51 protein-coding genes and 1 pseudogene (2 of these 52 cut by a window edge) are annotated in these 57671 nt (G+C 69.6%); 19 read left to right on the top strand and 33 right to left on the bottom strand.

Features of this window, described 5'->3' with window-relative positions; all coding sequences use genetic code 11:
* Both ABZT93_RS23705 and ABZT93_RS23700 read right to left on the bottom strand, forming a co-directional pair.
* A protein-coding gene (locus ABZT93_RS23705) for an NAD(P)/FAD-dependent oxidoreductase (RefSeq protein ID WP_356107663.1) crosses the window boundary here: on the bottom strand, positions 1–466 show its beginning. 1133 nt of this gene lie to the left of the window's left edge; the window shows 466 of its 1599 coding nt (coding positions 1–466); the start codon lies at positions 464–466; its stop codon lies beyond the left edge, outside the window.
* A gap of 20 nt (positions 467–486) precedes the next feature.
* Positions 487–1266: a GNAT family N-acetyltransferase gene (locus ABZT93_RS23700; RefSeq protein WP_356107659.1), complete on the bottom strand. Its 780-nt coding sequence runs from the start codon at positions 1264–1266 to the stop codon at positions 487–489.
* A gap of 753 nt (positions 1267–2019) precedes the next feature.
* Here ABZT93_RS23700 and ABZT93_RS23695 point away from each other — a divergent pair.
* The gene (locus ABZT93_RS23695) at positions 2020–2583 is read left to right on the top strand and encodes a nitroreductase (protein ID WP_356107804.1); all 564 of its coding nucleotides are present in this window, start codon (positions 2020–2022) and stop codon (positions 2581–2583) included.
* Between the two features lie 60 nt (positions 2584–2643).
* The gene (locus ABZT93_RS23690; RefSeq protein WP_356107656.1) at positions 2644–3945 is read left to right on the top strand and encodes a cation:proton antiporter; all 1302 of its coding nucleotides are present in this window, start codon (positions 2644–2646) and stop codon (positions 3943–3945) included.
* A gap of 20 nt (positions 3946–3965) precedes the next feature.
* Here ABZT93_RS23690 and ABZT93_RS23685 read toward each other — a convergent pair whose 3' ends face one another.
* Positions 3966–4883: a DMT family transporter gene (locus tag ABZT93_RS23685; protein ID WP_356107653.1), complete on the bottom strand. Its 918-nt coding sequence runs from the start codon at positions 4881–4883 to the stop codon at positions 3966–3968.
* Positions 4884–5257: 374 nt separating this feature from the next.
* On the opposite strand from ABZT93_RS23685, the gene ABZT93_RS23680 reads away from it, so the two are divergent.
* The 3 genes from ABZT93_RS23680 (at position 5258) to ABZT93_RS23670 (ending at position 7883) form a co-directional block, all read left to right on the top strand.
* Positions 5258–5932, top strand: a complete 675-nt coding sequence (locus tag ABZT93_RS23680; RefSeq protein WP_356107651.1) for a class II glutamine amidotransferase — start codon at positions 5258–5260, stop codon at positions 5930–5932.
* A 68-nt stretch (positions 5933–6000) separates the two neighbouring features.
* Entirely contained in the window at positions 6001–6783 is a 783-nt protein-coding gene (locus tag ABZT93_RS23675; protein WP_356107647.1) for a hypothetical protein, read from the top strand.
* 143 nt (positions 6784–6926) lie between these two features.
* Positions 6927–7883 (top strand): LysR family transcriptional regulator, encoded by a 957-nt coding sequence (locus ABZT93_RS23670; RefSeq protein WP_356107644.1) that lies wholly within the window; start codon positions 6927–6929, stop codon positions 7881–7883.
* Between the two features lie 3 nt (positions 7884–7886).
* Here ABZT93_RS23670 and ABZT93_RS23665 read toward each other — a convergent pair whose 3' ends face one another.
* The 18 genes from ABZT93_RS23665 to ABZT93_RS23580 form a co-directional block, all read right to left on the bottom strand.
* Positions 7887–9413 carry a peptide ligase PGM1-related protein gene (locus ABZT93_RS23665; RefSeq protein WP_356107642.1) on the bottom strand — a complete coding sequence of 509 codons (1527 nt, stop codon included), beginning with the start codon at positions 9411–9413 and terminating at the stop codon, positions 7887–7889.
* 153 nt (positions 9414–9566) lie between these two features.
* Positions 9567–10838, bottom strand: coding sequence for an MFS transporter (locus ABZT93_RS23660; protein WP_356107639.1), 1272 nt, complete (start codon positions 10836–10838; stop codon positions 9567–9569).
* Positions 10835–12067 carry an ATP-grasp domain-containing protein gene (locus tag ABZT93_RS23655; RefSeq protein ID WP_356107637.1) on the bottom strand — a complete coding sequence of 411 codons (1233 nt, stop codon included), beginning with the start codon at positions 12065–12067 and terminating at the stop codon, positions 10835–10837. The genes ABZT93_RS23660 and ABZT93_RS23655 overlap by 4 nt, the downstream gene beginning before the upstream one ends.
* A gap of 148 nt (positions 12068–12215) precedes the next feature.
* Positions 12216–13466, bottom strand: coding sequence for an MFS transporter (locus tag ABZT93_RS23650; RefSeq protein ID WP_356107633.1), 1251 nt, complete (start codon positions 13464–13466; stop codon positions 12216–12218).
* Complete coding sequence (locus tag ABZT93_RS23645) at positions 13463–14911, bottom strand: amino acid adenylation domain-containing protein (RefSeq protein WP_356107630.1); 1449 nt, start codon at positions 14909–14911, stop codon at positions 13463–13465. Before ABZT93_RS23645 ends, ABZT93_RS23650 begins: the two co-directional genes overlap by 4 nt.
* Positions 14908–15144 carry a phosphopantetheine-binding protein gene (locus tag ABZT93_RS23640; protein ID WP_356107627.1) on the bottom strand — a complete coding sequence of 79 codons (237 nt, stop codon included), beginning with the start codon at positions 15142–15144 and terminating at the stop codon, positions 14908–14910. The genes ABZT93_RS23645 and ABZT93_RS23640 overlap by 4 nt, the downstream gene beginning before the upstream one ends.
* Positions 15141–16484, bottom strand: a complete 1344-nt coding sequence (locus ABZT93_RS23635; RefSeq protein WP_356107624.1) for a hypothetical protein — start codon at positions 16482–16484, stop codon at positions 15141–15143. Before ABZT93_RS23635 ends, ABZT93_RS23640 begins: the two co-directional genes overlap by 4 nt.
* A complete protein-coding gene (locus tag ABZT93_RS23630; RefSeq protein ID WP_356107621.1) occupies positions 16471–17526 on the bottom strand; it encodes a hypothetical protein in 1056 nt (351 codons plus the stop codon). Before ABZT93_RS23630 ends, ABZT93_RS23635 begins: the two co-directional genes overlap by 14 nt.
* Positions 17523–18341 (bottom strand): hypothetical protein, encoded by an 819-nt coding sequence (locus ABZT93_RS23625; RefSeq protein WP_356107619.1) that lies wholly within the window; start codon positions 18339–18341, stop codon positions 17523–17525. The genes ABZT93_RS23630 and ABZT93_RS23625 overlap by 4 nt, the downstream gene beginning before the upstream one ends.
* Positions 18341–19477: an alpha/beta fold hydrolase gene (locus ABZT93_RS23620; protein WP_356107616.1), complete on the bottom strand. Its 1137-nt coding sequence runs from the start codon at positions 19475–19477 to the stop codon at positions 18341–18343. Before ABZT93_RS23620 ends, ABZT93_RS23625 begins: the two co-directional genes overlap by 1 nt.
* Positions 19478–19488: 11 nt before the next feature.
* Positions 19489–20820 carry a hypothetical protein gene (locus ABZT93_RS23615; protein ID WP_356107613.1) on the bottom strand — a complete coding sequence of 444 codons (1332 nt, stop codon included), beginning with the start codon at positions 20818–20820 and terminating at the stop codon, positions 19489–19491.
* Entirely contained in the window at positions 20817–22649 is a 1833-nt protein-coding gene (locus tag ABZT93_RS23610) for a carbamoyltransferase C-terminal domain-containing protein (RefSeq protein WP_356107609.1), read from the bottom strand. The genes ABZT93_RS23615 and ABZT93_RS23610 overlap by 4 nt, the downstream gene beginning before the upstream one ends.
* Before the next feature lie 13 nt (positions 22650–22662).
* On the bottom strand, positions 22663–23982 hold the full coding sequence (locus tag ABZT93_RS23605; RefSeq protein WP_356107606.1) for a chorismate-binding protein: 1320 nt from the start codon (positions 23980–23982) through the stop codon (positions 22663–22665).
* Between the two features lie 8 nt (positions 23983–23990).
* Positions 23991–25442, bottom strand: coding sequence for a coproporphyrinogen-III oxidase family protein (locus tag ABZT93_RS23600; protein ID WP_356107604.1), 1452 nt, complete (start codon positions 25440–25442; stop codon positions 23991–23993).
* Positions 25443–25505: 63 nt separating this feature from the next.
* Positions 25506–26108 (bottom strand): gamma-glutamyl-gamma-aminobutyrate hydrolase family protein, encoded by a 603-nt coding sequence (locus tag ABZT93_RS23595; protein ID WP_356107601.1) that lies wholly within the window; start codon positions 26106–26108, stop codon positions 25506–25508.
* 20 nt (positions 26109–26128) lie between these two features.
* Positions 26129–27265 carry a hypothetical protein gene (locus tag ABZT93_RS23590; RefSeq protein ID WP_356107598.1) on the bottom strand — a complete coding sequence of 379 codons (1137 nt, stop codon included), beginning with the start codon at positions 27263–27265 and terminating at the stop codon, positions 26129–26131.
* Entirely contained in the window at positions 27262–28770 is a 1509-nt protein-coding gene (locus ABZT93_RS23585; RefSeq protein WP_356107595.1) for a coproporphyrinogen-III oxidase family protein, read from the bottom strand. The genes ABZT93_RS23590 and ABZT93_RS23585 overlap by 4 nt, the downstream gene beginning before the upstream one ends.
* Positions 28771–29035: 265 nt before the next feature.
* Complete coding sequence (locus ABZT93_RS23580) at positions 29036–30832, bottom strand: chorismate-binding protein (protein WP_356107592.1); 1797 nt, start codon at positions 30830–30832, stop codon at positions 29036–29038.
* 226 nt (positions 30833–31058) lie between these two features.
* On the opposite strand from ABZT93_RS23580, the gene ABZT93_RS23575 reads away from it, so the two are divergent.
* From ABZT93_RS23575 to ABZT93_RS23565, 3 genes are all read left to right on the top strand, one after another.
* Complete coding sequence (locus ABZT93_RS23575; RefSeq protein ID WP_356107589.1) at positions 31059–31556, top strand: YbaK/EbsC family protein; 498 nt, start codon at positions 31059–31061, stop codon at positions 31554–31556.
* Positions 31557–31891: 335 nt separating this feature from the next.
* Entirely contained in the window at positions 31892–32152 is a 261-nt protein-coding gene (locus ABZT93_RS23570; RefSeq protein WP_356107586.1) for an RHS repeat domain-containing protein, read from the top strand.
* Positions 32153–32200: 48 nt separating this feature from the next.
* Positions 32201–32722, top strand: a complete 522-nt coding sequence (locus ABZT93_RS23565) for an SMI1/KNR4 family protein (protein WP_356107582.1) — start codon at positions 32201–32203, stop codon at positions 32720–32722.
* Positions 32723–33747: 1025 nt separating this feature from the next.
* On the opposite strand, the gene ABZT93_RS23560 is transcribed toward ABZT93_RS23565, so the two are convergent.
* Positions 33748–34920: a magnesium and cobalt transport protein CorA gene (locus ABZT93_RS23560; protein WP_356107580.1), complete on the bottom strand. Its 1173-nt coding sequence runs from the start codon at positions 34918–34920 to the stop codon at positions 33748–33750.
* 30 nt (positions 34921–34950) lie between these two features.
* Between ABZT93_RS23560 and ABZT93_RS23555 the strand changes: the two are divergent.
* Positions 34951–36060, top strand: a pseudogene (locus ABZT93_RS23555) (winged helix DNA-binding domain-containing protein); the annotation flags it as partial.
* Here the strand turns inward: ABZT93_RS23555 and ABZT93_RS23550 are convergent.
* From ABZT93_RS23550 to ABZT93_RS23535, 4 genes are all read right to left on the bottom strand, one after another.
* On the bottom strand, positions 35982–36653 hold the full coding sequence (locus ABZT93_RS23550; protein WP_356107801.1) for a LysE family translocator: 672 nt from the start codon (positions 36651–36653) through the stop codon (positions 35982–35984). The pseudogene ABZT93_RS23555 and the gene ABZT93_RS23550 overlap by 79 nt on opposite strands.
* Before the next feature lie 115 nt (positions 36654–36768).
* A complete protein-coding gene (locus tag ABZT93_RS23545; RefSeq protein WP_356107577.1) occupies positions 36769–37560 on the bottom strand; it encodes a serine protease in 792 nt (263 codons plus the stop codon).
* A 213-nt stretch (positions 37561–37773) separates the two neighbouring features.
* Positions 37774–40590, bottom strand: coding sequence for an AAA family ATPase (locus ABZT93_RS23540; RefSeq protein ID WP_356107574.1), 2817 nt, complete (start codon positions 40588–40590; stop codon positions 37774–37776).
* 162 nt (positions 40591–40752) lie between these two features.
* On the bottom strand, positions 40753–41595 hold the full coding sequence (locus tag ABZT93_RS23535; RefSeq protein WP_356107571.1) for a helix-turn-helix transcriptional regulator: 843 nt from the start codon (positions 41593–41595) through the stop codon (positions 40753–40755).
* Between the two features lie 116 nt (positions 41596–41711).
* On the opposite strand from ABZT93_RS23535, the gene ABZT93_RS23530 reads away from it, so the two are divergent.
* Together ABZT93_RS23530 and ABZT93_RS23525 are read left to right on the top strand one after the other, a co-directional pair.
* Complete coding sequence (locus tag ABZT93_RS23530; RefSeq protein ID WP_356107568.1) at positions 41712–43379, top strand: AMP-binding protein; 1668 nt, start codon at positions 41712–41714, stop codon at positions 43377–43379.
* 17 nt (positions 43380–43396) lie between these two features.
* Positions 43397–44983, top strand: a complete 1587-nt coding sequence (locus tag ABZT93_RS23525; RefSeq protein ID WP_356107798.1) for an AMP-binding protein — start codon at positions 43397–43399, stop codon at positions 44981–44983.
* A 92-nt stretch (positions 44984–45075) separates the two neighbouring features.
* Here the strand turns inward: ABZT93_RS23525 and ABZT93_RS23520 are convergent, their stop codons facing one another.
* The gene (locus ABZT93_RS23520; protein ID WP_356107565.1) at positions 45076–45756 is read right to left on the bottom strand and encodes a hypothetical protein; all 681 of its coding nucleotides are present in this window, start codon (positions 45754–45756) and stop codon (positions 45076–45078) included.
* A gap of 165 nt (positions 45757–45921) precedes the next feature.
* Here ABZT93_RS23520 and gcl point away from each other — a divergent pair, with 165 nt between their 5' ends.
* On the top strand, positions 45922–47706 hold the full coding sequence (gene gcl, locus ABZT93_RS23515) for a glyoxylate carboligase (RefSeq protein WP_356107563.1): 1785 nt from the start codon (positions 45922–45924) through the stop codon (positions 47704–47706).
* A 245-nt stretch (positions 47707–47951) separates the two neighbouring features.
* Here gcl and ABZT93_RS23510 read toward each other — a convergent pair whose 3' ends face one another.
* The 3 genes from ABZT93_RS23510 to ABZT93_RS23500 form a co-directional block, all read right to left on the bottom strand.
* Positions 47952–48191, bottom strand: coding sequence for a hypothetical protein (locus ABZT93_RS23510; RefSeq protein ID WP_356107561.1), 240 nt, complete (start codon positions 48189–48191; stop codon positions 47952–47954).
* 370 nt (positions 48192–48561) lie between these two features.
* The gene (locus ABZT93_RS23505; RefSeq protein ID WP_356107558.1) at positions 48562–49452 is read right to left on the bottom strand and encodes a 2-hydroxy-3-oxopropionate reductase; all 891 of its coding nucleotides are present in this window, start codon (positions 49450–49452) and stop codon (positions 48562–48564) included.
* 36 nt (positions 49453–49488) lie between these two features.
* Positions 49489–50310 carry a TIM barrel protein gene (locus ABZT93_RS23500; RefSeq protein WP_356107556.1) on the bottom strand — a complete coding sequence of 274 codons (822 nt, stop codon included), beginning with the start codon at positions 50308–50310 and terminating at the stop codon, positions 49489–49491.
* A 141-nt stretch (positions 50311–50451) separates the two neighbouring features.
* On the opposite strand from ABZT93_RS23500, the gene ABZT93_RS23495 reads away from it, so the two are divergent.
* The 7 genes from ABZT93_RS23495 (at position 50452) to ABZT93_RS23465 (ending at position 56014) form a co-directional block, all read left to right on the top strand.
* Positions 50452–50703, top strand: coding sequence for a hypothetical protein (locus tag ABZT93_RS23495; protein WP_356107553.1), 252 nt, complete (start codon positions 50452–50454; stop codon positions 50701–50703).
* A gap of 47 nt (positions 50704–50750) precedes the next feature.
* Positions 50751–51059, top strand: coding sequence for a helix-turn-helix domain-containing protein (locus ABZT93_RS23490; RefSeq protein WP_355746704.1), 309 nt, complete (start codon positions 50751–50753; stop codon positions 51057–51059).
* Positions 51060–51142: 83 nt separating this feature from the next.
* On the top strand, positions 51143–51652 hold the full coding sequence (gene uraD / locus ABZT93_RS23485; protein ID WP_356107550.1) for a 2-oxo-4-hydroxy-4-carboxy-5-ureidoimidazoline decarboxylase: 510 nt from the start codon (positions 51143–51145) through the stop codon (positions 51650–51652).
* A 5-nt stretch (positions 51653–51657) separates the two neighbouring features.
* Positions 51658–52047 carry a hydroxyisourate hydrolase gene (gene uraH, locus ABZT93_RS23480; protein ID WP_356107547.1) on the top strand — a complete coding sequence of 130 codons (390 nt, stop codon included), beginning with the start codon at positions 51658–51660 and terminating at the stop codon, positions 52045–52047.
* A 4-nt stretch (positions 52048–52051) separates the two neighbouring features.
* Positions 52052–52945: a factor-independent urate hydroxylase gene (gene pucL / locus ABZT93_RS23475; RefSeq protein ID WP_356107544.1), complete on the top strand. Its 894-nt coding sequence runs from the start codon at positions 52052–52054 to the stop codon at positions 52943–52945.
* A gap of 116 nt (positions 52946–53061) precedes the next feature.
* The gene (locus ABZT93_RS23470; RefSeq protein WP_356107541.1) at positions 53062–54441 is read left to right on the top strand and encodes an 8-oxoguanine deaminase; all 1380 of its coding nucleotides are present in this window, start codon (positions 53062–53064) and stop codon (positions 54439–54441) included.
* Between the two features lie 208 nt (positions 54442–54649).
* Positions 54650–56014, top strand: coding sequence for a nucleobase:cation symporter-2 family protein (locus ABZT93_RS23465; RefSeq protein WP_356107538.1), 1365 nt, complete (start codon positions 54650–54652; stop codon positions 56012–56014).
* Here ABZT93_RS23465 and ABZT93_RS23460 read toward each other — a convergent pair.
* From ABZT93_RS23460 to ABZT93_RS23450, 3 genes are all read right to left on the bottom strand, one after another.
* Complete coding sequence (locus ABZT93_RS23460; RefSeq protein ID WP_356107535.1) at positions 55999–56808, bottom strand: chitosanase; 810 nt, start codon at positions 56806–56808, stop codon at positions 55999–56001. The two genes, ABZT93_RS23465 and ABZT93_RS23460, sit on opposite strands and share 16 nt — an antisense overlap.
* Before the next feature lie 270 nt (positions 56809–57078).
* Entirely contained in the window at positions 57079–57495 is a 417-nt protein-coding gene (locus tag ABZT93_RS23455; RefSeq protein ID WP_356107532.1) for an acyl-CoA thioesterase, read from the bottom strand.
* A gap of 55 nt (positions 57496–57550) precedes the next feature.
* A protein-coding gene (locus tag ABZT93_RS23450; RefSeq protein WP_356107529.1) for a hypothetical protein crosses the window boundary here: on the bottom strand, positions 57551–57671 show its 3' portion. It continues 503 nt past the right edge of the window; only the last 121 of its 624 coding nucleotides appear in the window; its start codon lies off the right edge, out of view; its stop codon occupies positions 57551–57553.

Here is a 57671-nt window from a genome sequence, read left to right as displayed (position 1 = left end):
CGGGGTTGCCGGCGGCGTCCGTGTAGTCGACCTGTACGGTGCCGTCGTCGCCGATCGTGAAGTCCGTGACGCGGTGCTCCTCACGGGCGTCGACGCCGTGCTCGCGGGCGTTCTCCAGCAGCATCTGGTCGAAGGGGCCCCGTTCGACCTGGTAGCCGTAGTCGTACGGCATGGCCAGCGCGTCCTTGAAGTACACCGTCCAGGGCTCGCGCCGTTCTCCCCAGACCCACTCGACGCCGTACTTCTTGATGAACCCGGAATCCTCCAGCTTCTCCAGGACACCGATCTTCTTGAGCAGGTCGGCGGTGCCCGAAAGCAGTGATTCGCCGATGTGATAGCGCGGGAACTTCGCCGACTCGAACAGAATGACGCGCTTTCCGTACTGGGCCAGCAGGGTGCTCGTCATGGAGCCCCCAGGCCCTCCGCCGATGACTACGACGTCGTACTCGGATGCGGAGTCCGTCATTTTTCTCCCGTCCCGGTGCTTCAGTTGTATACGTCGACCGTGCTGTCGTACTCCATGAGGTAGCGGTAGAACGAGGAACTGGTTCTGAACGGCCGAGAGAAAAGCTCGGCAACACGCAGGAGCAGAGCGATGCTCCGTCCGGAACCTTCGAGTTCCGTGTCGACGAACTCCTTTCCGGTTTCCTCGAAGCCGAGCGCGACCAGCGGGTCGATGGGCGTTGTCGCGGTCTCGGTGAAGAGGTCGGCCACGATGTGCGTGGCATTGTGGACGACGCACCAGTGAATACAGCCCTTCACCAGAGCGGCGAGCAACCCGTACGGCATCAGGTCGTACCGCCGGTTGCGGTACTCGGGGAGGATCATCAGCCGCTGGCACTCGATGAGCCGCCGGCCGGGGCCGCGCAGATCGTCGATGGAGACGAACTGCTCGATGGGCAGTCCGTCGGTTCCGTCCTCCACCAGTCGCATCGTGCCGACCACCGCGCCCTCGGCACGGACGAGCAGGTACGTGGACTGTGCGTCGTAGCGATCCTTGTGCCGCGGACCGTCCGCCGGGGGCAGCCAACCGCACTCCTTCCCGTACACCGCCTCCCACAACGCGTCCACGGCTTCGAAATCCGCTTCGGTCGAGGCGATGTGCAGGAAGAAGGGCTGATCGGCGTCCTTGGGCTCCTCTCGGAATTCCCAGCCTGCGAGACGCTTTCCTGCGGTTTTCCCGGGCGTCGGCCGATCGCCGGAAATGATCAGATCCTGGGATTCAGACCCACTCTTCATAGGCACCACACTTATGTCGTCCGACATTGCGAAAGCAGCCTCAGCGTGTAGCGGGCAAGCCGAATGCCCACGCTTGAAGAATTCGATGAGGCTGACGTACTCGTGCGATGTGCGGGATAACGAGCTCAGCGCAGAAGGCAAGCGAACAGATGGCGCTTGCGGCGTTTTGAAGCTAGTGGCACGGCTCGACGCAGAGCAATAAGGCCTTCCAGGGGCTGCGCCAAGATCCGGCCGCCCTCGGACGGCGATCCGGCGTCACAACTCACTACACACGCCCCACTGGTTGCCTTCCTGGCTGCTCGGACGCTCTGCGTGATCGTTCCGCACATTGGCCAGTTATTGAACCTCGAACATTTTGATGGGGCGTCAGGTTGTGAATGGCCTGTGTGATGACTCGGGGGGCGTTCCCTTGATGTGATGCGGCTTTCGGCCGGCCACTTTCGAGTCAGTGGCGAACGGCGAGCACGACAGTTCATCAGGGGCTGACTGTGGGCCGTGACGGCGGGATCCGGCCAACAGTGCGCCGAGCCATTGGCGGCTTATCGCAATTCTGCAATTCTCGACCCTCGGGTCCACCGTCGATGCCCTCTCGGCGCCTATTTGGTTCGCGCGCTCCACGGGCTCAGGTCGACCCTCCGTTTGCCGTGACGCGGATACTGCAGCGCCCCCGACGACGTGGGCATCTTCCGCTGAACACACCTGTTCGCGGCTTTGATCCTCTTGCTCGTGCCCTCCCCGTCGTTGCCCTGGACGTTGACAACGGAGCGTGTCGTGGACGTGATGACAGCCATCCTCACCCGCCGCAGTGAACACTTCCTCGCCGATCCGGCCCCGTCGGACGAAGAGCTCACCTACCTTCTGCGCGGTGCGGCGACCGCTCCGGACCACGGAACGCTCAGGCCGTGGCGGTGGATACTGCTGCGTGGCGAGGACCGCGTCGTGCTCGGGGGCTGCCTGGCGGACGAGCATCCGGGGCCGGCCTCGGACCGGATGGCGGCCCACATGCTGAGTGCGCCGCTCCTCGCTGTTCTCGTCTTCGCGCCGCAGCCGAACGGCAAGGTGCCGAAATGGGAGCAGCTCGCCGCCACCAGCTCCATGACGCACTCGCTCATGCTCCTGCTGCACGCGCGGGGCTACGGAAGCATCTGGCGTACCGGGCTCCTCGCCGAAAGCGCGGCAGCCCGTTCCCTCCTGCGGATCGACCCGGCGGAACGGCTTCTCGGCGGCCTCTGGATAGGTACACCGGATCCGGCCGGCAAGCGCCCCCGGCGGCCGCTGGAAGACGTGGCCCATCGGATATCGGTGTTCAGGGCGAGGGAGCAGACCTCTGCGGGACACGTGTAACGCGCCGCACACCCAGCCGAGTCGGCCGTGGGCGCCAAGGGCCGGGAAGCAGAGGAACGCATGACAGAACTCCAAGCGGCGATCCTCCTCGCCGATCTCGCGTTGATCCTCGTGGTGGCCCGGTTGGCCGGCCGACTGGCCCGCGCCCTGGGACAACCACCCGTCCTGGGGGAGATCGTCGGGGGAATCCTGGCCGGTCCCACTCTCGGCAACGGCGCCGTGGCCGAGACACTGTTCCCGTCCGATGTCCGCCCCTATCTGGGCGCCCTCGCGAACATCGGGCTCGTGCTGTTCATGTTCATCGTGGGTCTGGAGTTCGACTTCTCCCGGCTGCGCGGAAGCGGGCGGGCCGTCGGTGTCACCGCGCTGAGCGCCACCGTGGTGCCGTTCGGACTCGGCTGCCTCCTCGCCCTCCACCTCGCCGACGCCCATCAGGCGACGAGCCGTCTGAGCTTCGTCCTGTTCCTCGGCGTGGCCGTGTCGGTGACCGCGTTCCCCGTGCTCGCACGCATCCTGGACGACCGCGGTATGACCCGGACCAGACTCGGAGCGCTTGCACTGTCCGCGGCAGCGGTGTGCGACCTGGCTGTCTGGACCATGCTCTCCTTCGTCCAGGCGCTCGTCGACAAGGACGGCCTGGATCACTGGCGGGTGATCCTGGTCATCCCGTTCGCACTGTTCCTGTACGTCGGTATCAGGCCGCTGCTCAGGAGAATCCTGGTCCGGAAGGGGGGCGGCCACTCCCTGACCGGAAACAGCCGAGTGGTGCTGATCAGCGGTCTGCTCGCGTCATCGGCACTGACCCAGTGGCTGGGGCTGCACTTCGTGTTCGGCGCGTTCCTCTTCGGGCTCGTCGTACCGCGTGTCGAGAACAGCGGCTACCGGCAGGAGGTGATGCAGGACACCAAGTTCGCCACCAACCTGCTGCTCCCGGTCTACTTCATCGTCGCGGGGCTCAATGTGGACCTGTCCGAGGTGGGGCTCCAGGGACTGGGCGAGCTGGGCCTGATCATGCTGGTCGCCGTCACCGGAAAGTTCGGGGGCGCCTGGCTCGCGGCCAGATCCCAGAGAATGCCTCCACGCGACTCCGCGGTTCTCGCCACTTTGATGAACACCCGCGGCCTCACCGAACTCGTCGCCCTGAGCGTCGGATTGCAGGCCGGCATTCTCGACCACCGCCTCTACTCGCTGATGACCGTCATGGCAGTGGTCACCACCGCTGCCACGGGTCCCCTCCTGGCGTGGCTGGCTCCCCGGCGTGAAAGCGCGACGACGTTCGGGACACCGGACGGCCTGAGCCAGGGAGTTCCCTCCCGTTCCCCGGCGGTGCCGGTGCCCGGCGACGACAGGTCCCCGCCGTAGGCCGGGAGTCCGAACGACGGTCACTGGCGCGGGGTCGGCTCCGGCTCGGGGCTGGCCGGCACGGGCTTGTGCTGTGTCCGCCCACCAGGGGCACGGGTGAGGACCACGCCGGCGACCACCAGGCAGGCGCCGACCGCCGTGTTCCAGGAGAGGGGTTCGGACAGCAGCAGCGTCCCGAACAAGGTCGACCAGATGGGAATCACGTAGGTGACGGTGGAGGCGATGGTCGGCCCCGCGACCCGGATGACCCTGAGATTGAGGATGTACGCGATGCCGGTGCCGAATGCCCCCAGCACGGCCAGGGCACCGAGGGCCTTCGGGCCCACAACCTCCGGAGCACCGTTGAGAAGGGGGGCGAGCAGCGCGAGTTCGGCCGTGGCACAGATGAGTTGCACCGTCGACAGCGCCACGGCGGAGCCTTCACGGTCGGAGAAGAACCGGCGCGTGTACGCGAAGCCGGCGCCCAGACAGACGGTCGAGGCGATACAGGCCAGGCTGCCCACGAGGGATGCGCCGCCGAGTCCCTGCCACACCCCGAGCACGACCAGCACTCCGCAGAAGCCGACCGACAGTCCGGACAGCCGCCGGGCCGTCAGCTGCTCCTGCGGGACGAGCGGCAGCACGAACAGCAACGTGGAGAGAGGGGTGACCGCGTTGAAGACGCCGGCCAGCACGGAACTGACATGGGTCTCCCCGAAGGCGAGGAAGGAGAAGGGCAGGGCGTTGAGCAGTGTGGCCACCACCAGGGCATGGCCCCAGGTCGAGCGGGAGCCCGGAAGCCCGTCCCGTCGGACCAGACAGATCGCGCCCAGCGCGAGAACGCCGAAAAAACAGCGGCCGAAGGCGACCCACACCGGAGCCAGTCCTGCGTCCAGCGTGACCTTGATCAAGGCGAAACTGGAACCCCAGACGACCGACAGGGCCAGAAAGCTTGGCATCCACCGGGCAGCCCCCCCGTGTAGCGACTGACCGACTGTTCCCGTTCTCACAACATCCCGTCCTCAAGTCGTCATGAATCGCATTGCCGCCTTCGCCGCCAGATTCTGCAAGAACAGGACGCGTGCGTCCAACAAGTAATCAAAAACCCGCCATGAACATCACTCATGACCATAATGAGATCTCGTCAACTCCGCACCTGATCGACGTTGTCCGTCGATCAGTCAAATGCTAATGTTGCCGACGCCAATCGAATTCGCGAGACAGGGATATCAGCCGGGTTCGCCGGTGCGAGCACGGCCGTAAAACATGGGGGATAGTAAGCGCGATGTGTCGAATAATTCTCGCTCGGGGTGTCTTCGACTCCGACGCGGTGGTGAACGCCGCCCTGGCCATGAGTACCGGGCGCACCGCCGCCCATGAGAAGCCGGAGCAGACCCACGGTCACGGGTGGGGTGCGGTCTGGCTGGATCCGGAGGCCGAGGCGGGGCTGAGGGTCCACCGTGACGTGCGACCCATGGCCGAGAGCGTCGAGGAGTCGCCGCTGCGGTCGGTACACAGCGACTTCCTGGCCATTCACGTGCGTCACTCGACTCTGGAGCACCACCGGGGCCCGGACTTCACCCACCCGCTGGAGCGCATGGATTCCGATCCGGCCTGGTACTTCATGCACAACGGGTATCTGCCCACGGTCCATCGCCGGCTCGGACTGCCCGCTGCGACGTTCGACACGGCCGAGTACTTCCAGTACATCGTGCCGCGGGAAGGCAGCCGACTCGACCCGGACGAGACGCTGACCCGACTCCGGTCGATACCGCCGGGCGGCCTGTCGGGAAACGCTGTCGCAGTGAACCGGGAACGCGCCTACTTGATTCACTGGTCACCTGAAGAAAATCCGTTTCCGCGGTACTTCGGAATGTTTCGCCTAAACCTTCCCAGGGCGCTCGTCATCGCCTCCGAAATAATTCCCGAACTTTCCCCTGCTGCGGAATGGGAACCTCTCAAGCCGGAGCAGATCCTCGAAATCAATCTCGGCTCGGAGTGGTACTGAAAGGGGCAGAAGTGGGATCAGAGGTCCGCACGGCCGTGGCTACGGCAACGACAAACCGCTGGGATCGCGTGGTTCGCCGGGTCGGCATCGACCCGATCGAGCCCAACCTGTTGCGGCGGTTGGTCGACGGGGACATCGCCGTTCTCGTGCTCAGGAACCTGCTGCCAAGTGAGAACTTCGCGCGGCACAGGCAACTCGTCAACGACATGTTCGACCGCGCGTCGACCACGTACTACGCCAACGGACATCTGACCACCATCGGCTCGTATCTGGCGAAGCACCTGTCCGACGTGGACGAGTACTTCGCGGAGAGCGAGAAGATCGCCCGGCTCACCGCGGATGCCTCCTTCACTCTTGGGGACGACGTCCGGGCCGGGCTCGCCCGGGCACTGTCGATGCGCTCGGTGGAGGTGGCCGAAGAACCCGACGGCCGGCGCTATGCCGACATCTGCGTACGGATTCACCCTGACGGGGTGGCCAACCCCATGCACAACGACAAGATCATGCGGGACGCGGCCGGACTGGACCTCGTGGTCTCCCGGCTGCTCTACCAGTTGAGTTGTGTCATCTGCGTGCAGGAGTGCGACACCGGCGGTGAGTCCAAGATCTACGGGAAGCCGTGGGAGCCGCAGGACGAGAAGTTCAAGATCCCAGGCGGCCTCGGCTACGAGTACGGCGTCGTGGAGGGCGTGCCCGCCCATGAGTTCAAGCCGCGGGCGGAAGACGTGTATCTGATCAACCCGACGTACTACCACGAGATCCTCCGAGTCGGCGGTGACACCAGGGTCACCGTCGGGTTCTTCCTCGGATTCTCCGACGAGGCGCTGGACAGCGCTGTCACCTGGGGCTGAGCCGGCACACCTGGGACGCGGAGGCGGCCAGGCCGCCTCCGCGTCCCGCGGTTCAGCTCGGCCGAAGGGCTCGTTGCACTCGGCGAGGGTCTTCACCATCATGAGGGGACTGGATGAGTCTCCGGGCCACATGAGAGCAGTTCATGAACATCGGCATTTCCCATCTGCGGGCCTTTGTCGCAGTCCTCGAGAGCGGCAGCTTCAGCCTCGCCGCCGCTGAGCTGGGCATCAGCCAGTCAGCTGTATCGCACTCCGTGGCCACCCTGGAACGCTCGCTGGGCGCTCCCGTGTTCGTACGCGGCAGCGGGGTGCGGCTCACCGTTCTCGGAGAGCAGATCCTCGTCCCTGCCCGCCAGGTGGTCGGCGCCTACGGTGCCATCCGTGACGTGGCGAGCCAGCACGGTGGGCAACCGTCCGGAACGGTTCGGATCGCCGCGACCCCCACCGCCTGCCAGGGAGTTCTGCCGCAGTTGCTGCACCGCTGGCAGCACGAATTCCCTTTGGTGCAGGTCGTGGTACTGGAAGGCGACGATGCCGAGGTCGAGTCATGGCTGGGCGAGGGCGCCGTGGAACTGGCCGTGCTCATCGACCGGCCGTCCGATGCCGGGGTGCTCCTGACGACCGATCACTTCCACGCGCTGCTGGCAAGCGATCATCCGCTCGCGGACGAAGCCGAGATCGACATTGTCGATCTCGACGACGACTCGATGATCGTCTCCACGAGTGGCTGCGAGGAGTACGTACGGAAGATCTACCGGATGGCCCACCGTCCGTTGCGCCGGGGTCACCGCGTCCGGGACATGGGAACCCTGCTCGCCATGGTGCGCAGCGGCCTCGGGGTGTCCGTCGTCCCGGGACTGACCTCGGCGATGCTGGACCACCGGCTCGTCATGATCCCACTGCGGCAGTACGTCAGCCGCGACCTGACGCTCACCGGCCCGATCGGACGGCCGTGGCACGACGCCGCGCGGGTTCTCGTCGAGTCGTGCCGCCGGGCCCCCTCCCAGCTGGTCCCCGAGCAGCAGGGCCCCCAACTCACCTTGACGGCCAAGCGTGGAGCGGCGCGGCGGGCGAGAGCGGTCCGGCCCGAAGCCGGCTGAGGCTCAGCCGCGACGACGGCAGGCGGCGTCCGCGGAGGTGAGCATGGCGTCGTAGAGGCGCTGCGCCTTCTCGGGAGTCTTCTCGATGGCGACCATGCCCAGTTTGCCGGTGTCCGGGAGAGCGCCGAGCACATAGAAGACGACACCGGTGCGGGTCGCCCCGCTGTAGTGCAGTCCCTCGCCCAGAGCGATGTCGACGACATCCTCGGGCTGCAGCAGTTCATATCCCTCGCGTTGGGCCCGGTCGCTGGCGACATAGCAGCGTGGTTCACCCTCGGGCGTCAGATATTCACCGGTGTCCTGCGAGTAATTGCCCTCGACCGCCCCGTGCAGGAGGAAGTACGGCGCCGTCGCGCCCCCCATCCGCAGATTGATCTCCAGCGCGTGAATCCCTTCACCCGACACGGGATTTGCGACCAGGAAATCGACGCTGAGATGGCCCAGTACGCCCCTCGCGGCAAGCGCCTCGCCGGCCCGCAGGGCCAGTCGCTGAATCTCCGCCCGATAGGAGGGCCTGGCGGGGAACGTACAGCCCACGAACACCTGCCCCTCCGCTCCGCCGAGCACCTGCTCGTGGGTGGACACCACCTGTGCGCCCCGCACCGGGTCGATCTCCAGCTGAACGGAGGGGGAAGACGATCCCGATGTGTCGATGAAGCGTTCCACGATGCCGCCCATCTCCCACAGCCGGGCCCCGTAGCTCTCCCAGGTCTCGGACTGAGCGGCGAAGGAAAGCTGTTCCGGCAGCTTGGCGCTCACCCACGACTCCAGGCCGGTGGCCGGCGCCCCCGCATACGAGAACACCGCGTTGCCGCAGCCCGCGAAACTGTCGTCGAGTTTGACGATGGCCCGCTCGCAGCCGGCGTTCCCTGCCCGCAGCTCGACAAGGGCCTTGACCAGCCCCCGTTCGTCCCTGATGTCCTCGAACCCCTCAGGAACCGGGACGCCGGCCTGCCGCAGCAACTGCCGTCCGCCGCTCTTCGTACCGCTGGACGACAGCGCCGGGTCGCAGGCGTAGAGCGGGATGCCCAGTCTCATCGCCAGCGCCCGCTCCAGCGGAGTGCTGTTGAAGGTGACCAGATAGGCCCGGTCTCGATCGGGAATGGCGGACAGGATGCGTTCGACCAGTCCGTCGTCCTGGAGGATCTTCTCGGTCAGCGGCTGGGGAGAGCCGTCCGCACAGTCGAGCAGCGTCAGCCGACTGCGCGCGTGTCCGGCCGAGAGGGACGAGACCGCTCCGAGGGCGTAGTCGACGACGGTCTGCCGCAGCGGGAGGCTCGTGACGTACAGCATCCGGGCGGCGGGAACGCGGAGGGCCTGCGCCAGAAAGAGGAGGCGCTCCTCGAAGTGGATGACACCCTTGATCTTGCGGAGCTCCGCGCTGTCGAGGGAAAGACTGGGCACGACGACCAGGGTCGGTGCGTCAGCGCCCCGCTGGGCGAACAGTGCCGGGAGCCGCTGCTGAAGCTGCTCGAACGTCTGCCGGCTGGTCGAGCCGTCCCATTGCGTCGAAAGCAGGCCGCTGGCCATCTGTGTTCCTTTCGGGGTGTGCCGGAATGAATCCCCGTAGAGCGGATAATTCCGCTCGCTGTCCAGACGCGTCAAAGAATCAGCGTTTTACGGAGTATGAACACCACTCATCTCGCGACACGTGTGCGACGGAAATCAGTACGAGAGCACAATTCACCGTTCCCGGAGGTCTTCTCGCCGGGAAGGCGAACCGTGCCGCCCGTGCTCGTCGCGCATACCGACCGCCACGGCCACAGCCGCGAGCAGTCCCGTGGCTCCGAACAGCGGCCAGACCGCGTTGTTCAGCGCGCTCCACAGCACCACGCCGACGAACGGGCCGAGCGCGGTGCCGGCGCCGAACACCGCCTGGGACGCGCCCATGTAACGGCTCACCAGCTCAGGACGAGCGGCGGCCTGTGCCGGGTAGGCAACCATCGTGGGCGAGCCCACGGTCTCACCGAGCGACCAGACGAGGGTGGCCGCGACAAATCCCGCCACGCCGAGCGGAAGAACGTACGCGGCTACTCCCACGGCCACCAGCACGATGCCGCTCACGGCTGCCACCCGGTGCGGCCAGTACTGGACCCTCCTGGTGACCACGAGTTCGCAGGCAATGACGATCAGGCCGTTGAGGGAGACCAGCATCCCGTAGACAAAGGTGGACAGACCCGCGTCCCGCACTGCCAGCGGCAGGACAGAGACGTAGCTGATGTAGATCGCCGCGTACGCCAGCATGCCCAGCAGGAACAACAGGTAGCGTGCGTCGCGCAGCACCGTCAGATAGCCGTCCGGGGCGAAGCGCCGATCGCGCGAGCGGGTCTGTCGGGGTGTGTCGCGGGGCAGCGCCCGCCAGCTGATCGCGGCGCAGGCCAGCGCCGCCGCGGCCTCGACACCGAAGAGCAGCGGGTACGAGACGGCGGCCAGCACGGCACCGATCAGCGGGGCGGCGGTTGTACCGGCGTTCAGGGCGAGACGGTACATGGCGAAGGCCATCACGCGGCGCCGGGCCGCGATCCTCGCGCTGACGACCTCGGCGGAGGCTGGGCGGTAGACCTGGCTGGCGGCGCCGAGCACGGTGACCACGACGAGCAGCAGCGGGTAGGAGCTCACAGACATGACGGCGGCGGTGAGCGCGGCGGTCAGCGTCATCGAGCCGCTGATCGCCCTCCGGGTGCCGATCCGGTCCACCAACCAGCCGCCGAGCAGCGCTCCGGCGATCCCGCCCGCGCCATTGGCCCCGAGCGCGGTGCCGGCCTGTACGGGGTCGAAGCCGCCCTGGATCAGGTAGAGCACGAGAAACACCTGGAGGAAGCCGCCCAGCCGGTTGACGAAGATCCCGGCGATGACGGCCTTGACCTCCACCGGGGCTTCCCGCCAGGTCGCCACCGCCCCGGTCGCCTCGGCGTCCTTGGGCTGGGAGTCCAGGGGGTCCTGACGGGAGGTCACCGCCGGATGTTCCCTTCTCGGAGATCGTCCCCGCCGGCACCTCCGGCCTCGTCCGCCGGAACCAGGGTGATGGCGCGGGCCGCCGCGTCCAGGGCGTCGGCGCACTCCGCGGCGGTGGCGGCGGCAACGACGACCAAGGCGTAACGGCACGTCACATGTGCGGCGGGCGGGAGCAGCAGGGACTGGCCGGGCTCGGCAAGGATCTCCAGCCGGTCCACGCAGGCGGGCAGCCGGGCCTCGTCGACCCGGACGGATCCGACGACCGTGTCCCGCTCGGGGTACAGGAAGCGGATCGCCGCCGCACCCTGCGGCCGTACCCGCACCATCGGATCGACGCCGAGCGCGAGCGAGGCCGCAGCCAGCCCGGCGTCCACTCCGGTGACCAGGCGGCCGATATAGGGGATGAGGTCGCCGCCGCTTCGCGCGTTGATCTCGACCAGCCGTGGGCCGCGGGCGGTGAGCCGCCACTCGGTGTGGGTCCAGCCCCGGGTGAGACCGACGGCCGCGTGCGTCGCGTCAAGGACCGCGGCCAGTTCCGGGTCGGCCAGCAGCGGGTCGGCGGCATCGACGGTATGGCCGACCTCCTCGAAGTACGGTGGGAAGCTGAGTTCCTTGCGGGCGACGAAGAGCGGAGTGACACGGCCGTCCCAGCAGAGGCTGTCGACACTGATCTCCGGGCCGTCCAGATACTCCTCGATCACCACCGGGGCCGAAAACCGCTCCCGTACTTCCGGCATGGAGCACGCGGCGACGGAGTCGAAGACGGACAGCAGCCCCTCGCGGTCGGTGACCAGGGTGGTGCCGTTGCTGCCGACCAGGGCGCGCGGCTTGACGACAACGGGGTAGCCGACGCGTTCGGCCACCGCCAGGGCCTCGGCGGGGTCACGCGCGGTGGCCGCGGCCACGGGGGAGACTCCGGCGCGGTCCAGGGCCTGCCGGGTGGCGAACTTGTCGCGGCAGGTACGCACCACGTCCGGGGGCATCGTGGGCAGGCCGAGAGCCCGCGCGAGTAACGCTGAGGGCAGGATGCGGGTCTCGTCCCAGCACACGACGGCGTCGGCGGGGATGTCACGCGCGGCTTCGATCATCGCCTCGGCGTCCAGCGTGTCCACGACCGTGTGCCCGCACACCGAGTCCCGTTCCCAAGAGGGTTCCTCCTCCTTGAACAGCCACAGCCGGTACTCCTTCGCGACGGACTCCAGCAGATAGCCGCGAGTGAGTTCCCCCATCGGACTGACGAGGATCAGCAATGGCCGGCTGTCCCCCACCGCGCGCCTGTCTGCGTCCGCTACCCGATACATTTTCCCCGCTGCCTCTCTTCGTGCTGATGTCGCGTTGACGTCTCACTGATGACCTTCGGCGCCGCCGTTCGCGGCGTCACGCGTCCCGCCCGACTTCCAGTGGTACCGCGACGGTGGTGTCGAGGTGTTCCGTACGCCGCACCGACCCGAGGCACGGTAGCGCTATGTGGATGACCACATGCGTGGCGGTGATCACGAGCAGCGTGGACCGGACGCCGAAGCCGTCGACCGCGCCGCCGACGGCCGCGTACCCGAGCGGCGCGAACGCCAGGGAGCCCAGCCAGTCGTAGGAGCTGACCCGGGCGATGACCCCGGGCGGAACCCGTTCCTGGAGCGCCGTCTCCCACAACGTGTCCGCGGCGTTGAGCCCGGCGGCCGCCACGGTGGCGCAGAGCAGCAGGACCGCCAGCCCGGACCCCGACCACAGGGCCAGCAGGAACGGCACGTCGAGCAGCAGAAGTGCGGCCGCGAGCATCAGCGGGCGGTGCGGCCGCCAGCGCAGCAGTGGGAACCCCGCCGCGAGGGCTCCCACTGCGCGCGCGGTGAGGACGGCCGCCCAGCCGGTCACGCCCACGGTGGACTCGGCGATCCCGGGCCCGGCGACATAGATCGCGGGCAGCACGGTCGCCTGGTAGACGGCGAAGCTCGTCACCATCATCCAGATCCACGGCTTCGAGGTGAACGTTTCCCAGCCCTCGGCCACGTCCCGCAGCAGCCGGGCGTGCGGCCGGCGTGTGCGCAGTCCGGCAGGCACCCCGGCCATGGCCACCGCGGCGGCCACGAAGCTGGCGGCGTCCACGGCGAGCGCCCAACCGGGCCCGGCCACGGCGACCAGTACTCCGGCACACGGCGGCCCGAGGATGCCGAAGGCGTTCCTGGCCACCCTCATCAGTGAATTGGCCTGCTGGAGCAGGTCCTTGGGGGCGATGTCCGGGACCGCGCCCGTGGTGGCGGGCAGCGCGAAGGCGCCCGCGCAGCCGTAGGCGACCTGCAGCAGCGCCAGATGCCATACCTGCCCGGTGCCGGAGAGCAGCAGCAGGGCGGTGACCGCCTGGCAGAGCGCCATGCAGACGTCGGTGCCCAGCAGCACCCTGCGGCGCTCCAGGCGGTCGCCCGCGACGCCGCCCAGCAGGACGAGCACGACCTTGGGCAGGACCGCCGCGCCGAGCACCAGGCCCACGTCGCCGACGTCGCCGCCGATCGCGAACACCGCGAAGGGCAGCGCCACCTGGGTCATCGCGGTGCCCAGTTCGGACACCGAGCGGCCCACGAAGTAGCGGCGGAACGCGGGCTGCCGCAGCACCGCGAAGTCACGCGCGGCCTTCATTCCCCGCCCTCCGCGGGCTCGGCGGCCAGCCGGACCCGGTCGATCTTCCCGGCCGCCGTACGGGGCAGTGCCGGGCGTGGAACGATCCTGGCCGGACGGGCGGCGGCAGGCAGCCGTTCGGCGAGCCAGCGACGCAGCATCCGCGGGGACACACCGGTGAACGAGGTGACCACGTAGGCGGTGATGTGCGTGCGCTCCGGGCGTTCCACCTCGCACACCACGGCGGCGGCCTCGACGACGTCCGGGTGTTCTTCCAGCGCGGCTTCCACAGCGCCCAGTTCGACGCGGTGTCCGCGCAGTTTCACCTGTGTGTCGTCACGGCCGAGATATGCCAGTACGCCGTCGGGGCGGGCGCGGGCCCGGTCGCCGGTGCGGTAGCAGCGCCGTGGCCCGTCCGGGGTGTCGAGCGTGAGGAAGCGCCGCATGGTGGCCTCGGGCGCGTCGAGGTAGCCGTCGGCCAGGCCGTGTCCGTACAGCACGACCTCCCCCTCGCCCGGCGGGTCGAGGAACATCCCGGAGCCCGGCAGGGATTCGCCGAGGCCGACGCGGCCGGGAGTGCGGACGCGGTCGGCACTGGCCCAGATGGTCGCCTCGGTGGGGCCGTACAGGTTCCACAACTGCGCGCAGCGGGGCAGCAGTTGTTCGGCGAGCGACGCGGTGAGGGGCTCGCCGCCGCACCAGACGCGGCAGTCCGGCAGCCCTTTCCAGCCCCAGGCCAGCAGCAGCCGCCAGAAGCTCGGGGTGGCCTGGATGACATCGGGCCTTCGCCACTCGGCGAAGGCGGCGAACGACTCGGGATCGATCCGCGCCTCGGCGGGCGCGACGTCCACGCGGGCGCCGAGGGTCAGCGGCAGCAGGAGCTCCGCCATGACGATGTCGAACGACAGGGCGGTCAACGCCGCCATCGACTCCCCTGCCGTCAGTCCCGGCCGGGCGGCCAGCCCGCGCAACCGGTCCGTCAGGGAGGTGTGCGGCACGAGGACGCCCTTGGGCTCACCGGTCGAGCCGGAGGTGTACATCACGTACGCGATGTCGGTCAGGTCGGGTGCCCTGGGCGGGAACGCCGCCTCGGGCGGGTGGTGGACCGTCAGATCGGCTTCGCCGGGGGCCGCCCCGCGCAGCAGGCCCGCGGGGGCGGCGTGGCGCATCACCAGCTCCCGGCGGCGCGGCGGGTCGGCCGCGCTGAGCGGCAGCACGGCGCAGCCCGCCCGAGCCGCCGCCAGCACCGCGACGACAGCGGCGGTGTGCCCGGTCGTCTCCAGGGCGACCAGCGAACCGGCCGGGCAGACCTCCCGGAGCAGGGTGGCCGTGTGCTCGGCGCGCTCGGTCAGTTCCCGGTAGCCGATGTCCCGGCCGTCGGCGTGTACGGCGACGGCCTCGGGGGTGCGGCGCGCTTGGACGAGGACGGTGTCCCAGACAGTGGTGGGCGGCGGTGTCGCTGTCACTTCACGGCCCCTGCCTCGGCGCGGTCGGCGAGTGTGCGGGCCAGGCCCTCGGGGGTGGGCTCGCGGACGATGTCGATGAGCCGCAGGCCGGGACCGCAGCGCTCGGTGAGGCGGGCGATCAGCTGGAGGGCGAGCATGGAGTTGCCGCCCACCTCGAAGAAGTTGTCGTCGGGTGCGATCTCGTCGGTCTCGATGATCTCGCCGAAGATGTCGGCGATCTGATGGGGTGTCATGTGCAGGTCCTTGTCCTCGCGATCCGTGTCCACCAGTCGTCGTCCCGCAGTGCTTGGCCCTCGGCGTCGCGGTACTGGAAGCGTTCCCCGAGCAGAGTCACGGTGTCGGTGAGCCGGGCGCGCAGCGCGTCGTGGTCGTCCGCTCCGAGCCACACCGTGGCGACGGTGCCCGCCGCACCCGTACGCCAGTGCACCGGCCGCCCCGCCGTGGCGACGTGGTCCACCGCCAGTACGCCGGGCAGCCGGGAGATCTCACGGCGGGCGGGCGCGGCCGTGATCAGGGCCGCGCCGGGCGGTGCCGGGAAGAGCAGCACCAGGACCGCCCGGTACCAGGCCAGGCGGAGTTCCGCGGGGCGGGACAGGGCGGCGTCCAGGGCGGTCCGGGCCAGGTCCTCGCCGGTGCCGTAGCGCACCAGCCGGGCGACGAATCCGCCCAGCCTGCCGTTGACCTCGACGATGTCAGGGTGCCGCGCCCCGGGTTTGACCTCGACGTGGTAGGCACCGTCAGGCACGTCCAGCGCCCGCAGGGCGCGTACCGCGCACTCGATGACCGCGGCCCGGCCGCCCGGGTCCAGGCTGGTCGGCAGCACCAGTCCGGTCTCCCGGCAGGGGCGTTCGGGCAGCAGCCTGTCGGTGACGAACGCGGTGCGGACCCGTCCTGCGGTCACGAACACCTCCACGGAGACGTAGTCCGCCAGGTGCGGGGCGCTCGGCCGGCCGCCGGTCAGGTACTGCTCGGCGAACATCCCGGCGGGCAGCCCGCCGACGTCCGGGGTTTCGGCACGGGTCTCGTACAGGAACCGGTTGAGCTCCTTCGCGTCGTGGACCAGCCAGACGTCCCGGCCGGAGACGCCGTCGGCGGGTTTGACGACCAGCGGCCAGCCCGCCTCGGCGGCGAAGCGCCGCAGCGACGCCTCGTCACGCGGCGCGGCGGAGCGCACCCGCGACACGCCCGCGTCGCGCAATACGCGGCGCTGGAGGTCCTTGCGGCCCCACAGCCCCGGCGCGCCCTTGAGCTGGGCGGCGAGCGGACACAGGCGGTCCGTGAAGGTCGTCACCGCGTCCGTGCCGGCGACCGCCCGGCGGCAGGCGTCCAGGTCGGTGAAGTCCACGCGTACGGTGGGCGCCAGCGACTCGGCGATCATGGCCAGCCCGTCGTTCTCCGCACCGCAGTCGACCAGGAACCGGATCCGTACCCGGTTCCCGGCGTTGTCGGCCGCGCCGGCGATCTGCACGGGCGTCAGCGAGCCGGAGTCCCCCAGCAGCACGGCCAGGAGCGGATCCGGCTGGTCCCCGCCGGAGAACGCAGCGGGGGTGGCGGCGGGGTCAACAGGTTTCATCGGCGAGCCTCTTGGTGTCCGACGCGCTGAGCACGCCCCCGTACACATCGTGCATGACCGCGCCCCGGGACTTCTTGGGCACCTCGGCCGCCAGGCCCGCGCGGATCGCGGTCAGCCGATGGGCTCTGGCGTACGCCAGAGGCTGGTGGAAGAGCAGATCGAGGTAGACGGCGGTACGGTCGGGGCCCTCCTGTCCGGTCAGGCCGATCTCGTACAGCTCCAGCTCGTGTTGCCACACCAGGGCGGTCAGCACTCCCCGCACGGTGCCGGCCGACGCGGCGAAGGCGATCACCCGGACCGGTTCGCACAGCGCCCACTGTTCGTGCCGCAGTGCGACGAACTCCGGATGGTCCGGGTTTCCCTTGCGGCTGTTGTGCCGGGCGATCAGGTCGGCCGCGTCGTCGGCGACGTCCGCCCAGTCGCTCACCGTGGTCCGTACCCCGGCGGCGGCGATCAGCCTGCGGTCGCGGCGCAGCACGCCGCGCACCCGGGACACCACACGCTCCTCCCGGTCGGGGGCGCCGGCGTCGGGAAAGCGGGCCTCCCGGCCCAGTGGGGCCCACCCGGCCCGGTGGCGACAGGCCTGGGCGATCAGTCGCCGAGCGGGGGCGTAGACGTACGGGAAGGCCAGACACTGGTCGGCCTCGGCGGCCGCCCTGGCGAGCCGGGCCAGGACGGAGCGGGCCACCCGCCCGCCGTCCGCCGCCGGGCCGATGTGGAGGGCGGAGCGCAGGTCGCTGCAACCGCCGACGAACAGGCACCGGTCGGCGGTCAGGTCCGCGGGCACCAGCCCGGCCGGAAGTCCCCAACGGCGCACGTCGTACGCGGGGTCCGGCCAGCCGGTGCCGAGTCTGGTGCAAGCGGGTACAGCGGCCACCAACCGGTCGGCCTCGCGCCGCACCGCGTACCGCACCCGCCAGCGGAGGTCCGACTCGCGCTGCAGCAGCCGGTGATGGCAGCCCGCGGCTCCGGCGCTGTCGTCCAAGGCGTCGAATTCCCCGTGCGGCAGCGCCCCGATGCTGTCCAGGAGCGCGGTGGTCACAGCCGGCCGCTCCTCTCACCCGCGGTCGCGGACAGTACGAGGGCGGGCAGTTCTGCCGCCTCCAGCAGATCCTGCCCGGCCACCGGCAGGCATACGGTGCCCGACGGCCGGGTGTCCGGCCAGGCCAGGTCGAGCCGGTCGTCGCTGCCGCCGACCAGCCGGGGGGCGGTGACGGGTGCCGGCCCGGTGCGTACGTCGTGGGCGACGGCGAGCTGGAAGCCGAGCCAGGCCCGGTAGCGGTCGAGAAGGTCCCGCACGAGAGCCTGGCCCTCGGGCCTGCCGAGCCCCCTTCGCGTGGCCGCGGCGGCCGTCTCCGTCTCCAGTACGGACATCATGTGGCTCAGCACCGCCTCGGGTTCCCGTCCGCCGGGACGGGGGCCGCAGGGCGCAGGCGGTTCGCCGTCCGTCCACTGGGCGCGGAAGGACTCGACGTCGTCCCACGCCTTGCGTTCGGTGGGCCAGGTGGGTTGTACCAGGACGCAGTGGCACGGCGGTCCGTACGGCCCACCGAGCCGCTCGGCCACCCGCAGTGCGAGGGCGGCGGCGCTGCAGTATCCGACGACCAGCGGGGGCCGGCCCGCGAAGGCGGTCAGGCCGACGCACAGCTTCGCGTACTCGTCGGCCAGTTCGGCGAGGTCGGCACAGTCCCGGGTGCCGGTCAGGTCCCCGACCGGGTCGGCGCGGAAGACCGGCCGGCCGCCGCCCGGCACCGCGAGTACCGAGCCGAGCGACCGGGCGGCGGTGAACTGCAGGAAATCGACCACCAGGACCGGTGTACCGGACCCCTCCGCCAGCCGCTCCAGGGCCAGTCCCATCAGGGCCTCCCCGGGGTTCCGGCGCCGGGTGGGCGCTCGTCGTCGTACCAGAGGCGCTGGACGACATCGGCGACATGGCCGACGTTCTCCTCCGCGATGAGGTTGAAGTGGTCACCGGGGACGTCGTGGACGGCGACCCCGCCCAGGCTGTGCTTCCGCCAGATCGCCAGGCTCTCCTCGTCGGTCCGGCCCTCGCGGGGGCGGATCAGGTCGGTGCGACCGGGGTGGACGCGCGGCCGGAAGGCATATGCGGCATCGGAGTTGACCTGGTAGATGTCGATGAGCCGGGTGAGCCGGTCGGTGCCGAAGCCGGGCGGCAGGGTGCCGCGGCGGGTGGCGAGATCGAGGATGCGCTCGGCTCGCTCCCGCGGGTCGAGCGCGGCCAGCGCCTCGACGTCCACGTCCAGACCGAGCGCGTGTCCGACCAGCGACCACAGCAGCCGGGCCTGGGACGGGGGCTCCTCGTCACCCATGGCCACGGGGGTGTCGAGCAGCAGGACGCCGGCCGGCGGGGTCCCGGCGTCGGCGAGTTGGCAGGCCATCTCGTGGGCGACGAGGCCACCGAAGGAGTACCCGACGAGTACCACGTCACTCGGGGCGTGTGCCGCGGCGACGGTGTCGGCGATGTAGCGACGGGCCATGGCGGGGATGTCCGGGTCGGCGGCCAGCGCGGGGTCGAGTCCGCGGGCCTGCAGGCCCAGGGTCGGCACGCCTTCCGGCAGCGCGTCGGCCAGGTGGCGGTACCACAGGACGGTGCCGCCGATGGGGTGGACGCACACCAGCACCGGTCTGCGCTCGCCGCCGCGGATCGTCACCAGCGTGGTGGCGGGCACCCGTTCGGCGAGCGTGCCGGTTCTGACCAGTGCGGCCATGGCCTCCACGGTCGGCGCCCTCAGTACCGCGTCCAGCGGCAGCGGCACCCCGGTCCGCTCATGGATGCGCGCCAGCAGTTGGACGGCGCCCAGCGAGTCGCCGCCGAGGGCGAAGTAGTCGGCGTCCAGTGCCACCTGGGCGGTGTCGAAGTGCTCCCGCCACACTCCCCAGACCGTCAGCTCGACCATGTCGCGTGGGCCGCGCACGGCCCCGGAGGTGATGTCGCCCCGGCGCGCGGCGTCCAGCGCGTCGGGCGGGGTCACGTGGTCCCCCCTCAACGGTGGCTCACCAGGGCTCGGGCGGCGGCCTCGTCGCTCACCAGGCCGATGTGGGCGGTGGCCGCGAAGGAGCCGGGCGGACAGAACCGCACGCGGTCCACCACGGCACGCGCTTCGAGGTCAACGACGAACAGCTCGGCCGCTCCGCTCATGAAGACGTACCGGCCGTCGGAGCTGGTCGCCAGATAGAGCGGGGCACTGCTGTTCTTCTCGCAGACGAAGGGCGGTTCACGGTGCTCCTCCTCGAACAGGACGATCCGGTCGACGAGTTCGAGTGTCTCGGCAGCCAGTACGTAGAGCTTGTTGGGGTAGCCGGTGACGGCGAGGAGCCGGCGTCCCTCGTGCTGGAAGCAGTGCTGCGAGGTGATGCGCAGGAACTCGGGGTCGCTGTAGTTGCCCTCCAGGGTCAGCGTGCCGTCCCGGTATCGGTAGCGCTCGATCGTGCCGGGGCCGTGGAGCACGATCTGGGTGCGCCATTTGGAGATGTTGTTGCAGGAGATGTAGAAGACCTCCGGGTCGTGCGGGTCGATCTCGGCGTGAGCTGCGCACGCCCCGGACGGTGTACGCACGGTCAGCTGCTTGAGGTGCTCGTCGGCGACGACGAAAGCGGAGGGCGGGAAGCTGCCGGCCGCGTACGCCGCCACGTCCACCCCTTCCCTGGAGGCCCCGGGGACGCCGTCGGGACCCGACAGTACGGACAGGTTCATGTCCACCCCGACGAAGTATCCGTTCGGCGAGTGGACGAGCTGGTGAAGGGTGTCGATGAGGAAGTCCGGCAGCTCACCCCGGGTTTCCACGGCGCCGGTGACCCGGTCGTAGGTCATGAGCCGGGTCCGCAGCGGACAGTCCGGGACGTCGTAGCGGCGCAGCCGGTCCGCGGTGTCCGTGCTGGTGAACGCGATGGTGTCAGGGGCTGTCTCGCAGTTGGTGGAGGACAGTGTGCCCGTCACGTCGCCGCGCGGGCCCGGCGACCACACCGGGTGACCGTCGGCCGCGCTCAGGATCCGCAGATAGGGGGCTTGTTTGAAGGAGACGACGAGGTCTCCCGAGGCGGTCTCCAGGAAGCTGTGCGGATGCAGCAGGTACGGCAGGAGGTCCTCGACCCGGTCCAGTCCGTACGGCGGATCGCCCCTCAGGTGCCTTCGCAGGAACTCCAGCTGGCTCTCGCGTTGTTCCTCGATGCCGATGCGCACCTCGTGCAGTCGCCCTCGCTTCAAGTCCACGAACTTGTACAGCTCGCTGAGGCCGTCGGCCGCCAGCCCGCTCAGCAGCAGCCAGCCGTCCGTACGGCCGCCGCCGCTCAGGCCGAGGTCGGCTCCACCGTTCATTGCGACTCCTCTGTGGACAGGCCGGACTGGGGTTTGCTCACGATGACATCACCGAGGACCAGGTGGTCGATCTCGGTGCCGAGGAAGCACTCCAGCGCGTCGCGCGGGGTGCACACGATGGGCTCGCCGGCCACGTTGAACGATGTGTTGATCAGGCTGGGCAGCCCCGTCCGGTTCCGGAAGGCACGCAGCAGGGCCGCCAGTCGGGGGTTGGTCAGGTCGGTGACGGTCTGGGCCCGCGCGGTACCGTCCACATGGCAGGCACCGGGCAGCAGGGAGCGCATCGGCTCCCGCATCGGGAAGACGAAGGTCATGTAGGGGGAGCCGGTCTTCCTCCCCAGGTCGAGGACGTCCGCCGCGTCCTCCTCCAGCAGGACGGGGGCGAACGGGCGGAAGGGCTCGCGGCGCTTGACGCGGGTGTTGATGATGTCCTGGATGTCGTCGAAACCCGGGTTTGCGAGGATGCTGCGGTTTCCCAGTGCGCGCGGCCCGTACTCCATGCGGCCCTGGAACCAGCCGATGACGACCTTCTCGCACAGCAGCCCGGCCACCTCCTCGGCCAGCCTCTCCTCCGGGCACTCCCGCCACCGCACCCGTTCGGAGTACTCGCGCAGCGCCGCCCTTATGTCGTCCGTGCCGAAGGCGGGACCGAGGTAGGGGCTCGCGCGGTGAACCACCTGCCCGCCGAGTTCCCGTAGGGCGTGATGGCCCGCGCCGATGGCCACCCCCACGTCGCTGGCGCCGAAGCTGACGCTCAGGTCCTGGAACTGGCCGGAGCCGGCGAGCAGCTTCGAGTTGTTGACGCAGTTCAGCGCGAGCCCGCCCTCCAGCAGCAGCCGGGGCCGGTCGGTCCGTTTCTCCAGGGCGGAGAGCTGATGGGCGGTCACCGCCTCCACGGTGTCCTGCGCCCAGCGGGCGACCCGGGCCTTGAAGGCGAGGCCGGCCTGGTCCGCCGACGCGCCGGAGTCTGCCGCCACGCGGCCGAAGACCTCGTCGAAAAGCGCGTAGTAGCTCTGGGTGTCATGGAGTTCGTTGCGAAACCGCAGCGCGTACCGGCCGTCGTCCAGCAGTTCGACGACCTGGTCGAGAAGCGGGTTGTAACCGGCCGGTTCGGCGTAGGAGGCGAGACCCATCACCTTGTACTCATCGTTGTTGGGCACGAAGCCGAGGTAACGGGTGACCTTGCTGTACAGCATGGCGAGGGAGTTGGCGATGTCCACCGAGCACTCGTCGAAGACGGTCAGACCGTGATCGTCGATCTCGCCCATGACCGACGAGAGTGTCTCGGCCCGGCCGTCGCTGACCAGGAAGGCGGCTTCGCCACCGCCCGCCAGATAGTGACCGCACATCAGGTGCGCCAGGTGGTGCGGTACCAGCTTCAGCCGGCCGTCCGGGATCTCGTACCCGGTGCGCTCGGCGAAGTCCGAGCGGATGGCCTCCTCGGACGTGACCCGACGGTACAGCTCTCGGAGCCGGGAGATCTGCTCGAACTTCTCCGGGACGGTGAGTGGCGAGGCGAGCAGGCCGCGCAGCTGACCCTCGACGACCTCCGGGGTGAAGGCCCAGGGAAAGGCGAACACGTCGACGTCCCCGAGGCCGGCCCCGGCCTCCCGTAACGCCCAGCGCAGAGCACGCGCCGGGAAGTCGGAGGTCTTCTTCTCACGGTTGAGCCGCTCCTCCTCCACCGCCGCGACGAGTTCGCCGTCCACGAAGACGGCGGCCCCGGCGTCGTGGCCGAGCAGCCGGTACCGGTCGACGCCGCTCCGGCGGAAGTGTCGCGCGAAGACATCAGCGGAATGAGTGAACCCGTTAAAACCGACGACGATCATCCATGACTCCGCCCTATACCAGGAAGGCCAGTTTCAGTTGCAGTTCGCGCAGTTCCTGCTCGGCCGACGACTCGACGGTCACCCCGCCCGCGCAGCGCAGCAGCACGTCGTCGCCCTCGCGCACTCCACAGGTGACGACGGTGCTGGAGACCAGGTCGGCGCTGCCGCCCCGGTACCAGCCGACAGCCCCGCCGTAGAAACCGCGCGGCACGTCCTCGATCTCGTCCAGCAGGCGCTGCGCGCGGGCCTTGGGCGCGCCGGTGACGACGCCGCGCGGGAAGTTGCCGACCACGGCGGCCACGTCGAGCGCCGGTCGGGCGAGCCGTCCGCGCACGGTGGTCGCCAGGTACGTGGTCGGGCCGATGACCGTCGGCTCCAGCACGTCGCACACGGATACGGAGCCTGGTGCGCAGAACTTGCCGAGATCGTTGCGCTCCAGGTCGACCAGCATGACGTGTTCCGCGAAGTACTTGGGGTCCGTGCGCAGCCGCTCGCGCAACAGGGCCAGCTCCGCGTCGTCCCGGGCGGCCGGCTGGGTACCCGCGAAGACCCGGGTACTCACCCGGTCCCCGGCGACCGACAGGTGCGGCAACGAGCAGGCGCCGAAGAAGCCCTGGCCGCCCAGGCTCACCCAGTACGAGAAGTCCGCGTGCCGGTAGCGGTGGGAGATCTGCCGGAAGTACTCGGTGAGCGGCATCCGGGGGCGCACTCGGACGGACTGGGAGATGACGGCCTGGTACACGTCACCGCGGCGCAGATGGCCGCGTACGGCCTCCAGTTGTGCGGTGTAGCGCGCCCTGTCCAGCCGACTCAGCACATCGCAGAGCGCGGCGGTCCGCGACAGCAGTGCGGGGGCGGGCTCGGCTCGGACGCGCTCGACGATCCGCTCGGCCTCGGCTCGCAGACCGGCGTCTCCACCGGTCCGGACGGTGCCGTCGCTCTCGTCGTACCGCACGGCTGCCGCCACCCGGGCGACGAAGCCGAGCAGTCGGTCGTCGCGGACGGCGCCGCCGGATCGGGGCGAGGCCGCGCGCAGGCTGTCGTACGCGAGGGCGAACACCAGCTCACCGCCTTCCTCGGTGGCCGTGCGCAGCAGCCGGTCGATGTGCCGGGCCTGCGATCCGGGCACCGGCCGCCCCTGCCGGTACAGGCCCGAGGCGCGCACCTCCCAGGCGTCCTCCAGCGAGGCGAGGAGGTACTGGCGCCGCCCCGGCGGGTCCGGAGAACGGTAGAAGAACAGGGAGCCGAAGAGTGCCTCCACCGGCTCGATCAGACGGTACGGATCGAGTCCGGCGCTCCTTGTCCGGCCGTCCACCGCGCTCGTGTACGTCACCCGGTCCCCTAAACCACGAAGTCGAAGGCGTTCGTGCTCGCCGGGCGCGCGGGCGACTCGGCGTCGGCGCGCCCGCCCCCCGTGTGCGGCGGCAGACCGGTGGCCGTGCGGATGCGGGAGTTGACCTCCTCGGAGTAGAAGAGCCGTACGAACCGGTCGCTGAGGTCGGCGAATTCGGGAACGTACCTGATGCGCTCCGCGTCGCGGGTGACGATCCCGAGGCTCTCCAGGGCGTCGAAGGCCGTCCGGAAGCGCTCCAGCGGCCGGGAGCCCTGGGGGTAGTGGGACTCGAAGGCGCGGATGTCCAGCTCGGCGTGTTTCATGGCGAGCACCAGGTGCCGGCGGAGCGACTCGTCCTCGTCGAGCGGAAAGACTTTCTCCACCGCCGATTCACCGTTGTTGATACGGCGCATGTACTCGCGGTAGTTGAAGGCGTTGAGGTAGGTGTGGCCATGGCTGTGGCTGTATCCGCTGGCGCCGAGCGCGAGCACGTAGCCGTTGTTCCCCCAGTGGTTGTCCTGGTAGTGGAAGATCCAGTCCTCGCGGGGGAAGAGGTTGCGCGAGTACTGCCAGTACCCCATGTCGAGCATGCGGCGCTTGGCGTACCGGTAGAGGGTGAGGCTTCGGCGGAACATCCGGGCCGGGTCGTCGACGCTCAGCAGTGTCTTGTTGTTGATGGAACCTTCGCGCACCGACAGGGTGAACAGCGTGATCTGGGTCGGCAGCGGGTCCAGGGCGGCCACGGCGTCCATGGTGCGTTCCATGTTGCCGAACGCCTCACGTTCGATCCCTGCGATCAGGTCGATGTTGACGTTGGGCACGCCGCTGTCGGCCATGTGGTAGTAGGTGCGAATCACCTCGTCCGGCGAGTCGTTGCGGCGCGACTTGCGCAGGATCTCCGGGTCGAGCGTCTGTACTCCCATGGACAGGCGGTTCACGCCGTGCTCGGCCATGGCCCGGATGCGGTCGAGGGTCGCCGAATCGGGTGAGCACTCGTAGGTGATCTCACGGCAGCCGGAGAGGTCGAAGCGGCCGATGACGCGTTCGAAGAGGAAGGCGATCTGCTCCGGGTTGAGCCTGCTGGGCGTGCCGCCGCCGATGAAGACGGTCTCGATCCGCCAGCCGGGACGCGCCCGTAAGTAGCTCTGCGCCTCCTTCTCCAGGCAGCGCAGGTAGTCCCAGATGATCGTGGTGTCGTCCCGTACCACCGCCACGCTGTAGTAGCAGAAGCTGCACTTCTGACGGCAGAACGGGATGTGGATGTAGAGGTTGTGCGAGAACGTCTCGCTCCCCTCCCACAGCTCCTCGGGGGTGGGCCGCCGTTCGCCGGCCGGCTGCCAGGCGGAGAGGGGCGGATAGGAGAAGACCAGGCCCGGAATGTGGTTCTCGGCCTCCATCAAGGTGTCGATGACGGCGTCCCGGCCACGGTCACTGACGTCGAACAGGAACTCGGCAGGCATGGGTGGGTCCTCCTGTGGCGGACGGTAGGAAGGAGGTCGGAGGGTGTGTCGTGGTCGGCAGGCTCACATGGACAGGAAGTTCACGAAGACGCGCATGCCATGCGGCGTTCCGATGGACTCCGGGTGGAACTGCACTCCGTACAGCCGGTGCCGCCGTGATTCGAAGGACATGACTTCGTTGTCGTCCCGGGCGACGCTGGTGACCATCGAGGGGTGCGGCAGCGAGCCGGGGGCGACGACGCTGCTGTGGTAGCGCATGACCTCCGCGGCCTCCGGCATCCCGGCGAGCAGCCTGGAGGACGCCGTCCGGCCGAGCCGGGAGATCCGGCCGTGCCGGCCGTCCCGGGCCGCGGTGATGCGTCCACCCAGGTGACGGGCGAGGATCTGGTGCCCGAGGCAGACGCCGAGCACCGGGATCCGTCCCGCGAACCGCCCGACGATCCGGTAGGCGTTCCCGCAGTCCCCGGCCTCCTCGGCGTGGCCACCGCCCGCGGACAGCACGAGATGTGTGGGCCTCGCCCGCTCGACGCGGTCCACGGCGGCCGTGTTGGTGAGGATGTCGACCTCGGCACCGCTCATGGCCAGGTACTGGGCGATGTTGTGGGTGAACGAGTCGTGGTTGTCGATGATGACGGCGCGGCGGACTGCTGCGGCCGGATCGCTCATGTGGTCTCCCACTCCTCCTCTCACTGCGTCCCGGTGGGCTCGCCGCGCACCGCTCGTGCCTCGATCTCGAAGACGAGTTCCGGACGGCATACCGGCACGTAGGTGAGCAGGTGCGGGAAGTCCAGGTCCTGTGCGGCGAGGTACGCGGAGAACGCCGCCCGCACCGCGGGGTCCCGGCAGTAGACGTAGGCGCTGCAGATGTCCTGCGGTCCGGTCCCGCCCGCCGCGAGGACACCGAGGAGCGAGCGCATCGCGTAGTCGACGCAGACGGACGGGTCCTCGGAGGTGATGGAACGGCCCTGCGCATCGATGCTGGAGATTCCGGAGACGTTCACGGTACGGCGCCCTGCCATCCGCAGCAGATTGCCACGGACGAACCGGGGGCCGTACTCGCTCGGCGCGGTCTGCAACGGCGTACTGAGGACCGTGAGGATCTTCCCCTCCGCCGGATCCGTCTCCGTGTCCCGCGCCGTCTCCTGTGCCGACGCCTCGACGACCATGCTGACCTCGGCGCCGGGCGGCAGTGCCGCACCGATGCCGGTGCTGGCCGGGTACCGCCGGATTCCCCACCGGTCGAAGGCCTCGTCCCTCGCCTTGTTCAGAGCACTGTAGGAACTGCCGATGTCGGCGATGAAGAACCAGGTGCGGTCGATGTCGAGGGGGGTCATTCCCGCCTCGCGCAGCGCCGCCTCCACCACTTCCAGCCCGTGGGTGACCTGCGCGTACGTGCCGGTTCCGGCCGGGCGGGGCAGACAGTGGACGAACCTGCGCACGCGTGACCCGTCGAGCGTCCGGTGCGTCACCACAGACGCGCCGGAGGTGAGCCTGGCCACCGTCGTGTCGCCCGGCGCATGCGGGGCGAGCGCCATCAACTCGATGGAGGTGCCCGGTTCGCCGGTGTGCGTGGTCGGCCGTACCCAGATCCAGCGGTCGTCGTGGGCAGGCGGCGCCGTGGTCAGTTCCCCGAACACGACCGCCCGCAGCAGGTGCGCGCCGTATGTCCGGCACAGCTGGTCCGCCAGCGCCCCGACCGTGTCGAAACCGACGGGTCCCGGCGCGTGGTGCACGGCGTGGATCTCGGTGTCGGCCACGCCCTGCACGGCGCGGACGGAGAGCGGGAGACTGGCCGGGATGACGGGGAGGTCCGTGTGCGTCATGGGCGGCCCTCCGCCGCCCGGTTCCGACGTATGGGGGATACCGAGGCACCGACCGGTCCGCGGTCGATGGGTGAGAAGTCGTAGCGGTCGACCGGATCGTGCTTGAGGTCGGTGATGAGCCCGTTGGTCGCCCGGATGCGGGAGAGCACCGGCTCGCTGGCGAGCCTGAGCGCGATGCTGTCGGCGAACGGCGCGCCCAGGTCGGTGATCTGCATGCGGCGGTCGTCGATCTCCAGGAGCCCGTGGTCGACGAAGGGGGCGAGTTCGTCGGCGAACCGGTCCACCGGGTCGGCTCCGTAGCGCAGGCGGAACTCCTCGCGGTCCACCCCGGCGGACCGCAGGGGGAACATCACCGCCCGGCGCATGCGCTCTTCCAGGTCGAGCCGCGCACCGCGCCACACCGGGGGACGCCCGCTCTCCACGGCTGCCGTGTACCTGTCGATGGTGCATTCGTTGTAGTACTGGGTCTGGCCGACATAGCCGAAACCGGAAACCCCGAAAGGCAGGAGATTGATGTCCTCGATGGAATCGTACTTGTTCTCCTGCTGACGCGAATGGTGGCTCGTTTTCGCGTAGTAGAAGAGCGGGCCGCGGCGGAATCCTGTTTCCCGCATGATGATCTCGGTTGCGAAGTGCATGAGAAGCCGGTCACGGTTTCCCGGAAAGATCTCCGGATTATTCCGGTAGTGCATGGAGATTGGATCGGCCTGCTTGAACATCAGAGGGAAGATGTTGAACTTCTCGACGCCCGCGGCAACCAGGGAGCGAATGGTCGTGTACCAGTTCTCAAGGTTCTGGTAGGGAAGCCCGAAGATGAGGTCCACGGAGAGATTGCTGACCCCCCGGTCGGCAAGCATTCCAAGCAGCCGGTGCACGTCGGCGGAAGTGTGGCCACGGTTGAGCTTTTCGAGGATGCGGTCCTCCATGGACTGCACCCCGAACACCCAGCGGTTCACCCCTGCCTCGGAGACGGCGTCGAGCCGGTCCTCGTAGTCGGGTGCGTCGATGACGCTGGGGTGCAGCTCGAAGGTGGTCTCCGTATCGGCCGTGATCTGCACGGATTCACGCAGCCTGGCGAAGACCTCGGTGATCTGGCGAGGGCTGAGGTAGGAGGGGGTGCCGCCGCCGAAGTAGACGGTCTGCGCGGTGGGATGACCGGTCAGCGCGCCGGTGCCGGCCAGTTCCGCGTACAGCGTCTGCAGGTAGCGCTCGACCCGCTGCTCGGGTGGCAGGATCTCCTTGGCGAAATGACAGAAGGTACAGCGCTGTTCGCAGAACGGGATGTGGAGATAGACGCTGCATACCCTGGTGGCCTGTGGCAGAAAATCCGCGGGTTCCACGGATCCCATGGCCTTGAGTGGCGGGTAGGTGCCGATTAGGTAGTAATTCTCAATCGGCTGCAGTATGCCGAGCCGTTCCAGTGTGGCCAATGGAAGGTTGTCTACGGCGGAGCGCGCTTCCTTCGCAACCTGCTCGAAGTCAGGGAATAATAATAAATCGCTCAAGTGCTTGTCCCCCTGGGTAGGCGACGCGCGAGTCCCCTTGCTCCATGTGTGGAACCTGTGTGGAACCTGTGGGGCCGAATCACGTCGGCACGTTCGCTGAATAGCGGCTTGAAGCAATGAACCTCAAACAGGTAACAGTGCGGCGCACGTGACTGTCAACCCCGTATATCCCGGTCCGGACACGGCGAGGACACGGCGTTGGCCCGCACCAGCCGGTGAAGGGGCCGGTGCGGGCCAACGGACCACTGTCGATACCGACGGGGGCTCAGGCCTGGAGGTGCACCAGGGTCTCACGCAGAATCGTCAGGCAGTTGCTGGTCAACACCGACTCGACGTGGAACTGGAAGGTGCAGAAGTTCTCCGCGCGCAGCGCGAGCACCCGGCCGTCGGGCTCGGCGGCGATCCGGACGCCCGGCGGTGCGATCTCGGGGCGCAGCGCGAAGTAGGTGTTGTAGAAGCCGACTGTCTCCTGGGTGCCAAACAGGTCGACCGACTCCTGCACCCCTTGCAGCGGCGGGTCCACCGGGACGACCTCCATGCCCAGGTGCTGGCAGACAATCTGGTGGCCGAGGCAGACCGCGAGGAACTTCCGCCGGTCGTCCACCAGGGTGGCGACGAGTTCCCGCACCCGGCGCATCTTCGGGTCGTCGGCGTCGGTCGGGTCGCCGGGGCCGGGGCCGATCAGTACGAGATCCGTGCTGATGCCGGTGAGATCGGGATCGTCGTAGTCGCGGACCGTCACGTCCAGGCCCAGCCGCACCAGCGCGTGCGCCAGCATGTGGCTGAATTCGTCCTCGTTGTCGACCAACAGGACGGACTTGCCCATCACCTCAGGGGCAGGCAGGTGCTTGTCGGCCTGGTCTGCGATCCAGAAGCGGGAGAGGTGCTTGTTCCGGGACCGCAGGACCTGCTCCACCTGCGGGTCGACGAAGTTGCCCAGCACCTTCTCGGCACGCCGGGGCGAGGAGATCGCGTGCAGCAGACCGGCGACCTTCGCCTGGACCTCACGGGTCTCCTTCTCCGGGGAGGAGTCACGGACGATGCTGCCGCCGCTCTGCAGCAGAGCGCGGCCGTCCGGGGTCACCTCCATGGTGCGGATGGTGATCGCGCTGTCCAGGTACTCGTCGCCGTCGCCGTCGACTCCGTTGACCACGATGGCGGAGGAGTAGTAACGCCGCGAGGTGTTCTCGTACCGGCGGATGATGCGGGCCGCGTTCTCCAGCGGGCTGCCGATCATCGTCGCGGCGAACATGGACTCTCGGAAAGCGTCGATCTTGTCCATGTCGCTCTGCCCGACCAGCAGGTACTCGGTGTGGATGAGGGAACTCATCTCCTTGAGGAACGGCCCCTCGACAACTCCGCCCGACGAGCAGATCCGGGCCATCATCTTCAGTTCCTCGTCGACCACCTGGAAAAGCTCGTTGACCTCCTTGGGATCGGTGAGGAACTCGATCAGGTCGGCCCTCTTCGTCAACGAGGCCTTCGGCAGCGTCCCGCAGATGGGGTTCATCGTCACGGTGTTCTTGATGAAACTGATGTGCCGCTCCGGCGAGGCTCCGATGAAGTAGCGCTCGCCGTCGAAGAAGCAGAAGGTCAGGTAGGCGTCGGGCTCGTTGCGTACAAGCCGCTGGAAGACCGTCAGGGCGACGTCGGGCGAGAAGTCGTCGATCATCGCCTCCCCCCGCCGGGAAATCAGGAAGTTCGAGCCCTCACCGCGGCAGATCTCGTCCGCGATGATCCGCCGCACCTTCTCCGCGTACTCCTCGTCGGTCATCTCGAACTCGACGCGGGAAACGCCGAACTCACGCTCCGGGCCGGCCAGCACCTCGTCCAGATCCACCTCGTGGCACTCGGAGGCGACGAGCGAGATGATCGGTTCGCCGCCGTCGTGCAGCTCGAATCCGCGCTCCTGCAGCTGCTTGTAGGGGACCATGCTGATCACGGGCAGGTCGGTCGGACGCGGCATGTCGGCAAGCAGGGTCGTGTACCGGATCTCACCGACGGCCTTGCGGGTCTTTCCGTCAAGGTGGAAAAGACAGAACGGCTGAGGGCTGGCAGTCAAAGGAGTGCCCTTTCACGGCAGGTGCAGGCAGGGGGGATTTCCGCTCGCGCGACGTCCGGCGCGTACCTGCGACGGCAGCGAGGCGGTAATCACAGTACAGCCAGCGGCTCCCCCCGACCGGCGGACGAAGCCGAGGAGAGGGAGGTGATCCACGCACTCCCTCGGACACAGCCGCCCCGCGGATAGGGTTGGTCGATCCGGACCGCTCCACTGCGAGAGGAACAGTATGGAGAGTCCCTCGTTACCACCCGCACCGCCGGCCGCGCTGCTGCTGTCGGCCGCCGACATCGCCTTCGAGCTCCACCGGCATGAAGCGATCCGCACCGCGGAGGACATCCGTACGCGCACTGCCTTCACCGAACAGGAGCGTGCGAGCTCGGTGAAAACGATGGCTTTCGTCACGGTCCCGCGCGGCATGGTATTGGCCGCGGTCCCCGGCCTGGCGCGGATCCGCTACGGCCCGCTCGCCTCGGCTCTGGGGGTCCACCGCTCGGTGCTGAAGCCCGCGGACGAGGAGGTGCTGCGGCAGCTGGACATGGAGCCGGGCGGTGTGAGCCCGCTCTGTGCCGATCCCGGGGTCACGGTGGTCTTCGACTCCGCCGTCCCCCTGATGGGCCGTGTGCTGTGCGGCAGCGGATGGGCGCAGTACACCGTGGAAGCGGAGTCGGCCGACATCGTGCGCCTCGCTCCGAACGCTCTGATCGCGGACATCGCCGTTCCCTGACCTACCCGGCCCTCGGCCACTGGGCTTTTCGCGTTGCGTTCGGATGGTGACGTTGGGTGATCCCTGCGGTATGTCGGTGTTACGCGGTATGCGGATGGTGGGGGCCCGGCTGCCGGGCGGCGGGCTGTGCGTGAGGGGATCCGGCTGGTGGCCGGGTAGTGATGTGCACGGGGTGACAGGACCTCGGACATCGCCAAGGACCTTCGGGTGAGCGAGCGTTCGGTCGAGCGCCGGCGCCGCAACAGGCGTGAAGGCGGCATGCAGGGGCGGAAAGGCTGTTCCTCTCGGTCGCCGAGCGCCTGCGTCCCGAACTGCCGGGACTGCCCACCCTCGTGGTGACGGACGACGGCGACGACCGGGGGAGCGGGCCTGCACACCTGGAAGGACGGCCGGCCCGACACGGACGGTGCCGGCCCACCGAACCCACTTCACCTCAGTACACGACCTCGTACACCTACGACAGCTACGGCAACAAGTCGGGTGAGACCGATCCCGACGGCCAGGTGTACGCGTACACGTATGACGCCAACGGCAGCCCGCTGACCACCACGTACGCCTACTACGCAGGATCACGGACACTTACTCGTGCACTGTGATCAACTCCAGAACCGGAGTCGGCTCGACATGCTAGAAGAGGTCAAGTAATGACGGTGATAGCGGAGATCCGGGCTTTGTTGGGCCCACCCGGATTCCACTGGACGGACCCGGCGCCGTGGATCGAAGCGGAGCGGGAATTCGGCATCGAGTTCCCGGCGGACTTTCGTGAGGTCGTGGATGCCTACGGGTCGGTCGAAATCAACGGTCAGCTCTATCTGGAGCATCCCGCCGGTCACCTTCTGCACAGCCTCGGAGAATCCATCAGGGGAGATCTCGAACTCTTCCGCGAAGAAGACATGGTGGAGCACTTGCCGAGTCCGGCAGGGGCGAACCCCGGTGAGCTGATGCCGGTGGCCTCGGCCAAGACGGGGGAGTGGGTTTTCCTGCGCGTTCCGGACAGCCCCTCGTCGCCGTGGCGGGTCGTGGTGGTGGAGCTCGACAGCCCGGCCTGGACTCTGCACGAGATGACATTCGGCGAGTGGTTGCTCGCCTACCTCAGGGGCGAGGACGTGACGGTGTGGTCCCGCAACCACGCGCCCGACCGCCCGTTCTTCGAATCCCTGAACTGAACTCGGCACTCGTGGAGCAGAGGAAACACGTGCCCGCGACGACGCATGTCATCTCTCCCGACCTCGGCTGTGGATCTTGCTTGTGTGGCTGCTCGGCTCCGATACCGCGGCTGCCCGCCCACCTCGGCCGGTCTCCCATGTCGACACCGCCACCCGGGCCTGTCTGTTGACGTCCACCGACTCGGATCCGGGCGTGGCGAGGACGTGGGCGGCGATGCGACAGTTGGCCGGTGGCGGTACGTCGAGCGTGGTCGTGCAGCGCTACCGTCTCCCGGACGAAGCGGACGGCGCGACCTACGTCAACACCCTGGTGCAGCTGCGCTGATCGGCGATCGTCTCCACCGGGGCCGCGGCGCGCGCGGCCGTGGCGACGACGCTCGCCGCCGGACATCCGCGGGGCGTCCACTTCGCGGTCGTTGCCGATCATCCGGTGGCGGGGGCGACCCGGGTGGGCCCGGGTTCGGTGAGTGCGCAGGCCCTGGCCGGGCTGATCGGCGGGCGGGAGCGACCATGACGTGCGGCTTCCCGGAGGGGAACCGGCCCGGTCCCATCCCACGGTGACCCGGCTGCGGCTGGTGCTCCCGCCTCCAGGCAGTGCGAGCAGACGTCGGTCCCATTCGTGCCCCTGTACCACGTGGACTCACTGGCGCTCTCCGTTTATGGACAGCTGGGACGACCCGAGCCGGCCGCTCCGGCCGAATCCGCCGCCGAACGTCTTGGAGATGGCCTACGGGTGTTGTCGCTCTTGGCGACCGCGGACTTCACTGATGCCCAAAGGGGGGCGGCCTTGTCCCTCGCCGAGGGCATGCAGCACGGGGATTCCAGCCGTGCCTGGTCGTTGTCCCTGGCGACAGGCCGACAGGCCGACAGGCCGACAGGCCGACAGGCCGACCGGCTGGCCGCCGGCCACGACCGTATGCTCCTGCGCCACTTCTCCCCAGGAACTCCCCAAAGCCGATTCTGGCCTGATTCGTGACCGGCGCGAGAGCGAAGGCCGCGCAAGCACTGAGCCCGGCAAGAGGGGCTCAGAGCCAGTCCCGCCGCTTGAAGATCACGTACAGACTGACGCACACCACCCCCATCAGGCCGATCGCGAACGGATACCCGAACCTCCAGCTCAGCTCCGGCATGTGCTCGAAGTTCATCCCGTAGATCGTCCCCACCAGCGTCGGTGCGAAGAGGATGGCCGCCCAGGACGAGATCTTCTTGATCTCCTCGTTCTGCTCGAACCCCGCCTCCGCCAACGCCCGCATCTCCGCGTTCTGTTGCTGGGTGACGAGGGTCGCGTTGACCGTGAGGATGTCGGCGAGGGCCTGGCGGAAGCCGTCGACCCGTTCGCTGGTGTGGGTGACGTGGTCGGCGACGTCCCGCAGATACCGTTGGAGTTCCTCGTCCGTGCCGTACTTGGCGAACCCGGCCATCAGGGCGTGCAGCATGCTGACCAGGGGGCGGGTCGCGCGCTGGAACTCGACCATCTCGCGGGAGAGTTCGTAGATGCGGCGGGAGACCTCCGGGTCACCGCGGAAGACCTCCGTCTCGATCTCGTCGATGTCGTTCTGGACGCCCGCGACGACCGGCGCGTAGCCGTCGACCACCGCGTCCAGGATGGCGTAGAGGACGGCCTCGGGGCCCAGTCTCAACAGCTCCGGTGTCTTCTCCATCCGGTGGCGGACCGCCGAGAGGTCGGGGGCCGCCCCGTGCCGGACCGTGATCACGAAGTCCGGGCCCACGAAGACGTGCAGCTCGCCGAAGTCGACCTCCTCGGGGGCGTCCAGATAGCGGGCCGCGCGAAGGACGACGAAGAGCGTGTCGCCGTAGCGCTCCAGTTTCGGGCGCTGATGGGCCTCCATCGCGTCCTCGACCGACAGGGGATGCAGGTCGAACTCCGCGGCCAGGGAGAGGAGTTCGCTCTCCGGAGGGCGGGCCAGGCCGATCCAGGCCATGCCGGACCGCTGTTCGCGCAGTTCGCGGAAGGTGTCCGCGAGTGTCGCGGGGGAGGACACGCGTACGCCGTCCCGGTAGAGGGCCGCCTGGACGATGCTCGGCGGCTCGGCCGGCTCCGGGGCGGAGGGCCCGTCGGCGGGCGCCGGAGCGTCGGAAGGCCCGGAGGGCGGGGTCAGGGCGCGGCGCCAGACGGACTTCCTGGAACCCTTGGCGCCGGAGTTCTTCGGGGCGGGTCGGGCGCGTCGCTCGGACATCGCGGCTGCCTCTCGCTCTCGGGTCGGCCGATGTCGGCGGGATCACGGAGCAGGGTATACGGGGCAAATGACATCCTGGGGAGGGCCGCGCGAGGACGCGGTGAGAGTTGCGGACAGAGCCTGTCCGCAAGCGCGTCTAGCGTGTTCCTCATGACGAAGACGACCACGTCAGCCCCCGTGCTCGGCATCCGCGCCCTGAACCGCGCGACCCTCGACCGGCAGCTGCTCCTGCGCCGGTCCGGTCTGTCCGCGAAGGCCGCCGTCGGGCATCTGCTCGGTCTGCAGGCCCAGAACGTCAAGCCGCCGTACTACGCGCTCGCCGCCCGTCTCGACGGGTTCACCCCTGAGGCGCTGTCGCAGCTGATGGCCGACCGCGAGGTCGTCCGGATCGTCACCATGCGCTCGACCATCCACACCCACACCGCCGAGGACTGCCTCACCCTGCGGCCCCTCGTGCAGCCCGCCCGGGACCGCGAACTCACCAACTTCCGCAAGGGACTTCAGGGCGTCGACCTCGACCGCCTCGCCGTCCTCGCCAGGGAGCTCGTCGAGGCCGAGCCGCGCACCATGAAGGAGCTGCGCGAGGCCCTCCTCGCCGAGTGGCCGGACGCCGACCCGCAGGCCCTCGCCATCGCCGCCCGCTGCAAGCTGCCCCTCGTCCAGGTGACGCCGCGCGGGCTGTGGGGCAGGAGCGGCCAGGTCGCGCTCACCACGGCGGAGCACTGGCTGGGCCGCCCGGCCGAGTCCGTCCCCACCCCCGACGCCACCGTCCTGCGGTACCTCGCCGCCTTCGGCCCCGCCTCCGTCAAGGACATGCAGACCTGGGCCGGACTCACCCGACTGCGCGACGCCTTCGAACGGCTCCGTCCCCGGCTGCTGACCTTCCGCGACGAGAACGGCGTCGAACTCCTCGACCTCCCCGACGCGCCCCGCCCCGCCGAGGACACCCCGGCCCCGCCGCGCTTCCTGCCGGAGTTCGACAACCTGCTGCTCTCGCACGCCGACCGCACCCGCGTGGTGCCGAAGGAGTACTGGGGCCGCAGCTGGCAGGGCAACCAGGCCTACTGCACCCTCCTCGTCGATGGCTTCCTCGCGGGCGTCTGGAAGCTCACCGCGGACGCCCTCGTCGTGGAGCCCTTCGACCGCCTCACCAGGGCACAGCGGGAGGACGTCACCGCCGAGGGGGAGCGGATGCTCGCCACGCTGCACCCGGGGACGCCGTACGACATCCGGTTCGGGACCGTCGTAGGAAAGTGACCCCCGGAGCAGTGCATCTGCGCCGGGACGCGGCCCGCAGCGTGGTCCACGAACTGGGGGAGCACGGCGGCGAAGAAGACAATGCCCTTGGGGTTGGTGACGCCGACGAGGGCGCTGTCGAGCACGGTCCGCAGGTCGCCCCGCGCCGGGCCCGCGGAAGGTGAGGTGATCGCCGACGCCTTCAGCTCGCCCCGGTGCCGGAACGCCTGGACCCCGAGGAGGACCAGATACGCGGCGCCCGCCAGTTTCACCGCCAGGTAGACGGCCGCCGACCGCTCCACCAGGGAACCGATGCCGACCGCGACCGCCACGACGAGCGGACAGGAACCGAGGACGTTGCCGATCGCCGTCGCCACCGCGGTGCGCCGACCGTGGGCGAGGGCCCGGCCGATGACGAACAGCACGCTGGGGCCCGGGATGACGATCACGAGCAGGGACATCGCGGCGAAGGCGAGGACGCGGTCCGTGGACACCATGGCGGTCATTCCCATGGATCGCGCCCATGGATAGGGGGCGCTGCGGGCCGCTCGTGGTGGCCCGCAACGCCCCCGGTCTCTCACCTGAGGGATGCTCAGGAGAACTTCTGGGGACCTACGAGTTGACCTGCGCGGTCACGAGGCTGGAGAAGGTGGTCAGCCGGGTGTAGACACCCGGGTAACCGGCCTCCGCGCACCCCTCTCCCCAGGAAGTGATCCCTGCCAGGACGCCCCCGATGAGCAGGGGACCGCCGCTGTCGCCCTGGCAGGTGTCTACGCCGCCGGATGCGTATCCGGCGCAAACCATGTCGCTCGCGACGAAGTCGGAGCCGTAGGAACTGGCACAGCTGGAGTTGGACACGATCGGGACGGTCGCGGTCCGCAGCTGGTTGGAGGAGCTGCCGCTCTCCGAGGTGGTGCCCCAGCCGACGATGCGGGCCGTGGTGCCGGCCGCGTACACGCTGGTCTGGGAGGAGGAGACGTACGACGCCGTCGTGTACGGCATCGACGTCGACAGGGTCAGCACGGCCACGTCGTCGCCGTTGGTGGCGTCCGTGTAGCTCGGGTTGATCCAGATCTTGCTGACTCTGCTGACCGTGCCGTTGGTGCCGTTGAGGTAGGTGCGGCCGCCGACGACTCTCACGCTGCTGGTGGTCTCGCCGACCATGCAGTGGGCCGCGGTGACGACCTTGGTCGCGGAGACCAGGGTGCCGCCGCAGAACTGGTTCTGCGAGGCGTCCGTGATCTGCATCATGAACGGGTACGAGGTCGTGGTCGTCGTCGTACCGCCGACGATGGGCTGGGGAGCGGCGACGGCGGTGGGGGCGCCGAGCAACGCGGTGGCGGCGGCAGCGGAGGCCGCCAGGGCCACTGCGCCGGCCTTCTTCGCACGGGTGAGACCGAACATCGGTGAGTCTCCTCAGGGTTGCCGGTGGGGGGTCGCGCGGGTGTGGGGGTGGTACACGGGGGTCGCGGGACCGACCCCCGTATGCCCGGGCGAGCGGCATGTTCATAAGCTAGAACGCGGAAGTTCCCCCTCCCAATGAGGGAACCCCCTAAGGGAGTTGGGCAGGGAAAACCCTCGGTCGGCCCTGGGCGAGCTGTTCTGACGGACCCTCGGCTACGGGCGGCGGCCCGCCGCCAGACGGACGATGTCCACGCGGGAGCGGATCCCGAGCTTGCGATAGACCCGGGTGAGCGTCGCCTCGACCGTCTTCACACTGATGAACAGCCGCGCGGCTATCTCCCGGTTGGTGGCGCCCTCCATCACGAGCGCGGCCACCTGACGCTCCATCGAGGCGAGCCCTTCGAGGGTCTCCAGCCCGTCCGGCGCGACCGTGGCCGCGGGCTCCGGCTCCACCGGCCGGGCCAGCGCGGCCGCCTCCACCTGACGCAGCCACGGCAGTGCCCGGCAGCGCCTGAAGAGCCGGGCCGCCTCGTCGTACGAGGTCGGACCGGGCCGTCGGGTGCGCAGCTGGGCCAGGACGAAGGCCGCGCGGGCCTCCTCCAGGCCGTGACCCAGCTTGGCGAGACGATCCTGCACCGACGTCAACTGGACCAGCGCCGCGTCGTGTTCACCTCGGGCGGCCCGCACCAGCGCCTCGGCCCGGTCCAGTACGGCCAGCACGCTCTCGCGGCCCAGCCGCAGCGCGTTCACCCGCGTCACGTCGATGACGTCCTGTGCCTCGCCGGTCTCCCCGATGCGTACGAGGGCCTCGGCTAGGTCGCCCTGCCAGCGGCCGCGCGCCGGGTCGGTGATGCCGAGGCCGTGCTCCAGCTCGCGCACCCGGCGCAGCGAACGCACCGCGCCCTGCGCGTCCCCGGCGACGAGCTGCGCGTACCCGAGGGCGGTCAGGCCCCGGGACTCGTACATCTGGTCGCCGTTCTCCTCGGCGTGGTCGACCGCTTCCCGGGCCAGTTCGAGCGCCCGCTCGACCTGGCCGCCCGAGGCCTCCGCGAGGGAGGCGAGCACGGCCGAGGCCACCTCGCCGATCCCGGTGTCGCGGGCCATCATCAGGCTCTCCCGGGCCAGGTCGAGCGCCCGCCCGCAGTGCCCGGAGCGCAGTTCGGTCTCGGCCACCCCGCGCAGGAAGTGCACCTCGCTCTCGACCGAGCCGCGCCGCCGCACCTCGCGCAGCAGCGCGGTGACCGTGGCGCGGGCCTCGGGCAGCTGGTCGCTCATGATCAGCCAGCGGAAGCGGGAGTAACCGGCGCCGTTGTGGTGGCAGGCCACCCGCGGGTCCTGGGGCTCCTTCAGGGCCCGCTTGATGGTCGCGGGGGCGTCCGGATGGCCCATGAGGGTCTCCAGCTGGGCCTGGAAGGACAAGGCCATCAGTTCGTTGTAACGGTCGCCCGCGCGCGCGGCCAGGGCCGCCGAGTGCGCGGCCTCCCCGCGCGCCTCGTCGAAGTCGCCCTCGACGAGCAGGGCGCGCCAGGCCAGCTGGTAGCGGATCAGGGCGAGCAGTTCGGGGTCGTCGCCCGCGTCGGCCAGCGCCTGCGGGAAGACCGCGTCGACCTCCGTCATGGCGTGGCCCGCGGTGTCGATGACGATGATCCAGGCCCGCACCCGGTCGGCGGCCACGGTGGCCCGGGTGAGCACGTCCCGGGCGATGTCCCGGGCCAGGTCCAGCTCACCGGCGGTGATCGCGTCCTCGGCCGCCGTCAGCCGCCGTACGTCGGGCGCGGGCACGCTGTCGGCCGGGGTGTGCCGGGCGGACAGCAGTCCGAGGGAGGCGGCCATCGAGGGCGCGCCCCGGTCCCGGGCCAGGGCGGCGGCCTCGGCGAGCCGGGCGGCCACCTCGGGGTCGGTGCCGGTGGTCGCGAGGGCCAGGTGGCGGGCCCGTTCGATCGGGTCGGAGGCGGCCGTGGACAGCGCCCGGTGCGCGTCCCGCCGTTCCTGCGCGGGCGCCTCCGCGTACAGCGCGGCCGAGATCAGCGGATGCGCGAAGCGTACGGCGGGACCCTCGGCCTCCGTCGCGAGCAGGCCCAGCGCGGCCGCCTGGGCCATCTCGGCCTCGGCGTCCCCGCGGCCGGCCGCGTGCAGCAGCGTTGGGGTGGGACGGGCGCCCGCGCTCGCCACCAGGAGGGTGCGCCGGGCCTCCTCGGACAGCATCTGCAGACGGCTGAGCACGAGGGCCCGCAGTGAGGTGGGCACCGGCAGCGGCTCGCCGGGGCGGGGCAGGGTCGGGTTCTCGGAGAGCGCGCGGCCGAGTTCCAGGGCGTAGAAGGGGTTGCCGCCGCTGGTGCGGTGGATGTCCCGGACCGTGGAGCGCTGGAGGCCGGTGTAGCCGCGGTGGTCGAGCAGCGCGGCCACCTGGGCGCGGCTGAGCGGGTTGAAGCGGACGGCGAGACTGTCCGGGGGCAACACGCGTAGATGGCGGTCGTACTCGGGGCCCTCGGTCCGGACCGCGCACAGCATCCGGACGGGGATGTCGCCGAGCCGGCGGGCGGCGAAGCCGAGCAGTTCCAGGCTCGCCGGATCCAGCCACTGCATGTCGTCCGCGACGACCAGGACCGGCCCCTGGGCGGCGAGGGCGCGCAGCGCCGACAGCACGGCCAGACGCAGGGCGAGGCCGTCGCGCTGGAGCGTGGACTCACCGCGCCCGGTCAGTGCCGACTCCAGCGCGGTGCGCTGGGCGGCGGGCAGCTTGTCGGAGATGTCGTCCAGGACCAGGCCGAAGAGGTCGGCCAGGGCCAGGAACGGGAGGTGGGATTCGGACTCGGTGGCCGAGCAGCGCAACACGGTGTGGGACGCCTCGCCGTATTCCGTGGCCAGGGCCCGCAGCACGGTCGACTTTCCTATTCCGGCCGGACCGTGCAGGAGCACGCTGCCGCCCCGGGTCAGCCGGTCACGGGCCTGACCGAACAGGTCGTCCCGGCCGATGACCAGGTCGGGGCGGCATCTCGCAGGCTCCTGGAAGTCGCGTGGCACGGTCACCGCTCCCCTCCCTGTGTCGTGTCCTGGCCAATATTAGGCAAGGTGCTTCGAAATTCGGCGAGAAGATGCGGTGAGGGAAATAACAACCGTTCCGCATGGAGAAATTCAAAGCGCCCGTGAATGAATGGGATGTCTACAAATGTTACGGGAGTGGCCGGGATGTCACGGGAGCAGTCCCGCCCGGCGTGCGGCGACCACCGCCTCGCCACGCGTCCTGGCCCCGAGCCTGCGCATGGCCGACCGCAGGTACGCCTTGACCGTCTCGGCGGTCAGGCCCAGTCTGTCCGCCGCCACCGCGTTGGTCGCCCCGGCCGCCACACAGGACAGGACGTCCAGCTCACGAGGCGCCAGAGCGACCCCCTTCGAGGGCGTGGGATCCGGGGTCAGCAGCGCGCAGGCGTCGAGCAGCTCGGCCCGCAGCGCGGGGTCGCCGATCCGGGAGGCCAGCGCCCGCAGCGCCGCGTGCGCCTCCCGGACCTGCTCCCACGCCGAGGCGTCGCCGCGACCGGGCTCGGCCCGGACCGCCCCCCGAGCCGCGACCAGCACGTCCCGCGCCTGGTCGCCGACGACCAGCGCCTGCTCCACGTCCCGTGCCGCGTCCACCGCCGCCGTCAGCGTGCGGTCGCCCAGGGGCCGGGCGTCACGCAGGGCGCCGTACAGCACGCCCCGCACCCGGCGCCGTACGACCACGGGCACGGCCAGCACCGAGCGCAGCCCCTCCGCGGCGACCGCGGCGTCGTACTCATGGCTGATCTGCCGGGACAGGGAGTAGTCCGCGACGGCACACGGCCGGGCCAGTGCGACGGTCTTGCCGCCGAGGCCGTTGCCCGAGGTCACCGCGAGTGCGAGAAGCGAGGTGGTGGCCGTACCGCTCAGTTCGCTGATCCGTATCTGCGGGCGCCCGGACTCGACCAGACCGCCGAAGGCGACCGGGAGGCCCGTGGTGCGCCGCAGCCGCGTGAGTGCACGCCGGATCTCCACGGCGCCGGCCGCGTCCACTGTCACCTGTTCGTCCCTTCACCGCGGCACACACCCCCGTTCGGGGGTAGTGAGAGCTGCATCACGGATTACACGATGGCAGAGAGCCGCCCGGCAATGGTCCGGTACGAGGAGGACGCAAGATGACGGCTACGGAGGACTTCCGCGGGGCGCGGGACTTCCTGCTCCAGCACCGCGAGGACTACGCCACGGCGTACGAGGGCTTCACCTGGCCCCGCCCGCGGCACTTCAACTGGGCGCTCGACTGGTTCGACGTCATCGCACAGGGCAACGACCGCACCGCCCTGCACATCGTCGAGGAGGACGGCAGCGAGGTCCGGCTGTCCTTCGCCGAGATGGCCGAACGGTCCAACCGGGTCGCGAACCTGCTGCGCGAACGCGGAGTGGAGGCCGAGGACCGCATCCTCGTCATGCTGGGCAACCAGGCCGAGCTGTGGGAGACGGCCCTCGCCGCCATGAAGCTGCGGGCCGTCGTCATCCCGGCGACCCCGCTGCTCGGCCCCGCCGACCTGCGCGACCGCGTCGAGCGCGGCCGGGTGCGGCACGTCCTGGTGCGGGCCGAGGACGCCGCCAAGTTCGACGAGGTGCCCGGCGACTACACGCGCATCGCGGTCGGCGGCGTACCGGAGGGCTGGCAGCCGTACGAGGACGCCTACACCGCCTCCGAGGAGTTCCTGCCCGACGGTCCGACCCTCGCCGACGACCCGCTGATGCTCTACTTCACCTCCGGGACGACGGCCCGCCCCAAGCTCGTCGAGCACACGCACACCTCGTACCCGATCGGGCACCTGGCGACCATGTACTGGATCGGCCTCAAGCCCGGCGACGTGCATCTCAACATCTCCTCGCCCGGCTGGGCCAAGCACGCCTGGTCCAACCTGTTCGCGCCGTGGAACGCGGAGGCGACCGTCTTCATCCACAACTACACGCGCTTCGACGCGGGCCGGCTGATGTCCGAGATGGACCGGGCCGGGGTCACGACCTTCTGCGCCCCGCCGACCGTGTGGCGCATGCTCATCCAGGCCGACCTGACCCAGCTGCGCCGGAAGCCGCGCGAGGTGGTGGCGGCGGGCGAGCCCCTGAACCCCGAGGTCATCGAGCAGGTCCGGCGGGCCTGGGGCATCGCCATCCGGGACGGCTTCGGCCAGACCGAGACGGCCGTCCAGGTCTCCAACAGCCCCGGGCAGGTCCTGAAGACCGGTTCCATGGGCCGCCCGAGCCCCGGTTACAAGGTGGAGCTGCTCGATCCGGTGTCCGGCGCGCCCGGCGCGGCCGAGGGCGAGATCGCACTGGACCTGTCGGCCCGGCCGGTCGGCCTGATGACCGGCTACCACGGCGACCCGGACCGTACGGCGGAGGCGATGGCGGGCGGTTACTACCGCACGGGAGACGTCGCCGCACGGGACGCGGAGGGCTACCTGACCTACATCGGCCGCAGCGACGACGTCTTCAAGGCCTCCGACTACAAGATCAGCCCCTTCGAGCTGGAGAGCGCGCTCCTCGAACACGAGGCGGTGGCCGAGGCGGCCGTCGTGCCCGCACCGGACGAGCTGCGGCTCGCGGTCCCGAAGGCGTACGTCGTGCTGGCGGAGGGCTGGGAGCCCGGCCCCGACACGGCCAAGGTGCTGTTCGAGCACTCACGGGAGGCATTGGCACCGTACAAGCGGATCCGGCGGCTGGAGTTCGCGGAGCTGCCCAAGACGGTGTCGGGGAAGATCCGGCGGATCGAGCTGCGTGAGGCGACCGCGGCGGGGTCGGACGCGGAGTACCGCGAGGAGGACTTCCGGTGAACGCGTACACGCGCCAAGTGAACTCGTACACGCACGGGGTGAGCACGACAGGGCTGCTCGGCGACACCGTCGGGGCCGACCTGGACCGGGCCGTGGCCGCCTGGCCGGAGCGCGAGGCGCTCGTCGACGTGCCGTCAGGACGGCGTTGGACATACGCGCAATTCGGCACCGAGGTCGACGAGTTGGCGTCCGCGCTGCTCGCGTCCGGAGTCGTCAAGGGCGACCGGGTGGGGATCTGGGCGGTCAACTGCCCGGAGTGGGTGCTCGTCCAGTACGCCACCGCCCGCATCGGCGCGATCATGGTGAACATCAATCCGGCCTACCGCACCCACGAGGTCGAGTACGTCCTCAACCAGGCGGGGATCTCCCTCCTCTTCGCCTCGCTCAGCCACAAGGGCAGTGACTACCGCGCGATGGTCGGCGAAGTGCGGGGCAGGTGCCGGGAGTTGCGAGAGGTCGTGTACATCGGCGACCCGAGCTGGGGGGAGTTGCTGGGACGGGCGGTGCCGGACGCGGTGTACCCGGAGCTGTCCTGCGACGACCCGATCAACATCCAGTACACCTCGGGCACCACGGGCTTCCCCAAGGGGGCGACCCTCTCCCACCACAACATCCTCAACAACGGCTACTTCGTGGGGGAGTTGATCTCCTACACCGAGCAGGACCGGGTCTGCATCCCGGTGCCCTTCTACCACTGCTTCGGCATGGTGATGGGCAACCTGGCGGCGACCTCGCACGGCGCCTGCATGGTCATCCCGGCCCCTTCCTTCGACCCGGCGGCCACGCTGCGCGCGGTCCAGCAGGAGCGCTGCACCTCGCTCTACGGCGTCCCGACCATGTTCATCGCGGAGTTGAACCTCCCCGACTTCGCGACGTACGACCTCTCCACCCTGCGCACCGGCATCATGGCGGGCTCGCCCTGCCCGGTGGAGGTGATGAAGCGGGTGGTCGCCGAGATGCACATGGCGGAGGTGTCCATCTGCTACGGCATGACGGAGACGTCCCCGGTGTCCCTGCAGACCCGCCGCGACGACGACCTGGAACACCGAACCGGCACGGTCGGCCGCGTCCTGCCGCACATCGAGGTCAAGGTCGTCGACCCGGCGACCGGGGTCACCCAACCCCGCGGCACGGCAGGGGAGTTGTGTACCCGTGGCTACAGCGTGATGCTCGGTTACTGGAACGAGCCCGAGAAGACGGCGGAGGCCGTCGACCCCGGTCGCTGGATGCACACGGGCGACCTGGCCATGATGCGCGAGGACGGGTACGTCGAGATCGTCGGCCGCATCAAGGACATGATCATCCGGGGTGGCGAGAACATCTACCCGCGCGAGATCGAGGAGTTCCTCTACGGCCACTCGAAGATCGCGGACGTCCAGGTGGTCGGGGTCCCTCATGAGCGCTACGGCGAGGAGGTGCTGGCCTGCGTCATCCCGCGTGACCCGGCGGACCCGCCCACGCTCGAGGAACTGCGCGGCTTCTGCGAGGGGCGGTTGGCGCACTACAAGATCCCGAGCCGGCTGCGGATCCTGGAGTCCTTCCCCATGACGGTGTCCGGGAAGGTGCGGAAGATCGAGTTGAGGGAGACGTACGCGGAGGGCTGACGGCTCAGGGGTGGCGGCCGGGGGCGAGGACCAGGGGGTCCGTGACGGCGGTCCCGGCCTCATCCGTCTCGGCCTCCCCCACCGCCGCAGGGCTACCCACCGTCCAGTTCGTCCGCCAGGCTGTTGACCGGCTGCGGCGTGCCCGTCAGGTCCAGGACGAACAGGGGGACGCCGAGGGCGTCGGCGCTGGTGCGGGCCTCGGTGGTGTAGCCGGCCAGTGAGAAGTACACACAGTGCGCGGACTCCGTCATGGCCGTCAGCCACAGGCACTCCACATCCCGCGGCGAGGCCTGCCGCACGGTCGGGTCCACCTGGGCCAGCAGCCCGCGGGCCGCGAGACCGATGCCGGACGGCGGCCGCTGGTCCGCGCGGCGGATGTCCTGGTAGCCGAGCCAGCGCAGATACAGCGCGGTGGCGGTGACCGCGTCACGCGCGGTGCGGATCGTGATCGGCTGGAAGGCGCGGCGCGGGGGAGCGGGGGCGTCCGCCTCCGGTTCCGCCCGCGGGCAGTGGTCACCGGCCACCGGAATCCGCAGGACCGTCCCGCAGTCGCAGCCCAACTCCGGCTGCGGCCACTCGGCCTCACGGCCGCAGACCGCGCATTCCACCGTGACCCACGTCTCGTCCCACACCTGGTGGGTGACGGTCATGGGGGCGCCGCGCCGGTCCAGCGGCGGGTACACGGGGGCGCCGCACTCGCACGGGTACGACGGCGCCGCGAAGAGGTGCTCGCGCCGGCAGACCGGACAGCGCACCGACACGCTTTCGGACATGGCCACATCGTCCTCCAGTACGCGCCCGGTTGTCCGCCTCTTGACGGTGTTCACCGGCGCACCTACATTACTTCCAGATAGTAGAAAACTTATTCCGTATTGCGGAAGTGCTTACCGCGGGGCGCGACGGGAGTACGCATCCGACAGTCGAAGCAGGAGTACTCGATGGCTCGAATGACCGCTGCCCGCGCGGCAGTTGAGATCCTCAAGCGCGAACGTGTCACGGACGCGTTCGGTGTCCCCGGCGCGGCGATCAACCCCTTCTACGCGGCGCTCAAGGCCTCCGGGGGCATCCACCACACCCTCGCCCGTCATGTCGAGGGCGCGTCCCACATGGCCGAGGGCTACACCCGCACACAGGCGGGCAATATCGGTGTCTGCATCGGCACCTCAGGACCCGCCGGCACCGACATGATCACCGGCCTGTACTCCGCGACCGGCGACTCGATCCCGATCCTGTGCATCACCGGCCAGGCCCCGACCGCCGTGATCCACAAGGAGGACTTCCAGGCCGTCGACATCGCCTCCATCGCGGGGCCGGTGACGAAGATGGCGGTCACCGTACTGGAGGCGGCCCAGGTCCCCGGCGTCTTCCAGCAGGCTTTCCACCTGATGCGCTCGGGGCGCCCGGGTCCGGTGCTGATCGACCTGCCGATCGACGTCCAGCTGACCGAGATCGAGTTCGACCCGGACACGTACCAGCCGCTCCCGGTCTACAAGCCGGTCGCGAGCCGCGCACAGATCGAGAAGGCGATCAGCCTCCTCAACGAGTCCGAGCGCCCGCTGATCGTCGCCGGTGGCGGTGTCATCAACGCCGATGCCGCCGGACTCCTCGTCGAGTTCGCCGAGTTGACCGGCATCCCGGTCGTCCCGACCCTCATGGGCTGGGGCGTCCTGCCCGACGACCACGAGCTGAACGCCGGCATGGTCGGCCTGCAGACCTCGCACCGCTACGGCAACGCCACCTTCCTGGAGTCCGACTTCGTCCTCGGCATCGGCAACCGCTGGGCCAACCGCCACACCGGCAAGCTGGACGTCTACACGGCCGGCCGCAAGTTCGTCCACGTCGACGTCGAGCCCACCCAGATCGGCAGGATCTTCGCGCCGGACTACGGCATCGCCTCCGACGCCAAAGCGGCCCTGGAGCTTTTCGTCGAGGTGGCACGGGAGTTGAAGGCGGCGGACCGACTCCCCGACCGCTCGGCGTGGGCCGCCTCGGCACAGGAGAAGAAGGCGACGCTTCAGCGCCGTACCCACTTCGACGACATCCCCATCAAGCCGCAGCGGGTCTACGAGGAGATGAACAAGGCCTTCGGCCCGGAGACCCGGTACGTCTCCACGATCGGCCTCTCCCAGATCGCCGGCGCCCAGATGCTGCACGTCTTCAGGCCGCGTCACTGGATCAACTGCGGCCAGGCGGGCCCCCTCGGCTGGACGATCCCGGCCGCGCTGGGCGTCGCCCAGGCCGACCCGGAGGCACAGGTGGTCGCCCTCTCCGGCGACTACGACTTCCAGTTCATGATCGAGGAGTTGGCCGTCGGGGCCCAGCACCGGGTCCCGTACATTCACGTCCTGGTGAACAACTCGTACCTGGGCCTGATCCGCCAGGCCCAGCGCGCCTTCGACATCGACTTCCAGGTCAACCTGGAGTTCGAGAACATCAACTCCCCGGAGCTGGGCGTCTACGGCGTCGACCACGTCAAGGTCGCCGAGGGCCTCGGCTGCAAGGCGATCAGGGTGACCGACCCGGCGGAGTTGGGCGCGGCCCTGGAGCAGGCGAAGAAGCTCGCCGCCGAGTTCCGGGTCCCGGTCGTCGTCGAGGCCATCCTGGAGCGCGTCACCAACATCTCGATGTCGACCACGAACGACATCGGCAACGTGGTCGAGTTCGAGGAGATCGCGACGGAACGGGCCCACGCCCCGACGTCGATCAGGCCGCTGAAGGTCTGACTCCCCGCCCCGCGTCCACCTCGGCACACAGCTGAAGGGCGGTCCCACCGTCAAGGTCGGACCGCCCTTTCCCGTGCCCGGCTCCCCCGAAGCCGTCCCCCGTAGCGGGGCCCGCCGCCCCCGTGCCGACGGGCCTCGTCTGATGAGAATGCGCCCGGAAAGGGTCCGGCAGAAGCCCCTGAATCATGTTCAGAGGTTGATTTGAGGATTCCGTAGTCGGCCTACGACCGCTGCCGTACGCCCGCTCACCGCTCGTGGTGCTCGGACATTCCCGGCCAGTCGTCGGGACCGCCGCCCTGCCACTCCACGATGTCGTCGTCCTCGACCTCGATCCGGTCCAGGTCGGCGAGCCGGAGCAACTCCACGACGTCGTCCAGGTGCGAGGCGACGCCGAGGTTCTCGTCGTCCGCGGTGACCCGCCGCGACCCGTCCAGGGCCGGAGCGTGCACCACCACATGCGGATACTGCGCTGGATGTGCTGCCATGACTTCAGCGTGCTGCGGCCGGCCGGAATCCGCACCCCGGTGACCGTACCCGGCGCATGGCGGAGCGCCGGATACGGGACCGTCCGTATCCGGCGCTCTGTGGTGATCGGCTGTGCCGGGACCGCGGCGGCCGCGACGGAACCGGGGCGCGCTCCTTCCCTCAGGTCGAAGAAGGAGGGCCCGGGACCTTCACCACCGCACTGGCTCGCAGGCCGCCGCGGTCCTCCCCTGACCGCACCCGGCACCGGGCGACCACCCCTCATCCGGGTCGCCGGGCGCGTGGGGCGCGGTCAGGGAGGGTTTCCGGTCCGCGGCGGCGCCTGGGCGCGACAGGACAGATGTCAGCGCCGCCGCGGACCGGAAGTCGGGATCAGACCTGGGCGCCGGACAGCCGCTCCACGGCCCGCAGCAGCGCCGAGTGGTCCAGGCCGCCGTCGCCCTGCGTACGCAGACTGGCGACCAGCTGGGCGACCACGGCGCCGACGGGCAGGGCCGCGCCGACGTTGCGGGCGGCGTCGGTGACGATGCCCATGTCCTTGTGGTGCAGGTCGATACGGAAGCCCGGCTTGAAGTCGCGCTGAAGGAAGTTGTCCTTCTTGCGGGTCAGTACGGTCGAGCCGGCGAGGCCGCCGCCCAGGACGTCCAGCGCGGCCTTCAGGTTCACGCCCGACTTCTCCAGGAAGACCACGGCCTCGGCGCACGCCTGGATGTTCACGGCGACGATCAGCTGGTTCGCGGCCTTCACGGTCTGGCCCGAGCCGTGCGGACCGCACAGCACGATGGTCCTGCCGAGGGCCTCGAAGATCGGCTCGGCCTCGTCGAAGTCGGCCTGTTCGCCGCCGACCATGATGGACAGCACGGCCTCGATCGCACCGGCCTCACCGCCGGACACGGGCGCGTCGAGCACGCGGACGCCCCTGTCCCTCGCCGCCTTCGCCAGGTCGATCGAGGTCTGCGGGGTGATCGAGGACATGTCGATCAGCAGGGCGCCGGAGCGGGCGTTCTCCAGGATGCCGTCGGGGCCGTACGCGATGGCCTCCACCTGCGGAGAGGCGGGCACCATGGTGATGATCACATCGGCGTCCCGCACTGCCTCGGCGATCGAACCTGCCGCGGTGCCACCCGCGGCGGCCAGCCGGTCCAGCTTGTCCTGTTCGAGGGTGAAGCCCGTGACGTCGTAACCCGCCTTGACCAGGTTCTCGGACATGGGGGAGCCCATGATGCCGAGGCCTATCCAGGCGATCTTGGGGAGATTGCTCATGATGGGGTGCCTCTCAGTGCCTCTCAGGAATGGGGGTCAGCGGGACAGCCAGTCGAAGGCCTCGGCGCTCGGGCGGTCGCCCGGCTTGTACTCCAGGCCCACCCAGCCGTCGTAGCCCGCCTTCTTCAGCTGGTCGAGGAGGTCTTCCAGGGGCAGCGATCCGGTACCGGGCGCGCCGCGGCCGGGGTTGTCGGCGATCTGGACGTGCCCGGTCTTCGGGGCGAACTCCTCGATCACCGCCGGAAGGTCCTCGCCGTTCATGGACAGGTGGTAGAGGTCCATCAGGAAGCGCGCGTTGTCCAGGCCGGTCGCCTGGTTCACCTTGTCGACGATCCCGACCGCCGCGGGTGCGCTCACCAGCGGATACCGCGGTGACTCCGGCTTGTTGAGGGCCTCGATCAGGAGGATCGCGCCGATCCGGTCGGCCGCGCGGGCCGCGAGGACCAGGTTCCGCAGCGCGAGCGCGTCCTGCTCGGTCGGGTCCACACCGTCGACGCGGTTGCCGTACAGGGCGTTGAGTGCCTTGGCGCCCAGTGACCCGGCGAAGTCGGCGGCCACGTCGATGTTGGCGCGGAACCGCTCCGACTCCTCGCCCGGGACGGACAGGGCGCCGCGGTCGGGGCCCGGCAGCCGGCCGGCGTAGAAGTTCAGGCCCGTCAGCTGGACGCCCGCGTCCTCGATCGCCTTCTTCAGAGCGTCGAGCTCGGACTGCCCGGGCGTGGGGGTGTCGATCCAGGGCCACCACAGCTCGACCGCGGTGAATCCGGCCGCGGCGGCCGCCGCGGGGCGCTCCAGGAGCGGGAGTTCCGTGAAGAGGATCGACAGGTTGACGTTGAAGCGCTGCTCCGTGAATCCCATGGGGTCCTGGCGCTCCCTTCCGAGGGTCGACTGTTTCCGTAATGCGGAAGTTAGTTTCTGCGTATTGGAAGATTGCCGTCGGGGCGAAGGCGTTGTCAAGAGGGCCCGACGGAAAACGGCACCGCGGGTTAGGTTGTGCGCGTGCGATTGAGAGTGGAGTTCACGACCGAACCCTTCGACCTCGACGAGGCCCCGGAGCACGCGCTCGTGGCCCGCGAGGTCATCGAGGCGGCCGATCTGGACGCGGTGGACGTCGGCCCGTTCGGCAACACGGCGGAAGGTGGCGCCGACGAGGTGCTCGCCGCCGTGGACGCCCTGCTGCGCAGGACCCTGGCCTCCGGTGCCACCCGTATCTCCCTCCAGGTGAACGTGGTCGGGGAGGCCGGCGCGTGAGCACCGACGAGCCGTTCATCGCGGCGGTCAAGCCACTGGTCGACGCCATGGGCGGCGAGCTGCTCCCGCCGGACGAGGCCGGCCCCGAGGACGTCGTGCTCTGCTGGGAGGGTGTCGACGTGGTCGCCGTACGGCTGCCGCAGCTCGCGGACTCGCTCGATCACATCCTGGCCGCCATGGAGCGCAAGCAGGGCAAGCCGCTCGCCGACCTGGACCGCAAGGCCAAGCAGGAGGTCGTACGCATATTGGAGGCGCGCGGCGCCTTCTCTGTACGGCACGGCGTGGAGACCGTGGCGAGCGCCCTCGGGGTCAGCCGCTTCACGGTCTACAACTATCTGAACCGGGACAAAGCGTAGGCAGTGGGCCCGGCGGGTTTCGTAACCCCGAATTTTCAACAAAGTGTTGACGTGATGTCGCGTCGGGGCGTTAGCTGACTCCCGTGACCTCGACTTCCACGCCCCCCGGCCTGGCCCGGTTCAACGTCCTGGAGGAGCACGCGGCCCACGCGGTCCTCCTCGAGGCGTGCGCCTCGACGGCGTGGGCTCGGCGTCTGCTCGCCGCCCGCCCCTACGTGACCGCGGAGGACCTCTACGCCACCAGCGACGTCGCCATGGCCGAGCTGACCGCCGACGACCTCGCCGAGGCCATGGCCGGCCACCCGCCGATCGGCCGCCCCAGGCCCGGCGACCCGACCTCCGCCCGCGAGCAGCGCGGCATGGCCGGTGCCTCCGACGAGCTCAAGGCGGAGATGCTGGAACTGAACCTGGCGTACCAGGAGAGGTTCGGCCATGTCTTCCTGATCTGCGCGACCGGTCGCACCGGCGAGCAGATGCGCGACGCGGTCAAGGAGCGGATCGGCAACGCGCCGGAGCGGGAACGCGAGATCGTCCGCACCGAGCTGGGCAAGATCAACCGTATCCGGCTCGCCCGCATCGTCGAAGAGGACTGAGCGACATGAGCACCAGCACCGCCGCATCCGTGTCCACGCACATTCTGGACACCAGCATCGGCCGCCCCGCCGAGGGCGTCGCCGTCCAGCTCGCGGCCCGCAGCGGCCGGGACGCCGAATGGCAGGCGCTCGGCGGCTCCGCGACCGACGCGGACGGGCGGTGCAAGGACCTGCCGGCGCTGCCGGAGGGGACCACCCACGTACGGCTCGACTTCGAGGTCGAACCGTACTTCTTGAAGAAGCAAGCCGATGCGCAGCAGGACGCCCCCGCGAATCGGGACAGCGGTCCGTTCTTCCCGGAGGTGGCGATCACCTTCGCCGTCGAGCCCGGCGAGCACTACCACGTACCGCTGCTGCTCAACCCGTTCGGCTACTCCGTTTACCGAGGGAGCTAGCTACATGCCCATCCTGGGACAGAACCAGTACGGCAAGGCCGAGAACCGAGTCGTGAAGATCACGCGGGACGGCGCCACCCACCACATCAAGGACCTCAACGTCTCGGTGTCCCTGAGCGGCGACATGGACGAGGTCCACTACTCCGGCTCCAACGCCAACGTGCTGCCGACCGACACCACCAAGAACACGGTGTTCGCGTTCGCCAAGGAGCACGGCATCGAGTCCGCCGAGCAGTTCGGCATCCACCTCGCCCGGCACTTCGTGACCTCGCAGGAGCCGATCAGGACCGCGCGGATCCGCATCGAGGAGTACGCCTGGGAGCGGATCGACGCGGCCGGCGAGGAGGAGCACTCCTTCGTCCGGCAGGGCCAGGAGACCCGCCTGACCCAGATCACGTACGACGGCTCCTCCTGGGAGGTCGTCTCCGGGCTCAAGGACCTGACCGTCATGAACTCGACCAACTCCGAGTTCTGGGGCTACGTCAAGGACAAGTACACGACCCTGCCCGAGGCGTACGACCGCATCCTGGCCACCGAGGTCTCCGCCCGCTGGCGCTTCAACTGGTCCGACGACCAGCAGCAGGCGCCGGACTGGGAGAACTCCTACGAGCAGGTGAAGAAGCACCTGCTCCAGGCCTTCGCCGAGACCTACTCGCTCTCGCTCCAGCAGACCCTGTACCAGATGGGTTCAAGGATCATCGAGAACCGCGGCGAGATCGACGAGGTCCGTTTCTCACTGCCCAACAAGCATCATTTCCTGGTGGACCTGGAGCCGTTCGGCCTGAAGAACGACAACGAGGTGTACCTCGCCGCCGACCGGCCCTACGGCCTGATCGAGGCGACCGTCCTGCGGGACGGCGTCGAGCCGAGGATCCCGGTGGACCTCACGAACCTCTAGCAACTCCGTCGCGGCACCCGCGGCCGGGCAAGGGCTCCGGAAGGGCCCTCCGGCCGCGGCACTCAAACTCCCGGGGTCCTGCCGTGCCCTCTCCACCACAGCGCAAAGGACGAACCATGGCAGCAGACCGGCGCATCGTCATCGAGAACTGTTCGATCGCGACCGTGGACGCGCACGACACCGAGCACCCGAGCGGACACGTCGTCATCGCGGGCAACCGCATCGAGTCTCTCGGCGCGGGCAGGGCCCCCGAGGGCCTGGAGAACGTCGACCGCCGTATCGACGCCACCGGCCACCTGGTGACCCCCGGCCTGGTCAACACCCACCACCACTACTACCAGTGGATCACCCGGGGCCTGGCCACCGACCACAACCTCTTCAACTGGCTCGTCGCCCTCTACCCGACGTGGGCACGCATCGACGAGCAGATGGTCTACGCGGCCGCCCAGGGCTCGCTCGCGATGATGGCCCGCGGCGGCGTCACCACCGCCATGGACCACCACTACGTCTTCCCCGCCGGTTCCGGCGACCTGTCCGGCGCGATCATCCGCGCCGCCCGCGAGACGGGCGTCCGCTTCACCCTCGCCCGCGGCTCCATGGACCGCAGCGAGAAGGACGGCGGCCTGCCCCCGGACTTCGCGGTGGAGACCCTGGACGGCGCCCTCGCCGCGACCGAGGCGACCGTCAAGGAACACCACGACTCGTCCTTCGGCGCGATGACCCAGGTCGCCGTCGCGCCCTGCTCGCCGTTCTCCGTCTCCACCGAACTCCTGCGCGAGGGCGCCGAGTTGGCCCGCCGCCTTGGTGTGCGACTGCACACCCACGGCTCGGAGACCGTCGAGGAGGAGCAGTTCTGCAAGGAACTGTTCGGCATGGGCCCCACCGACTACTTCGAGTCCACCGGCTGGCTCGGCGAGGACGTGTGGATGGCGCACTGCGTCCACATGAACGACTCGGACATCGCCGCCTTCGCCCGTACGAAGACGGGCGTGGCCCACTGTCCCTCGTCCAACGCCCGTCTGGCCGCGGGTATCGCGCGGGTCCCCGACATGCTCGCGGCCGGCGTCCCGGTCGGCCTCGGCGTCGACGGCACCGCGTCCAACGAGTCCGGCGAACTCCACACCGAACTGCGCAACGCCCTGCTCATCAACCGCCTGGGAGCGCACAGGGAAGCCGCCCTGAACGCCCGCCAGGCCCTGCGCCTCGGCACGTACGGCGGTGCCCAGGTCCTGGGCCGTTCCGCCGAGACCGGCTCCCTGGAGGCGGGCAAGCTCGCCGACCTGGTGCTGTGGAAGCTCGACACCCTCGCGCACGCCTCGATCGCCGACCCGGTGACCGCGCTGGTCTTCGGCGCGGCGGCACCCGTCACGGCCTCGTTCGTGAACGGCCGTCAGATCGTCGAGCACGGACGCCTGTTGCACGTCGACGAGGACGCGATCGCGCGCTCGACGCGGGAGCAGGCGCAGCGCCTGGCGCGCATCGCCGCGCAGGGCTGACCACTTCACAAGAACTCCGGTCGGGAGGGACGGCTCCCGGCCGGTAGCCCTGGACCCCGGTCTCGGGCTCCACGGCGGCCGTGCCCGGGGCGCGTGTTGGACGCACGCGCCCCGGAACGGTCCCCGTCCCGGTCCCGCACGACCACTCGCACCACCTCCATGAAACCCACGTCAGTGCCGACGTGTAACCGCCCGGAGGCGAGCCGCAGTGTCAGTCCACCCCGTCGACGAAAAGCTCCCCGCTCTCAAGATGGCGACCACCGGCCTCCAGCACGTGGCCGCCATGTACGCCGGAGTCGTCGCCCCACCCCTGATCGTCGGCGCGGCCATCGGCCTCTCCGCCACCGACCTCACCTTCCTCACCGGTGCCTGTCTGTTCACCGCGGGCCTCGCCACCTTCCTGCAGACCCTCGGCATCTGGAGGATCGGCGCCCGGCTGCCCTTCGTCAACGGCGTCACCTTCGCCGGCGTCGCCCCCATGACCGCGGTCGTCGCCTCCACGGACGACAAGTCCGACGCCTTGCCGGTCATCTTCGGCGCGGTGATCGTCGCCGGACTCCTCGGCTTCCTCGCCGCCCCCTTCTTCAGCAAGGCGATCCGCTTCTTCCCGCCGGTCGTCACCGGGACCGTCATCACCCTGATCGGCGTCTCCCTCCTGCCGGTCGCCTTCGGCTGGGCGCAGGGCCCCGACCCCGCCGCGCGGGACTACGGTTCGACGACCAGCCTGGGCCTGGCCGCGGCGACGCTGGGGATCGTGCTTCTCCTGCGCCGATTCACGCGCGGCTTCGTCAAGCAGATCGCCGTGCTGCTCGGCCTGGTGACCGGCACGCTCCTCGCGATCCCCTTCGGCGCGACGGACTTCGGACCCGTCACCGACGCGGCGATCGTCGGCTTCCCGACCCCTTTCCACTTCGGCGCCCCGCAGTTCCAGCTCGCCGCGATCCTCTCGCTGTGCGTGGTGATGGTGGTCTCCATGACCGAATCGACGGCGGACATGCTGGCGTTGGGCGAGATAGTCGAGCGCCCGGCCGACGAGCGGACCATCGCCGCGGGCCTGCGCGCCGACACCCTCGGCTCGGCGATCAGCCCCTTCTTCAACGGCTTCATGTGCAGCGCCTTCGCCCAGAACATCGGGCTCGTGGCGATGACGAGGATCCGCAGCCGGTACGTCGTCGCGACCGGCGGCGCCTTCCTGGTGCTGATGGGCCTGTGCCCCATGGCCGCCTCGCTCATCGCCGTCGTACCGCGCCCGGTGCTCGGCGGAGCCGGAGTGGTCCTGTTCGGATCGGTGGCCGCCAGCGGCATCCAGACCCTGGTCAAGGCGGGCCTGGACAAGGACAACAACGTCCTGATCGTCGCGGTGTCCCTGGCCGTCGGCATCATCCCGATCACCGCGCCGGACTTCTACCGTGCCTTCCCCGAGACCGCGAAGATCGTCCTGGACTCGGGGATCTCGACAGGCTGCGTCGCCGCGGTGGCGCTGAACCTGGTCTTCAACCACCTCGGCCGGGGCGGCGACGCGCAGGACGTCACCCACCCCATGGAGGCCGTCCCCGCTCAGCAGATCTCGTAACTGTCCCCGTACACCTTCCATTCGAGCGGGGTGTCCAGGTCGAGATTGCCCCGCTCCAGGAAGACCCGCTGGGCCGTCTCGACCCGGCTCACATCACTGTGCGCCGCCTCCTGCTTCATCGCCCACACCCGGGCGTCCAGGAAGGCGTGAAGGTAAGCGACCTCGCCGCCGCCGTCCGCCGGGGTGTCCACGTCCTTGCGGGCACGGCCACGGATGCCGCCGAAGCTCAGGGCATCGGTGCCGGGGCCGTGCATGACCATCGCGTCGTAGTAGACGAACTGCCCGAGCGTGCCCAGGCCGTCCTTCTTGGCGCGCGCGACCGCGGGATCGAAGTAGCCGCGGTCCCGCTCGTCGCGCTGCGCCTGGCGGAATCCGCAGGTCTTCGCCGCCTCCCGCCAGGCCGCGGGGAAGTCCGGGTCGAGGCCGGCATGCGAGTCGGTGCCGTCCACCGCGCGCAGGGCAGGCAGGTACGGGGCCAGGGGATTGTCGGGGACCCGTTCCGTGTAGAGCTCGACCAGCGCCAGCATGTCGCTCGTACCGGAGCAGAAACCGATGATGCCGGCGGTGTAGCCGCGGCCGTCCCCGATGTCCTCGATGTACGTGTACTGCGCCTCCCAGTCCAGCGAGGAGTTCTCCGCGCTGGACACCAGCCGCATGGCGAGGTCCTTCTTGACCGGATCGTCGAGCCCGACCGGGTCCGCGGCCTCGGCGGACGGCCCCCGGAAGCTCAGCACTCCGGCTCCGAGAACGGCGAGCAGGGTACGGCGGGCGGCTGTTCTGGACAGGAAGGCCACGTCACCTCCAGGTCGGCACAGCGGGGAGCTGGACGCTGTCCGGTGAAGCAGGAGTGCGGTGGGACGGCGGCCGGTTCGGCGGGGCTGGTCACGTGTCCACCGTAAGTGGGGCCGGGGAGTTCGGGCGCGCGAAACGTGGGCCGTGTGGGTCGCGCAGTTCCCGGCACGCCTGAGCCGGTGCAGTCACGTCGACCGCGATCGAGCCCCGAAGGGGCGCGGGAACCGCGCGACCGGCCTACGACGCCGAGCGGGAACCGGAACCGGCCCGAGTCACAGCAGGTCCGGGTTCTTGGCCAGGCCCTTGAGCACGTCGCCCGCGTTCGCGACCAGGCGCCGCTCCTTGAGGTCCAGCAGCCCGCCGACCGCGGTGATCTCGGCGGCCACCGTGCCGTCCTTCTTGCGGATCGTCTGTCGTATTCGGAACGTCTTGCCCTCGCCCCACTCGAATCCGCAGGTCACCTCCACCTCGTCGCCCGCCAGCAGCTCGCGCAGGTAGCGGATGGTGGTCTCCAGCGCCACCGGGCCCACCCCGCTGGCGATGAGCTCGGCCTGGGTGATCCCGGCGGCATCGAGCAGCGACCAGCGGGCGTGCTCCGCGTAGTTGAGGTACACGCTCTGGTTGAGATGGCCCTGCACGTCCGTCTCGTACCCGCGGACGGTCACCGGCACGGAAAACGGCTCACTCACGTCAATCCCCTCTCACGCCACGGCAGTTGCTGGACCCGATCCTGACATGTGCCCCCTACACCCGGCGCGGTGAGGCCAGCAGGTACCGGGCCCTGGTCCTCGGCTGCGTGTACTCACCGACCTGCCAGCCGGCTCCCTCCAGGGTGATCGCGCAGGCCCCCAGCGTCTCGCCGTCC

It is taken from the genome of Streptomyces sp. NPDC005303, assembly GCF_040607335.1.
GTDB lineage: Bacteria > Actinomycetota > Actinomycetes > Streptomycetales > Streptomycetaceae > Streptomyces.
The sequence above is the reverse complement of the archived record's forward strand: the minus strand, read 5'-3'. Positions and strand labels throughout refer to the sequence as shown.

Bases quoted from the DNA above. Each gene is read 5' to 3' on its own strand.
- ABZT93_RS23510 (WP_356107561.1), bottom strand. From the start codon at position 48,191: ATGGCAGCACATCCAGCGCAGTATCCGCATGTGGTGGTGCACGCTCCG.
- ABZT93_RS23600 (WP_356107604.1), bottom strand. From the start codon at position 25,442: ATGCCTGCCGAGTTCCTGTTCGACGTCAGTGACCGTGGCCGGGACGCC.
- ABZT93_RS23685 (WP_356107653.1), bottom strand. From the start codon at position 4,883: ATGCCAAGCTTTCTGGCCCTGTCGGTCGTCTGGGGTTCCAGTTTCGCC.
- ABZT93_RS23500 (WP_356107556.1), bottom strand. From the start codon at position 50,310: ATGGGATTCACGGAGCAGCGCTTCAACGTCAACCTGTCGATCCTCTTC.
- ABZT93_RS23695 (WP_356107804.1), top strand. From the start codon at position 2,020: ATGACAGCCATCCTCACCCGCCGCAGTGAACACTTCCTCGCCGATCCG.
- ABZT93_RS23575 (WP_356107589.1), top strand. From the start codon at position 31,059: ATGGAGAGTCCCTCGTTACCACCCGCACCGCCGGCCGCGCTGCTGCTG.
- ABZT93_RS23530 (WP_356107568.1), top strand. From the start codon at position 41,712: ATGACGGCTACGGAGGACTTCCGCGGGGCGCGGGACTTCCTGCTCCAG.
- uraH (WP_356107547.1), top strand. From the start codon at position 51,658: ATGAGCACCAGCACCGCCGCATCCGTGTCCACGCACATTCTGGACACC.
- ABZT93_RS23635 (WP_356107624.1), bottom strand. From the start codon at position 16,484: ATGAAACCTGTTGACCCCGCCGCCACCCCCGCTGCGTTCTCCGGCGGG.
- ABZT93_RS23505 (WP_356107558.1), bottom strand. From the start codon at position 49,452: ATGAGCAATCTCCCCAAGATCGCCTGGATAGGCCTCGGCATCATGGGC.
- ABZT93_RS23560 (WP_356107580.1), bottom strand. From the start codon at position 34,920: ATGTCCGAGCGACGCGCCCGACCCGCCCCGAAGAACTCCGGCGCCAAG.
- ABZT93_RS23640 (WP_356107627.1), bottom strand. From the start codon at position 15,144: ATGACACCCCATCAGATCGCCGACATCTTCGGCGAGATCATCGAGACC.
- ABZT93_RS23625 (WP_356107619.1), bottom strand. From the start codon at position 18,341: ATGGGACTGGCCCTGGAGCGGCTGGCGGAGGGGTCCGGTACACCGGTC.
- ABZT93_RS23520 (WP_356107565.1), bottom strand. From the start codon at position 45,756: ATGTCCGAAAGCGTGTCGGTGCGCTGTCCGGTCTGCCGGCGCGAGCAC.
- ABZT93_RS23665 (WP_356107642.1), bottom strand. From the start codon at position 9,413: ATGGCCAGCGGCCTGCTTTCGACGCAATGGGACGGCTCGACCAGCCGG.
- ABZT93_RS23700 (WP_356107659.1), bottom strand. From the start codon at position 1,266: ATGTCGGACGACATAAGTGTGGTGCCTATGAAGAGTGGGTCTGAATCC.
- ABZT93_RS23470 (WP_356107541.1), top strand. From the start codon at position 53,062: ATGGCAGCAGACCGGCGCATCGTCATCGAGAACTGTTCGATCGCGACC.
- ABZT93_RS23615 (WP_356107613.1), bottom strand. From the start codon at position 20,820: ATGAACGGTGGAGCCGACCTCGGCCTGAGCGGCGGCGGCCGTACGGAC.
- ABZT93_RS23490 (WP_355746704.1), top strand. From the start codon at position 50,751: ATGGGCGGCGAGCTGCTCCCGCCGGACGAGGCCGGCCCCGAGGACGTC.
- ABZT93_RS23655 (WP_356107637.1), bottom strand. From the start codon at position 12,067: ATGGGGGAACTCACTCGCGGCTATCTGCTGGAGTCCGTCGCGAAGGAG.
- ABZT93_RS23595 (WP_356107601.1), bottom strand. From the start codon at position 26,108: ATGAGCGATCCGGCCGCAGCAGTCCGCCGCGCCGTCATCATCGACAAC.
- ABZT93_RS23610 (WP_356107609.1), bottom strand. From the start codon at position 22,649: ATGATCGTCGTCGGTTTTAACGGGTTCACTCATTCCGCTGATGTCTTC.
- ABZT93_RS23650 (WP_356107633.1), bottom strand. From the start codon at position 13,466: ATGAAGGCCGCGCGTGACTTCGCGGTGCTGCGGCAGCCCGCGTTCCGC.
- ABZT93_RS23590 (WP_356107598.1), bottom strand. From the start codon at position 27,265: ATGACGCACACGGACCTCCCCGTCATCCCGGCCAGTCTCCCGCTCTCC.
- gcl (WP_356107563.1), top strand. From the start codon at position 45,922: ATGGCTCGAATGACCGCTGCCCGCGCGGCAGTTGAGATCCTCAAGCGC.
- ABZT93_RS23545 (WP_356107577.1), bottom strand. From the start codon at position 37,560: ATGTTCGGTCTCACCCGTGCGAAGAAGGCCGGCGCAGTGGCCCTGGCG.
- pucL (WP_356107544.1), top strand. From the start codon at position 52,052: ATGCCCATCCTGGGACAGAACCAGTACGGCAAGGCCGAGAACCGAGTC.
- ABZT93_RS23690 (WP_356107656.1), top strand. From the start codon at position 2,644: ATGACAGAACTCCAAGCGGCGATCCTCCTCGCCGATCTCGCGTTGATC.
- ABZT93_RS23550 (WP_356107801.1), bottom strand. From the start codon at position 36,653: ATGGTGTCCACGGACCGCGTCCTCGCCTTCGCCGCGATGTCCCTGCTC.
- ABZT93_RS23670 (WP_356107644.1), top strand. From the start codon at position 6,927: ATGAACATCGGCATTTCCCATCTGCGGGCCTTTGTCGCAGTCCTCGAG.
- ABZT93_RS23565 (WP_356107582.1), top strand. From the start codon at position 32,201: ATGACGGTGATAGCGGAGATCCGGGCTTTGTTGGGCCCACCCGGATTC.